Consider the following 56,080-nt stretch of genomic DNA (forward strand, 5'->3'; position numbering starts at 1 on the left):
TCCAACCCGGCAATCTGCCGGCTCACCGCACCCTGAGTGATGTGCAGTTGCTCGGCGGCGCGGGTAAAGTTGCAGCACTGGGCCGTGACCCAGAAAGTGTGCAGCGCGGGCAGTGGTGGAAGACGTTTCATCGGGCTCAGCCATGACGTGAGGACATGGCTAGTATGACTTTTTATCGATTGTTGCCGCTACGGGCCAGCCGTTCCAATACCGCCTCGAATCAATAACAAGAGCGACTTGTATGGCGACCTGCGGCGAAGTGTTGGTGAAGCTCCTGGAAGACTATGGCGTTGAACAGGTGTTTGGCATCCCCGGCGTGCACACCGTGGAGTTGTACCGCGGCCTGGCCCGTTCCAGCATCCGTCACGTCACCCCACGCCACGAGCAAGGGGCCGGGTTTATGGCGGACGGTTACGCACGCACCAGCGGCAAGCCCGGCGTGTGTTTCATCATCACCGGCCCAGGCATGACCAACATCACCACGGCCATGGGCCAGGCCTATGCCGACTCGATCCCGATGTTGGTGATTTCCAGCGTGCAATCACGCAGCCAGTTGGGCGGCGGGCGCGGCAAGTTGCATGAACTGCCGAACCAGAGCGCGATGATCGCGGGCGTGGCGGCGTTCTCCCATACCTTGATGTCGGCGGCGCAGTTGCCCGGGGTGCTGGCACGGGCATTTGCACTGTTCCAGGCCGGCCGTCCGCGGCCGGTGCATATCGAGATCCCGCTGGATGTGCTGGTGGAAAACGCCGACGCACTGCTGGGCAGCAAGCCGATCAGCGTCGCGCGCGCCGGTGCCGCACCCTCGGCGATCAAGCAGATGACTCAGTTGCTGGCGTGCGCCAAGCGCCCGTTGATTCTCGCCGGCGGCGGCGCCATCGATGCCGCGCCCGCGCTGACCCGCCTCGCCGAAACCCTCGGTGCGCCAGTGGCGCTGACCATCAACGCCAAAGGCATGCTGCCCGCCGCGCACCCGTTGCTGATCGGCTCCACCCAGACCTTGGTCGCCACCCGCGCATTAGTCGCCGAAGCCGATGTGGTGCTGGCCATCGGCACAGAACTTGCGGAAACCGATTACGACGTGACCTTCGCGGGCGGGTTTGAAATTCCCGGCGCACTGCTGCGCATCGACATCGACCCGGACCAGACCGTGCGCAACTACACACCTCACGTCGCCTTAGTAGCCGATGCGCAGATCGCCACCGAAGCCGTGCTGGCCGAGTTGGACAGCAAGGAGTTACCCCTGCGCAACACCGACTGGGGCAGCCAACGCGTCGCGCGTTTGTGGGCAGAATTGGCCCTATCCTGGGACGCCGCCACCCGTGCGCAAACCCTGTTCCTCAGTACGATCCTGGAGACATTGCCCGGCGCCGTCATGGTGGGCGACTCCACACAACCGGTGTACAGCGGCAACCTCACCCTCAACCTCGACCACCCACGCCGCTGGTTCAACTCCTCTACCGGCTACGGCACCTTGGGCTACGCCTTGCCCGCCGCGATCGGCGCCTGGCTGGGGCGCGGCGATGGGCAACCGGTGGTGTGCCTGATCGGTGACGGCGGACTGCAATTCAGCCTGCCGGAACTGGCCAGCGCGGTGGAGGCACGCACGCCGATCGTCGTGTTGCTGTGGAATAACCAGGGCTACGAGGAGATCAAGAAATACATGGTCAACCGCGCCATCGAACCGGTCGGCGTGGACATCTACACACCGGATTTTGTCGGCGTGGCCAAGGCGCTGGGCTGCGCGGCTGAACGCATCGAGGGCATCGAGCCGTTACGCAACGCATTGCTGGCCGCCTCTGATCGACAGGGGCCGACGCTGATTGAAATTGACCAAGAGCTTTGGATGAAGGAGGTCGCGGTATGAACGCAGTATTGAACGGTGTGTATATCGACGGCGAATGGCGTGCTGGCCACGACGTGCTGGAGGTGATCAACCCGGCGACCGAATCCCGCTTGGCCCAGGTCAGCGTAGGGGACATGGCTGCCGTGACCCAGGCAGTGGATGCCGCCAGCCGGGCGTTTGCCGGCTGGTCAAAAAGCACCGGCCGTGAGCGCGGCGCCCTATTACGCAAAATCGCCCAAGGCGTACGCGAACAGCGCGAAGCCTTAATGCACCTGCAGTCGAGCAACAACGGCAAACCGCTGTTTGAGGCGGGCATCGATGTGGACGACGTGATCGCCACCTTCGAGTACTACGCAGGTGTTGCCGAGGACCTGGACGCCGGGCAAGACCGGCCGGTGGCACTGCCCAGCGATGAGTTCAGCGCTCGCCTGCGCCGCGAGCCGTGTGGCGTAGTGGGGCTGATCGTGCCGTGGAATTTCCCCATGGTGACCACCGCCTGGAAACTCGCCCCCGCCCTCGCCGCCGGTTGCTGCGTGGTGCTCAAGCCGTCGGAAGTCACGCCCCTGGCAGAGCTGCAATTGGCGCGAATCATCGCCGAATCCGGGCTGCCCGCAGGCGTGTTCAACCTGGTCTGCGGCACGGGCCTGGCGGTCGGTGCACCGCTGGCAGCGGACCGTCGTGTGGCGAAAATCTCCTTTACTGGCAGTAATGCGGTGGGCGTGCAGGTGATGCAACGCGCCGCCGAAACCATCAAGGGCGTCAGTCTGGAACTGGGCGGCAAATCTTCGTTGCTGGTGCTGGCAGATGCTGACCTCGACTTGGCCGTGGAACTGGCCTGCGGCGGTGGATTTTTCAACGCCGGGCAGATGTGTTCTGCCACCAGCCGCGTCCTGGTGGCCGACACCTTGGCGGACGAATTCCTGCAACGCTTGCGGGCGCGGGCTGAAGGGATTCGCGTGGCTGACCCGTTTGCCGAGGACGTGGAAATGGGCGCGCTGATCAACCGTGCGCAGTATCAGCGGGTAGTGGGGCATATCCAGCGAGGCATCGAGGACGGCGCGCGGTTGCTGTGTGGCGGTGAACGTCCGGCGGATCTGGCCAGGGGTTATTTCATCCGCCCGACCGTGTTTACCGCTGTGCCGTTGGACAGTGCGTTATGGAACGAGGAAATCTTCGGCCCGGTGCTGTGTGTACGAAGTTTCGCAACTGAAGATGAGGCGATTGCCCTGGCCAACGACAGCGATTTCGGCCTGGTGGCCAGTGTGGTGGGCACCGATGTTGAGAGCGCCGAGCGGGTTGCGAATGCCCTGCAGGCCGGACTGGTATGGATCAACGCGCCGCAGGTGATCTTCCCGCAGACGGCGTGGGGGGGTTACAAGCAGAGCAGCATCGGACGCGAGCTGGGGCCTTGGGGGTTAGCGGCGTTTCAGGAGATAAAGCACGTCATTCGGTCTAACTGACACTGCAGCCCCTGCTGTAGAAGGTGAACCCATGTGGGAGGGAGCTTGCCCCCGATAGCGGTGGATCAGTTACAGATGCTTAGACTGAAACACGGCTATCGGGGGCAAGCCCCCTCCCACATCTTGATTTGCGGTGTTTGTGGGAACTGCAATTTTTAGATAGTGCCTGCGACTTTCTCATTTGCCCACCTGCCCCATGCGTGGCCTGATTCACCCTTGTTCACTCAAGGCAGGCCCATGGAAAACGTTCACGCAAAACCCACCACTGCCGTTTGGCTGATGATCAGCGTGGTGCTGGTCGCCCTTAACCTGCGCCCGTCGATGGCTGCAGTGGGGCCGTTGTTGTCTTCGATTCGTGGCGATGTGCCGTTGAGTTTCAGCAGCGCGGCGTTGCTGACCATGTTGCCGGTCATGACCATGGGCCTGGCGATGTTCTTTGGCATGGGCTTGGCCAAGCGTTTTGGTGAACACCGCAGCATTCTGCTGTCGCTGCTGGTGATCGGCGTGGCAACGCTGTCGCGGTTGTTCCTGGATTCGGCGCTGGAGCTGATCGTCAGCGCGATTGCGGCGGGGATCGGTATTGCGATGATCCAGGCGTTGATGCCGGCGCTGATCAAGTCGCGCTTCAGCGATAACGTTTCACTGTTCATGGGCCTGTACGTCACCGCCATCATGGGTGGCGCGGCGCTGGCGGCTTCGTTCTCGCCCTTCGTGCAAACGCACACCGGCAGTTGGCGTATCGCCCTGGCGATCTGGGCCGTGCTGGCGTTGCTCGCCTTGGTGTTCTGGTACGCCCAGCGTTCGGTAATGCCGCCATTACCCGAGGCCGGTTCCGGCCCGCAGGAATCATTTTTCGGCAATCGCCGCGCCTGGTTGCTGGCGATCTTTTTTGGCTTGGGCACCGCGTCCTACACGTGTGTACTCGCGTGGCTGGCGCCGTACTACGTGGAGCAAGGCTGGAGCGAGCAGGACGCCGGCCTGCTGCTGGGCTTTCTGACCGCCATGGAAGTGGTGTCTGGCCTGATCACACCCGCCATCGCCAACCGCCGCCAGGACAAACGCGGCGTGGTAGCCGTGCTGCTGGTGCTGATCATCATCGGTTTCTGCGGCCTGATTCTCAGCCCGCAATCCCTCAGTTTGCTGTGGCCGTGCCTGCTCGGCCTGGGCATCGGCGGCCTATTCCCCATGAGCCTGATCCTGTCCCTCGATCACTTGGACAACCCGCGCCGTGCCGGTGGCCTCACTGCCTTTGTGCAAGGCATCGGCTACCTGATTGCCGGTCTGTCGCCGCTGATCGCCGGGATGATCCGTGACCAACTGGGCAGTTTCGAATGGGCCTGGTGGTCGCTGACGGCGGTGATCGTATTGATGTTGCTGATCGTCACGCGCTTCAACCCGAGGCATTACGCGCAACATATCCGCTGAGGTCGTGTTGCAAACAGTATTTGTCCCACTGCAAACATAGAAACGCCCTACAGAGCTTTCTATTGGTACGCACGTTCCGTTAAGCTTTTGGGCTGTCTTGTACTGAGTTCGGTACAAAGGGTTTACGGACGAAACCGATGTTAAACAGTAACTTGCTCAGAAAACTCGATATGCAGGACTTGATGGTGTTTATCGCCGTCTACGACCAGAGCAGCGTTACCGAGGTGTCCGAAACGCTGTTCGTCAGCCAGTCCACCGTGAGCTACAGCCTGAAGAAGCTGCGCACCAGCTTTGAAGACGAGCTGTTTATCAACACCCGAGCGGGCATGCGTCCTACGTACAAGGCCACCACCATGTACGGCCATGTGCAGAAGATCCTCGAAAGCATCAACCTGTGCCACGCCGGTGGCCAGGCCTTCGACCCCACGCAAAAAGCCGTGACCTTCAACGTATGTGCACCGGAATACTTCGAACAGTTGATCCTGCCGCGCCTGCTGAAAACCTTCGACCAGGCCGACTTGCCGGTGATCGTCAATGTGCAGAAGCTGGAAACCGACATCCCCGCCGATGACCTGCGCGAAGGCCGTCTGGACTTGGTGATCTGCTTCGGCCCGCATTTTCATCGCGCCCACAAAGACTTCAAGACCCAGATGCTGCTGGAGGACGATTTGGTGTGTGTCTTCGATAAACGCTCAGCGCCCAGGGAGCCAGCATTCAGCCTGCAATCCTTCGTCGAACGGCGACATGTATTCCCCACGCCGTGGACCTCCGACACCAACATGATCGACGGCTGGCTGGCGCGCCAGGCCCACAAGCGCCAGGTGGTCGCCCGTGCCAACAGCTACAGCGCGGCATTGAAGATGATCACCGGCACCGACTTTATCCTCACCCTGCCCCGCCGCGTGCAAAAGCTACTGGCGCCAGAGCCGGTGTTCGGCCATTGCGAGGCGCCCAACGGATTGCCGGGGTTCACCCTTGATATGCAGTGGAACGAAACCAGTGAACAGGACAGTGCCAATACCTGGTTTCGCGAGCAGGTGGTGAAGGTATGTGCCGATCAGGGCTTGTTGTAAGCCTTAGCCGATAGCGACTTTGCTATAGGCATCGCGGTCCATGTCGCGCAGTTCAACGCTCAGTTGTACCTGCACGCCTTCGGGCCACGGGCTAAGGTCCTGCAACACCGCCAGCAGGCTTTCCGACAGCTGCTGCTTGACCTGCGGCGAACGCCCGCTGAGCAATGACAGCTTCACCGCAATAAAGCCGCGCGGATTGAGGGAGGTACCTACCTGAAAATGCTCAAGCTTCACCGCACGGCTTTTGATATCGAACTCGGAGCCGAATTGCCCGGACGCCATTAGCACATTGTTGAGCCGCAACAGGGTTTTATCGACGGTCAGGTCTGTCAGGTTGGCGGTGTATTCCAGGTGCAGATGCGGCATGGGTTGCTCCGAGGCTTGTTGTAGGAAGATTCTTGAATATATAGCGTCACGCCTTGGCGCCCAACCCTCTATCGCTCATGAACGCCTCCAGTCTCGACCGCACCCAACGCTCGGCGGGGTCGGTGTCCACATGGCTGAGCCAAACCATGGACAAGTCCAACGTTGGTGTCTCGAACGGAAACGGCTCACAAAACAGATTGCCCGACACCGCCATGGCTTCGGCGGTGTAGTCCGGCAGGCTGGCGATGAGGTCGGTGCCGGCCAGCAACGCCGGCAACGCGCTGTATTGCGGTACCGATAAAACCACGTGGCGCTTACGGCCAATCTCGGCCAGCCACTCATCGGCAAAACCCGACACGTTGGCGGTGTGAGACACCAGCACATGGGGCCGCGAGCAATATTCATCCAGAGTCAGCGGTGTGTCCGAGGCATCCGCGCGCAGGAGTCGCGGACGGATATGGCGCAGCAACTTGCGCTTGGCATTCGCCGGCAGGCCACGGGTCTGGGTGATGCCAACGGTGATATCGCCGGACGCCAGCAGGTCAGGGATGCGCCAATAATCGACATGCTGCACCACGAACACCACTTGCGGCGCTTCCTGGCGCAGCGCGCGCAGCAACGGCGGCAACAGGCCGAACTCGACATCGTCGGACAGACCGATGCGAAACGTCATGGTGCTGATGGAAGGGTCAAAATCGTGGGTCAGGCTCAAGGCCGACGACAAGGAATCGAGGGCCGGGGACAGATGCTGAATGATTTCCTCGGCGCGCGCGGTGGGCTCCATGCGATGGCCAACACGAATAAACAATGGGTCGTTGAACAAGGTACGCAAACGGTTCAGGGCCGAACTGATGGTCGGCTGGCCGAGGAAAAGTTTTTCGGCCACCCGCGTCACATTGCGCTCAAGCATCAGTGCTTCGAAGACCACCATCAGATTGATGTCGGCCTTGCGTAATTCATTGCGATTCATCGGCGCCTGCCCGTTTCACCAAGACAGGTCGCAGTGTAGAAAGCGCGGCGCACGCCGTCTATGCGCTTAATTTCCGATAAGCCAGCATCACAGGCGGATAGGTTGCTCAGGGCTTGAGCGGAAACTCCTGATCGCGCTCGGAAAGCTCCGTACCGTCGTCCGGATGCTTCCAGGTCTGCGGCTTTTCCTCTTCGCGCTGCCGCTGGGGTTGCTCACGCTCTGGTTCATCGCGCCGCTTTTGTTCGTTACCCATAGCCACCTCTTTCCTTAAGCATCGGTCACCTGTTCAAGCATAGGACAGGGAAAGAGATTTTGACGGCCACAGGGATTGATAATCCCTGAACATCAATAAAGCCAAAATTTTCACTTATCATTTCTAAATGTGTCAGCCACTATCCATAGTCTTAAGCGAAATAAGCACTTTGAAAAGAACGCTGGAGACACAAAACCATGACTAGCCCTTCCCGCCCCGACTCTGCCCGCTCGAAAGTTGGCGCGGTATTCCGCGTTACTTCGGGCAATTTCCTCGAACAGTTCGACTTCTTTCTGTTTGGTTTCTACGCCACCTACATCGCGGCTGCGTTCTTCCCGGCCGCTAATGAGTTTGCGTCATTAATGATGACCTTCGCCGTGTTTGGCGCAGGCTTCCTGATGCGCCCACTTGGCGCAATCATTCTCGGTGCCTACATCGACGACGTCGGTCGCCGCAAAGGGCTGATCGTGACCCTCTCGATCATGGCCAGCGGTACGTTGCTGATCGTGCTGGTGCCGGGTTATCAGACCATTGGCCTGTGGGCACCGCTGCTGGTGTTGCTTGGTCGCTTGCTGCAAGGCTTCTCGGCCGGTGCGGAACTGGGCGGGGTGTCGGTGTACTTGTCTGAGATGGCCACCCCAGGCCGTAAAGGCTTCTACACCAGCTGGCAGTCGGGCAGCCAACAGATCTCCATCGTGGTCGCCGCTGCGCTGGGTTATGGCCTGAACGTGTGGATGGAACCGTCGGTGGTTGCCGACTGGGGCTGGCGCATTCCGTTCGCTGTCGGTTGCGTGATCATTCCGTTTATCTTTGTGCTGCGTCGCAACCTGGAGGAAACCGAAGAGTTCGCCAACCGCAAGCATCGCCCGACCATGCGCGAAGTGCTGGCAACCCTGGTGAAAAACTGGACCGTTGTGATCGGCGGCATGCTGATGGTGGCCATGACCACTACCGCGTTCTACCTGATCACGGTGTACGCGCCGACCTTCGGCAAGACCGTGCTGCAACTGAGCACCTCGGACGCCCTGCTGGTGACGTTGCTGGTGGCCGTGTCGAACTTTGTATGGCTCCCCATCGGCGGCACCCTCAGCGATCGCTTCGGCCGCAAGCCGGTACTGATCGCCATGACAGCGCTGGCGGTTCTTACAGCGTATCCAGCACTGTCTTACGTGGTGAATGCACCGAGCTTCGGCCATATGCTGGAAACCCTGCTGTGGTTCTCCTTCCTCTATGGCATGTACAACGGCGCGATGATCCCGGCACTGACCGAAATCATGCCGGTGGAAGTGCGCGTGGCGGGCTTTTCCCTGGCCTATAGCCTGGCAACTGCGATCTTCGGTGGCTTCACCCCGGCGATCTCCACCTGGTTCATCCACATCACCGGGGACAAGGCCTCACCGGCCTACTGGATGATGTTCGCCGCACTGTGCGCACTGTGTTCGACCCTGGCGTTGTACCGCCGCGCCAACACTCGCGGGCAGATGCTGCAGGGGGCGGTATGATGCGACCTCTGCTCAACACACTGGCGGCCTTGGCCCTCGGCGCGCTGGCGCTGTCGGCCCAGGCCGAGGAGCTCAAGGTAATGACCTCCGGTGGCTTCACCGCCGCTTATAAGTTGCTTGGCCCGCAGTATGCCCAGCAAAGCGGTGACACCCTCGATACCATTCTCGGCCCGTCCATGGGCAAGGCGCCGGAAGCGATTCCCAACCGCCTGGCCAGGGGCGAACACGCCGATGTGGTGATCATGGTCGGCTACGCCCTGGATGACTTGATCAAACAAGGCAAGGTCGACCCAGCGTCTCGCGTGGAACTGGCGGACTCGCGGATTGGTTTGGTGGTGAAGGAAGGCGCGGCGAAACCCGCCATCGGCACCGATGCAGAGCTGAAGGCAGTGCTGAGCAAGGCCAAGTCAGTGGCGTACTCGGACAGTGCCAGCGGTGTGTATGTCGAGAAAGAGCTGTTCAAGAAGCTCGGCATGCCGGCCAAGGGCACGATGATCGAACGTATTCCGGTGGCTGAACAGGTTGCCAAAGGTGACTACGAAGTGGGTCTGCAGCAGGTCGCCGAATTGTTGCCCGTACCGGGCGTGACCTATGTGGGCAAAATCCCCGAAGACGTGCAGTCCGTTACGCGTTTTGCAGCAGGTATTCCGGTGAACGCCGAACACCCGACCCAAGCCAAGGCGTTGCTGAAGTACCTGGCCTCGCCCGAGGCGCAACCGCTGGTGCAATCCACCGGCCTGGATTCGGTGTCACGCTGACCGAAACGGCATCTCCCGCACCAACCGTTCCAACTCCAGCGCCGCGGGCGGCAATGTCCGCCCGCGGCGCTTGATCAAGCCCACATTGCGCATCACCTGCGGCTCCACCAACGGCACGCTTACCAGAACCGGGTGCGCGCACGCCGGCATTGCAATCGAAGGCACCATCGCTACCCCCAACCCCGCCTCCACCAACGCGATCATGGTGGTCACGTGGTGCGTCTCGCAGACACTCGGTTTTTTCACACGTACGCCGCGCAAGGCCTGGTCAAGCAGGAAGCGGTTGCCCGAAGTTTTGTCCACCGTGATGTAGTCATGCTCAAAGGCTTCGGCCCAGGTCACGCTGTCACGTTCGGCCAACGGGTGATCACGGCGACAGGCGAGTACGTATCGCTCCTGCAGCAGCAATTCGAACTCCACTTCATCGGGCAGGCTGCCGCTGAAACTCACGCCAAAATCCGCCTCGCCATTTTCCACCGCATTGCACACCTCACCGGCACTGGCATCCAGCACCCGCAGGCGAATCTTTGGATACAGCTTGTGGAATTCGGAGATCACGTGAGGCATGAAGTAGTACGCAGTCGAAGGCACGCAGGCGATGATGACATCGCCCATGCGCGTGGACGCGACGTTACTGATGCCCATCAGCGCGATGTCGAGGTCGTCGAGCATGCGCTCGACTTGCGGCAGGAATGCACGGCCCACCATGGTCAGGCTGACCCGTCGGGTGGTGCGCTCGAACAGCTTTACATCAAGCGCGGATTCAAGTTTTTCGATGCGCCGACTGAGCGCCGGTTGCGAGATACGGATGGCCTCCGCGGCGCCGCGAAAACTGCCCTTGTCTACCACAGCGCGGAAGGCTTGGAGGTCGTTGAGGTCGAAGTTGATGATCACGGAGAACGGCCAGTCAATAGCGGGATGGACGGCATTATCGTACGACTGTCGGTGGGAAGCCATGCATGAGGACCGCCAGAAAAACTGCAGTTGTGGCTTAGCCGGATTCTGAGACCCCCGTCAGTTGCTTCCTGTTTTTTCTGACGTAAAGACACGCTCGCTCTGGTTCCCTAGAATCCCGCGTTCGACTTTATGACTAATGGACCCAGCCATGGCCGAACCGATCGTAAAAAGCACACCACTGACTTGGTACGTCGAGCATTTCGCCTTCTTCAGCGGTGCCTTTACCTTTCTCGCTATCGCGGGACTGTTGATATTTATCTACCGACGTTCCGGATCGCTGCTGTTTTTGCGGGATTGGATATGGCGGTTTTTTGGGGGCAAAACGCGCTTCGAAACAGAACGTTTTGAACGCATGCGCAAGGATTTGCGCGAGCTTGAATATTACCGCTACGAATTCAACATCCCTGCCAAAACGCTGCGGGAGGCAGACTTGGCCGAGGATTGGATGTACAGCAATGAATTCGCCCCGCGCGACTTCGGCCGCGTGAAGCGCTACATAGAGTGGGGCGACTTCACAGCGCTGAATTTCATCACCCGGCGGTTCGCACAATGGCGCATCAACTGTTTTTTTGTACTCGCTTTCGTGCTTTTGGCAGGTGTAGCCATTGCGGTTCCTCTGATTGAATCGAAGTACCTGATGGTGTCCCTGAAAAACGCCCCAGATGCTCCATCGTTCTATTTATCTGAAGATAACGTGAAGTTCGGCATCTGGTCCGACAACGTCCTGATGGTAGAACACTGCCGGTCGTCCGAGTCGCTACAGGCTTTTCTTCTCCCGGGATTACCGGAAGATAAACTCGACATCATTTGCTCATTCTTCCTCGACAAGAACTACAACAAATACGTACGAGAGGGTTTGAGCGAACAGCGCGGGCTACTGTTCTCGCTGATACTCGTGTCGATGGCCTGGATGATTTACCTGGTGATCCTGATCGCGCGAATGGAAGTCGCCCGACGACTCTACAGACAATGGCAGGCCAACCAGTCTTGAAAAAGCTGCCTTGAAAAAAGCACTTAGGTGCGTAGTCTGCAATCCGACCGTTTTCGACTGAGAGTTCAATGAGCAAGGCATCCGGCAGAAAAACGCTACACCGAGCGCTGAAAGGAGCTGTATGCCTGGTAGGCCTGCCCTGCCTCGCCGCGCTGGGCTTCTTCACTTGGCAAAACTTCTACCCCGTGAGTACGGCGAGCGGCTGGACTGTTCAGGTGCTGCACCGCGATGTGCCCAAAGCTGCCTCGCTGATGCCGTTACCGGACGGCGCGTTGATGGTCAGCCAGGAGCTCGACGACGCCAAGGGCAGTATCGTGCGCATTCACCTGGACGGGACACGCGAAGTGGTGGTGGGCAAGCTGTCCAAACCCGACGGTATGCTCTCCACCCGTGGCGGCTGGGTATTCAGCCAGGAAGCACTCGACTCTCCCGTCAGCTTCCTCAAGGACGGTACCGTCACAGAGTTATTCAGGGGCGAAAACGTGCAAGGTCTGTGGGACGACGGGGACTACCTCTATGCGATGGAGGACCGTCGCGACGAGGGCCGTCTCCTGCGTTATCGCTGGAGCGACCGGACCTTGAGCGTCGTGCGCAAAGACCTCGATGAGGGTGAATCCATCATCCGCTGCACCGATGGCCGCATGCTCTACACGAAGAAGAAAGAAGGCACGGTGCGTGAGCTAGCCGCAGACGGCAGTGATCCGGTGGTACTGGCCAAGCTGAACCAGCCGACGTTTTTGATGTGCGATGAGCGCGGGTTATGGATCAATGAAGACGCCACCCACCGCGCGCGGCTGTTGCTGATCGACAAACAAGGGCACCAGCAGACGATTTTGTCATTCTTGAAAGCGCCACAATCGATCGTGCCGACTGCGCGCGGGACTTATCTGCTGGCCGAGGGCGGACGTGATCGCGTATTGGAGCTGACCCCGCCCCAACCCGCCGTCGCGCAGGAGTGAGCGCGCTGCTTACGCAGGTGATGCCATTCAGTGCGAGCGCCTCGGTGGGCGTCTCTCGGTAAATCAATATACCCGTCTCCCAAAAAACGATGGCGTGTCGACGAAGACCGGCAAACACCCAGGCTTCAATCTTGGAAGGAGGTATGAACAAAGCTGTGCGGAAGGGTATGTAGGACTTTTATGGCACCAAAAACGAAAAAGCCCCGTAGCTTATTCAGCTACGGGGCTTTTTCTATGTAATGGCGGAGAGATAGGGAGTCTCCGACTTCAGACCTACAGCCCATATAGCCCGGTATCTCTTGGCTTCCAGCATCAAGAGTGGTCAAATTGAGTGGTCAAAATGGAGACCGATCAGCATGGCTACTCACCTTGTACAGAAACCCGGCGAAAGCACTTGGTATGTTCGCATGGCAGTACCAGCCGACGTTCGTCAAGCCTTTGGTGGTCGCGCCAAGCTGATCAAGACAACGGGCACCAGCAATAAGGCTGAAGCCATGGACAAGCGGCTTCCGATCCTCGCTCAGTGGAAAGCCGACATCAAGGCGGCACGAGATTCCAAAGCTGATAGTGGGGATGAGTGGAGACTCGCTCAACACACGGCGGGGCTTGAACTTCAGGCGAAGCTCTCCAGTGCGGTAACCCGTATTTATACGCCGCTCCCTCCGAACACCCCTGCGCCCAATCTTTCATGGTTTGAGCGCATACCAGAGATTGTCACAGAACTTCGCAGCGAGGGCCAAAATGCTTTTGCAGATCGACTCACCGAACACGTAAAAAAGTACGTAGCTGTGATCGAAAACGGCGTTACTGCCGGGGAGGCAATTGACCTTCACAATGAACTCTTAACGATCATGAGCGATATAGAAGCGGCGTGTATCGCAGACGAGTACAACCTCTCTGAAATTGAGCAGCAGGAAGCTCAAAAAATTGCTCGTAACCCGGCAACCTACAAACCAGTTTCACCTATTACGGATCATCGTCTGGAACAGTTCAGAGCGTACCGGGTGAAAGATGGAATTGCGGCCAAGACCATTGACCAGCAGGAAGCCAAGCTCACAAAGCTGTCTGGTTACCTTCGTGATCAAGGTACATCGCTGACCAGTGCGACCATTGCCGCGTGGTTGGAAACGCTCATCCTATCTAGCAAGACCAAAGCTCAATACTTGCTAGCAGGTTCAACGTTCTGGCGGTGGGCAACGAAGAATGATGCGCGTTGGCAAGAGTTGCACCTGGGACTCGACAACCCGTTCAAAGGGCAAGAACTTCCCAAGGTGCGTGGTAAAGCCAAGGCAGATGCAGCCCGCAAGGCGTTCGCCCCAGAGCATATTGAATACCTGTACGGAGTCGCCCAAGCAGACGGTAACCAGACGTTATGTGACTTGATCATGTTGGGTGCCCACACCGGCTGCCGTATCGAGGAGCTTGCTCAGCTTCGCAAAGAATCGGTGGTGAAGATTGAAGGTGTTCTGAGCTTCAACATTGACGACAGCAAGACTGTCGCTGGTATCAGGCAAATACCTGTTCACCCTTCCTTGTTGGACACGGTAGAACGCCTGATTGCTGATAGTACAAACGGATTCCTCCTACCAAGCTCAGCCGGAAACAAGTACGGGATTCGATCCGATTCCCTTAGCAAGGCATTCGGCAGACTGAAAACAGCACAAGGTTTCGGCAAACACCACGTATTCCACAGCGTGCGGTCGATGGTCGTCACCCTGCTACTTCGTAGTGGAGTAACTGGCCCCACCGTTGCAAACATTGTCGGTCACGAAACTGGATTGGTTACGTTTGACGTTTATGACGAAGGTGCTAGCCCTCGGCAGAAACTAGATGCCCTTTCCAACCTGTCATTCAACTTCTCATAATCGCAACATATTTCCACAACAAAAATCCTGCCCCACTCACTGGACGCATGCAGACAAACACAGCAAGCGACGACATTCAGTGGGGCTACTGCCTATTCACTACAGACATGTAAACTGCTATGTTTAAGCCATAGCCCTTTTGATAATCCGTCAAGGCGGCAATGAGAGCGGAAAATCAAATGCAAAATAAACCAAAGATAGTGCTTTTTCTAGGTAAAGCAGATACTGAAGGCGTCACTATTAGATTAAAGGCCGTCGGCGCACTATATAAACGAAAGATGCTAGAATCTCGCGTAGAAAACTGGGAAAAAATAATAGCGATATTTCATGAGTTCAATGTGTCCTCCGTTATTGTAAAGTTAACAGGTACAACCTTCAGGATACTGTGCGAAGAGCGATACAGCGAAGTACGAGAAAAGTTATTAACATTGATTGCATCAAAACCAAACTTATTCCTCGGACACGAGTCGCTACTGGTGGGAGTGGACGAGTACGAGGAATGTTATGAGGAATACAAAGAAGCTCCCGAAGCAGGTCAAGTTGAAGGCATTAATCCTGAGCTAATTGATCCTGAGCTGGCTGAAGACTATGAGTACGAACTAGATTACATAGACGTTTTTGACCCTCTCCCTACAGAAGTGATCAAAGAGGTTACAGATTTATTTACTAGGCATGAAATAACTATAATTCCATACAGGAAAAATGTGGAGCTAGTTGTTATCGCCTCCAAATTTGTCGAGCAAAATGACAGCAACTTAATATTCAGAATCTATGTCCCTTCCGAGAGAATGTGGGCAAATGAAGCGGAGAAGCTATTGCAGCTATTCCGAGAATATTTACACAAAGTTTCCGGTCTAAACGTCCGTCAAGAACAACACAGAACGAATCACGGTGTAGTTTATGAATTCTTTGGAGGGGATGGTGTAGAGCCAACAATACTCCCTCAGAAATTCAATGAGTTTTCATCCTTTATGGAAATGTGCGTCTCCAACCCTGAACACGCACAACTACTATTAGAATCGACACACCTGAACAAAGCCGAAGTATTCAATTTAGTCGAGCGATATAGTCGAGAGGCAAGAAGACTGCATGTAGATATAAAGCAAGAAAGAGAAAGAAAACTTCTTGCCATCAGACATATTCTAGAAAGTGAACTTTCCGAACATGCCAGAACTGAGCGCGACTGGGAAATTATTGAAAAAATTATTGATGGAAGCGTACCTGCCGTCACTGGAATATCCTCAGCCCTTTCCATAGATCGCCGTCAGCTCCCAGAAGCAAATAACAATGTAACTATAAATGTAAACCCCCAGATTATAGGAACAATTAACGGAGTAGTAGCTCAGCAAATACTTGGCGACCAACATCTTGGCACGGACGCAAAGCAGTTACTTGAGTTAATCGAACTATACGCTGGAAGCAATAAAACCACACTAGCATCTGCCGTGCATGAACTGAGCGATAAAAGTTCTGCACCCGAAGATAAATTATCAGCAAAACACCATTTGAAAGGCTTTCTTTATTCCGCTGCCGGAAAAATCGGAGATGTGGCTTTGGACATAGCCCAGAAGTACATCGAAAAGCAGGCAGGTCTGTAAAGGCAAACGCATTAACCTGTAACGGTGGAGCTATTTACTTTGGTTGCCCTAGATTTGATAACGGGAATTAAAGTTAATAGCTCAGCCGGCAAAACACAGCTTTGCTCACAAGTTATAAAACCAATTATTGAGGTATGGGCGGAGCATTTCGTCACTCCAACCCCACCAACACCTAATGGCAGGATTTAAACAAGATACAAATAAATAGTGTTCAAAACAACCATTACGGTATTGACAATTATTCTCATTTGTGAGAGAATGTATGTATTGGAGAGAACAGATCAGCCGGTCTCTTTCCAGTTGTTTTAGCCAGCAACTGCGGCTCCCTCTAGTGCAACCTTTGCCCATTCCTTCAAGGGTTGTATTGTGGTCTGATCCTCCAACAATCTCTCTCCTGAACAAAACCCATATTCTTTTAACGAGGTATGGGTTTTTGTTTGTGCGCACCAAACACAATTAAACACTTCCTAATCATCCAGAGGTAGATTCTATGACCATTAACACCTGTCGTGCCTGCAATAAGCCATTGCTTAATAGGCGCCCACAAACAAAAACCTGTAACGCAGCCTGTCGTGCGAAGCACTGGAGGCGATCGAGAGTTAGTATGTTACCAGTACAACTGATGCTCAGTCTTGCCAACCATTCATTCTTTACCAAAGCAGCTGACGCTGCTGGCGCTTCAATTAATGATCATCTACATGACCGCCTAACTAAAAGCATGGAGTGTTCCAGTGAAAGTGCGACTTAACCCCGAAGCAATTCACCAACTAGAATCCATAATGGATAGGATGAGCTATAAAAGCCACCAGCACGCACTACAGGTGATGCTGTCGACTATTACCAACAACCTCAGACGTGCTGACGAGAAAACCAGCAAACTGAAGCAGTGAATACTTAACCCCCCCACCACACAATCAATCCAAAATACTTTCAACCTACACAGTAGAGGATAGAACGTATCACATAGAGGAATTGAACAATGAACTACTTAGTAATTCATAAACCTTCTCAGCTAATTCTGAAAGTAATCACCACATCTCAAACACCCACGTCGGATGAGCTTCACATGTTTCATCCAGCCTCAACCACAGTACTTAACAAATACTACAAGATGGCTGTTAAATCGCGTCGCAACGGCGTGTTGGTAAATGTGGGTGACCTTGCTGCTGTAAGCCCGAGCTTCCTAGAATCACTTAAACGTTAAGCCATTTCATTGGCCCAAACCTGAAAAATATCGCTACTCCTGGTTAGGGTACAGGATACGTGTTTTGCCTACCCTACAGGCCACGGAAACCGGGTATCCAAAGTACCAAATCAGGCAAACGTCAGATGTTTTCAAAAAAAAAATCAAAAAGGATAAACAACATATGAATACGCCACTACTCGAAAGGCACTTGGCGGTGCTTCAAATTAAACATTATCTATCATTGCACCATTCAGCAATTGCAGTTGGCGACAAGGTTGAAGCTCGGAGAACCACAGACATCATCGACAAACTGACAGCTGAGTACGGTAGGTCAGCGATCTATGAAGCTCAGGAGACCCAAGATGAGTAGTAGTCTTGACCATTTTAGTCGGGGACTTTCGAAAGCAGTGGAGCGACGTGCAAAGGCACAGCAACAAGCCAAGCAAATTGTAGAGAAAATTCATGGCGATAGTGATGCGATCATCACCAAGACAACCAAAGTCGCCAGTATAAACACTGGCACACTCAGTGCTGATGAAAAACGTTACCGCACATACCTTATCACCAACATGATTAAACTCATTCACAGCAAAAGGAAATCAATATAATGACCAGCAAAACAAGCGACCGTATTACAATCTCAGGCGTGCCCCCAAAGTTTGACCATGCTGAATTGGAACGACGCCAAGCAGCTCGCCACAATCAATATCATCTGACATCTGAAAGCCATTCTGTAGCACGCGGCGATATAGCGTTCATGCTCTTAACAAATGTCATCAAGCTGGCTGAGCAGGGGTATGAACTCAGTAGTCACTACCCCGTAACTACTGATCCTATGTCCTACGCGGCCTACATGCGCAAGCCTGACGCAATCGCAAAAGCTGACCTCAAAGCACTTGATGAGCTGGTAAAGCAAGAGTACGTAGCTTGGCTTGAAAGCGAACATCAGAAATACAAAGACCTACTAACTGCACAGTTGCTTCAGGCTGCTGAGTTGAAAGAGAAAAAGAAAATCGAAGATGCCCACAAGAAACGAATGACTGACATTGAAAAGGAAGTGAATGACACGTTCGGTGAACTGGTAGTTCCAGACTGATCCAGCAACACCCGCTGTAAGCCCCACAGTCACGCCTGAGCACCTCACAATGGAAAGTAATACCGCTACGGCTCCGGCAGTGTAATAACACTGTACGGGGCTTTTGTGTGCGTTGCTGAAAGGTGTTCGTGTGGTGTGAGTGTTCATCGCGAGCATGGTTGGTTCATCACCACAAAACGGAGTGGTAAATGATCCAGAAACGGGGTTGAAATTACCGCACTAGTAATGCAAAAATCGCCGCACTAGTAATTTTCGATTTTTCCGTTTCGCGATCACAAAGCCTAACGTATACGGGTGCTAACGGCATTTTGAGTCAGCCGGATAGCATTACAGTATATAGGAAAGGGAGTGATTGAGAGTTTAGTGCTGTGCTTGAGAGTATGTGCTTGAGATTAATATTAGAGATTAGGGGAAAGGGATGAGTGAAAATACAGATGACAAGACCAAGAGAAAATACCTAGCACTGCTAACAGAAAACCAATGGTCACACAGGTACTCCGTCTACTACGCTGACCCAGCGATGAGCAAAAGTCTGTTAACTGACATGGTTGAATTCAAGCAGGCACTGCGCAAACGTTACTCCGACCAACCATTCCTAATCCGTATCCAGACGAAGGTTGGCGGACTGAACGACAAAACCACATTGCAGGCTTATCTAACGATCCTGACCACATCCAGTTCAGAAGGTTTGAAAGTCGTAGCTCACGACACATTCTCATCCGAGGTGAACATCCAGCGCGGAAAGCTATCGACAGCAAAGCTGGAAAGCATAGCCAGTGCAATCGACAAGCAAAGGCCACATGATTTATCGAAGGTATTCGGTGATGTCAGGGTTAGACGGTACTCAGTGCTGAACAAAGAGATGTTGAAGCCGCTGTGACCCTTACCAATACTATTCAGTAACAGGAATACATACAGGTCGTGAATCAGGGGCTACGTGCAGTCACGTCAGTCCGAAGTGATGTGTCAATTCAGCTACAGCACTGAATATGCCTGGCCTTCAGACGTTTTCGGTTAAGCACGGTTTCACTTTCTCCCTGATTCCATTTCTCACGTTAGCAATTCGATTGAAATCGGGGAAGAAAGCCACCGCATCCGTGAACTCAGTACGACGACGGACGGATGTCCAGCATAGGCTGGAATGAGATTCTAAATGTCTGGCGTTCACCGGGCAGCACCCACGTCGCCACCTCTCTTCTGAAGGTGCTGTTACCAGAGCAGTTTCCTGAACCTTGTGGGTCTGATCCCACACCGATCAACCGCCGCCCCGGCTTCAGGTAGAAACTCGCTTTCTCGTTGTTGTCCACTCTTGCAACCAGCTTCCCATCCACGTAAATCCCAAAGAAACACTGACCGCCTTGGAATGCCCCTTCTCTCACCACCGTGACGGCTGCGTCGTTACCCTTGTCTTCTATCTGATAAGCCAGCAATCGGTTGTTAGGAGCAGGTACAGCCTCACCTACGGTTGGTGGTGAAGCACAACCGCTCAACGTGCTGATAGCGGCAACCAAGAACAATGTGCGCATGCTGAGTCCTTCCTTGAGTGAAGGCACAAAGCTACTACCTTGGTCATTTCTGCGCATCACTGGTGATGGAGTAGCCAAAAGCAAACCTCTAATTAACAGAATATCATTGTGTAAATAAGCCATCCTTTGAAAACCCTTGCTATAGCCTAATAGGTTATACTCTAATTTACATATCGAGTTATAATCACACGGAGTGTAAATTAGATGAACATAGTAGAAGCAGTGAAGACAACCGGCGAAGCAGAGACAATCTCCCGCAAGCTTTCACTCAACGCCAAGGGCAATCCTCTTTATGCGGACATCTGGCGCTTCGGTGTGAACACTGCACTCCGTATCAGTGACTTGCTCAGCCTGACCTTCGACGATGTGAAAGGCGACATCCTGACGATCAAAGAGAGCAAGACCGGTAAGACCCGGTACATCGATTTGAATAGTTCCGCCAAGGCGATCATCGAACGTCGCAGGAAGGCACACCCAACGCACACGTTCCTATTTCAAGTGGATAGCAACCGGGCGAAGGGAAAGGCTGTCAGCCGCGTTGCAGTAGGCGCTGCATTCAAAGCCGTGGGTGATGAAATGAGTCTTCAACTAGGTACGCACTCAATGCGTAAAACCCGTGGGTGGTTGATGTACAACGGTGGTGTTTCAATCGAGATGATCTGCAAGACACTGAACCATTCCAGTCCAGCGGTAACAATGTCGTACATCGGTATCACTCGTGCAGAAGTGGCAGCCATGTACCATGAGTTTGTATTCTGATTTTAGCCAGAGCTTCTGTAAGCAACGATAAAGAATGAGTGCGTGCGTTACGCTCGTATTCAGCTAGCGCTTCCTGCACGCGATCCTACGCAGGATCAGACGGCATCCCGACCACCTCACCGGATTCTACATTTGTTGGACGGGGTGGTCTGCCATAAGAGCTAGGGCATTAAACCCGTCAGACCTATATCCAGCACCGTCCACGGATTTCAGCACCACACGCATACGAGAAGTCGGCGATTGCCAATTCTGAATTTCAAGGGGTTGTGGGGCGTGGCGGACGTGGTTAGAGCCTGATGAGAACAAACCTTTGACCAATACCCCCACGCCTTCATACGATCATGGCTGCGCCGATCAGGGGTTCAACACTTACCGTATAACGAATAAACGATAATACCCACGAAAATCGAATACATAGCGCCACGAGCACCCCATAACTTAAGCGTCTCTCTGTCCATAGGTTCGTATTGGGCGCACATCATTGCTAACGCTTTCTATTTCTGAGCCGTAATGCCTGCATTTCTCTCCAGCACATTTATTATGTCTCAGCACAAATCGGAAAGGCTCGAAAAACGCTGGGGCTACCGACGACTTCTTTCTGGAGGCTCCCAACAACAGCCATATTCAAACCCACCAATAGCATTCAAATATTTATTATTTCCACAGTACTCGTTCTTGCCACTGCCTGCTTAAACTTTACCGCACCCTGCATATGTTTCATAATGAACTTCTTTACATTATCTTGCATCCGACAACCAAAAATTATCGACTCTACAAAATTATTATTATACGGTATTTTGATAAATTTCTTACCTTTGGGTATACGCCCCATTGCGTTGTTAGCTTGAAATCTGTATTCAGACTCATACTCCCATTCATCAAGCTTTGTTCTCAAAGCACGCCAAATTTGGTGACCAAGTTCTTCACCATCATAAATTTTAAAATATAGGCGATGTAAATCTATTGTATTAAGCCTTGGTATATGCTTTTGATAACTTACTTTTTCAGCCGTCATGAACTCGGATTTGAATTCAATACAGAATCCTTTATGAGAGTCCGCATAATGCGACCACATTAAATTACTGACAGGGTTTTTCGAAACAGACATAAACGCATAACTATCAATTGTTTCATTAAAAGACGCTTCAACACCCTCAATGACACTCAGCCCTTTGGAAGTGAACAATCCTTTATTTATACATTCGGATAAAAATCTTCTATCATCCTTCCCAACAAGAGATTTAATTATTTTAAACTCTCGAGGAGTTGGCTTTATCAATTCTATATTTGAGTCAAAAAGATCATTGAAATTTTTTCTACTGGAGAAAATCGCCTCATTTCTTAGTAGAGCATCGATTGAATAATCTTTAGACAAATCACCTAAATTTGAAACGGCACGATATTTATAAAAATATTTTGGATAATCTTCGTCCACTCAACGCCTCCTTCCAACATAATGTTCTAGCACATACCACCTTATTTATAAATTTTGCCAAAGCTACAACCAAGTCAGAATACTGCCAGTGCATTCACTGCCGCCCCACAATTCAAAACTCTTGTGCATATATAATTACAGTTTCACTACTATCGATTACAGAAGAGTCTTGATATAATTTTTTTAGCTCACCATGCGTTAATGATCGAGAACCGATTTTCCCTCTATTAAACAACTGCTCAAACAACTCACTAGAAATAGATGTTGTTTTGATTTTTTCATATTCAAGTTTTTCGCCACCTCCAACACCAATACTTTTACACTCTTCAATCCTACAGATGGGTAAGTGCTCACCAGTTGAGATAAATTTCTGATCAGCAGTTTGGAGTTTATCTGTAGGACGAAGAAAGGCTGAGCAATGAGGAAAACGATAAGACCTATCTCCTTTAACCTGGTTACACAAGCCCTGACCACAGGTGAACTTTTCCATCTTGACAAGCTGTTTATTAAGTCGTGCATCAGAAATATAGAGAGCTTTCTCCTCCCAAATCTTGTACTGAACAATCACAACACTTACATGATCCGAAGCCTTATCATGTCGCTCATATATAATATCAGCACCCGTGATATGTTCAGGCCGATCGGGATGCAAAACTCTCAACCGAAGGTAATTTCCATCTGGAAGTTGATAGTCTTTTTTTCCAAAACCATTTGAATACTCAGGCAACTTGCGATCGACATTATATGCATCGCGAAATATAATTTTGTTCTCAGAATGAGCAACAGGTAATAGCTCCTCCCTGGCTTTCTCCAGCAAACCAAGTCTCTTTTTCAACTGATCTGTTTGCTTTTGGTCTTTTTTGTCCAACTTAGCAAGACTGATAAGTGACGAAAACTCGCTTATGTCATCCTCCAAAAGCTTTACAGGATCAACATAAACCTTCGAACTGACTGATCTGAGCTCTGCGCGCTGCCTATACTCTCTTGCAGTATCACTCTCACGCACGCGCCTGAGCAAACTATTCTCTGCACCCAACAGCTCAGGATAAAGCTCAGCACCAAAATCCAAAGAGTTATCATACGTACCTTTGGAAATATCGCCTTTTGTAGCGATCTTTATCATACCACGGATGGCATTTAGAGCGACCCACTCTTGGTTTATCCGCTCCCCATCAGACTCCAATTCCATCACATTACTCCCTCCAGAACTTTAATTATCAAACACGGCAATTACATCCCAAGAACCATTTAAAAACCAAACTCCACACGGTCAATCAAGCATGCGAGCTTTCGAAAATAAGTAGCATAGGAAGACACATCCGTCTTTAAGCTCTCACGATTCGCCCATAGAAACTCTTTTACAGCAGCCAAATCGATATGAGCATCGTCCTGAAAGGGAATTATGACTGTTGCTTTTTCGGCTGTGACACTGGCGATAATTTCCGCTGTCCCCATAGTTTTAAACTGATTTTCGTACTGCTTTTTATATTGAACGTACCGATAATCCTTTCTTTCGGATTTATTAAGTATCGCCTCAACCTCAGAAAACTCTGACGCTCGAAGCTCATCAACACTATTAACACCTACAAGACGAAGATACTTATAACCTGGTATATATTTATTCGACCTTTTCAGCAGAGTTGGATAAACTTCCCTTAGAAGCTCCGCCGCATCATATTTACTATCTACAGAAATAATATCCGCAAAAATATTATCGAGAGACACACCTTTATAGCCCTGACGCGATATCCCCTCATGTTCTCTCGCGACACCAACCCCCATTACAAACTCTACATCCTCTTTATTATCAATCTGGTCTATATCAACAACAGCCAGTTTAGTTTCCGGATCGTTTGACTTAACCAGATCATACATCTGTTCTTTACAATATCTCAATATTCGTGCAGGAATCTTTCGTTTGGTACTTTCGATGGCCTCATAGACATCCAAATAGTTACCAGTTCGAATCACCGTGATATTTAAACGTGTTTCTCCGATAGCCATCATCGAAGGCTGAAAAGATGGCTCCTCACCTTCTTTAGCTCTTTGTATAAAAACAAGGTTACGCCCAAACACATCAAGTTTATCTTGCCCCAAACAATTAACTATAGACCCTATGATATTCTGTATATTTTTATCACTAATCGAATAGCCTATAAATATAATGGGATGCTCAATAAATATCGTTATTAGCTTTGCAGCCAAATAAGGGTTCTTGCTTTCAAAAAGCTCATAATCTTCATTCGTTAAAACCAAACTATTAGGCTGACTAGCACAACCATGAATCTTGTACACCTCAGCAATAGACTGAGGATTAGAAAAAAGCAACTCTTCCTGACCTATAAAGACCTTATAATCCGGAAATAACTCCTCAAGGAACAAGTCCCAATTGGTAGTAATAATCCCATCCACATTCAGCCTTGAAAGTACTTCAAGTTCCTTTAAAATACCATCATGCGCAACTTTATTATGGCTAATACCAGTAAGATATTCAGCTATTTCATGCTTTAGTGCGGAGGATACACTATTTATATTATCCGAGTACTTCCCTCTAGACTCGGCAAACTCCTCACTCTTCCACCAGACATCATTAAAATCCCTAGCCATCTCACTTGCAGCCTTGGGCATATCTTTATTGTGTTGAGAGGAGTAATAACCAAATTCTTTTATACCACTACAAAACCTCTTAAGTAGTTCATCCCATTGCTCCAGACCTATATACCGTCTCGAAAAACCCGAACCAATGAATAGGAACGGAGCTCCGCTGTTTTGTGCCAATAGGCGTGTAAGACTGAGAGTAATATGCGACGTCATTCCAAGCTACCTTCCGTTACGTAGCAAACCAGCGGAGCAAGAACGCGTATGCCAGACGCAGAAATGCCAATGGGCCACTATCTTTCCACGTCTAGCCTGAGGATACCAAGCCCTCTGAAAAAAAAGAGGCCGGAAGCAACAGACACCACAACGACCATACAACGACTCAAAGCACGGAACATTTCGCAGTCCGCAGTTGCGGGCGAGCTCAAGATTGGTATTACAGCAGTCAAACGTCCCCGGAACAGAGCCTAATCTACAGCCCCGACAGGCCGGACGATCACTCGGCGCGTACCATCACCGATCACAGTTAACGGTAGCCTTGTCGCTCGAAATCATACCAAGGACTGTGGTTCTTCCACTTTAGCCCTCGCATGTCGACACCAGTTCCGCTGGTAAGCAAAGACATTTCCCTTTTGTTCTCCTCACTGGTGTCCTCACCGAACACCATACCCACCAAAGCATTTCCGTATTTTATATCCAGCGGCTCCGTCGACTTTGTAAATGCCACATAGCGATATTCATTCTCAGCTTCCCAATCGCTCATTTTTTCGAAGAAAAGCTGCTGATAATGCTTTCTTAAATGGATCGCCGGGTACCTGTCTTGACCATACTTTTCAAGATCGTCTGTGTTAATGCTAAAGGTCAGCTCTTCAAAAAGGTCACGGGCGATTCCACAATCTTTGTACTGCACCTCACCACGGAGTAATGGAGTGTGTGCAGCGAGCTGAGTAGTTATTTCTTTCTCAAGACTTTCGCGGTGGAAGACCAGACAAACGCCGGTGTGCTTTTCAGCGTACTGCGCCCACATTCGAGGCTTACAAAACCCCCGGTTGAAAATATCGGTGAGGTGGTTACCGGTCAGCGGCCCTGTATCACGTGAGAAACAGGCTAGACGTGTATCGCGCTTCAACTCGTCTGAAAGCCAAGCCGACATAACATTACGGTCGTAATTTATTCGGTCGACTTTTGGCTCAAACGACACGAAATCGAACAACCAACTTTTAGTTTCCTTGGGATCATTGGTCCGTCTGTACTCGCCAAACCGGAGAGTACGAAACTTGAGGATGCAATTGATCGCAGTCTCGGCGCTGGTATAGTGGTAGAGATAATTATTGTGGTCTGTGACATTGATAATCACGGCTTCATCCTTGGCTCTGCATAAGATGCTGGTAGCCAAGGATAGTACTCCGGGCAGTGCTCGATACTCCATCGCACCGTGACGAGCTCACAGGAGCCCTCAGAGATATGGACGCACTCACCTTCAGGGATTTGCAGGTAATTGAGCTGTGCGCCTTGTGTCGGAAGGTACAGTCAATTCGTCAGGATCGAAATCCGAGGATTTCAATCGCCACTGGTACGGAGTTGAATAACAGATCGCCAGTGTATTTTGGCGGGGTGATGAGTGGTCAAACTGAGTGGTCAAACCAAAAAATCAACAGACATAAAAAAACCCCGTAAATCAAAGACTTACAGGGCTTTTATTTGTATGGCGGAGAGATAGGGATTCGAACCCTAGGTACCGGTGAAGGTACAACGGATTTCGAATCCGTCCCATTCGGCCACTCTGGCATCTCTCCAACGGCGCGCATCATAACAGCATGATTCGTGGATGCAAAGCGCCTAAGCGATTTTTTTCCGTGCTATCAGATGCTTGCGTCGATTACAGCGGTACGCCGAGACGATTGGCGACTTCTTCGTAAGCTTCGATAACGTCACCGAGGCCCTGGCGGAAGCGGTCTTTGTCCATCTTCTTCTTGGTGTCCTTGTCCCACAGGCGGCAGCCGTCCGGGCTGAATTCGTCGCCCAGGACGATGGAACCGTCGTGGAACACACCGAATTCCAGCTTGAAGTCCACCAGCAGCAGGCCTGCGTCGTCGAACAGCTTGCTCAGCACGTCGTTGACCTTGAGGGACAGCTCTTTCATGCGAGCCAGTTGCTCAGCGGTGCCCCAGCCAAATGCCACTACGTGGGATTCGTTGATGAACGGGTCGCCCTTGGCGTCGTCCTTCAGGAACAGTTCGAACGTGTAAGGGTTGAGCTTGAGGCCCTCCTCCACACCCAGGCGCTTGACCAAGCTGCCGGCGGCGTAGTTACGCACGACGCATTCGACCGGGATCATGTCCAGCTTCTTCACCAGGCACTCGTTGTCGCCCAGCAGTTTGTCGAATTGGGTCGGAATGCCGGCCTCTTCGAGTTTCTGCATGATGAAGGCGTTGAACTTGTTGTTCACCATCCCCTTGCGGTCCAGTTGTTCGATGCGCTTGCCGTCGAACGCCGAGGTGTCGTTGCGAAACAGCAGGATCAGGCGGTTGGCGTCGTCGGTCTTGTAAACCGACTTGGCCTTGCCGCGGTAGAGTTCTTCACGTTTTTCCATGATGGGCTCCGCTTTGAGTGAGGTGGGCTAGGCGATATGTCGCCAGTCGAGCCCTGAATCTTGATCGGCCAATTGCAGCCAGTCCGGGTCGCACCCGAGGGTGTCGACAAAACATTGCCGGGCAAGCGTCGGCAGGTTGTTCTTGCTGCTCAGGTGGGCCAGGACCAGGTGTTGCAGGTCTTGCCAGCCCAACTCATACACCAGGTACGCCGCCTGGTGGTTGTTCAAATGTCCCAGTTCGCCGCCCACCCGCTGCTTGAGAAAGTAGGGATAGTGACCGCGAGCCAGCAGGTCTCGGCAGTGGTTGGACTCGATCATCAAGGCATCGAGGTCGCGGTAACCGTCCAGCACCTTGGCGCAGTAGGAGCCCAGGTCGGTCAGCACGCCGAAGCGTCGCTGGCCATCACTGAATACATACTGCGTCGGCTCCTGAGCGTCGTGCGCCACGGCAATCACATCAATGCTCAAGGCACCGATTTGCAGTTGCTCACCGCCAGCCAGGAAACCTGCGGGCTCAATGGGCTTGCGCATCCCGCGCAAGGTGCCGCGACTCAGGTACACCGGAAGATTGTAGCGCCGAGACAGCAAACCCACGCCATGCACGTGATCGGCATGTTCGTGGGTCACTAGAATAGCGCTCAGCTGCGTGGGGTGAACCCCCAGGCGCAGCAGGCGCCGCTCGGTTTCTTTTAACGAGAAACCACAATCCACCAGTACGTACGTGTCGTCGTGGGCGACCAGCGTGCCGTTCCCTTGGCTACCGCTACCGAGAACAGCAAAACGCATCGGATCAGCCCAGGTTGTCCTGAATTACGCCCAACACTTTGCGGGCTGTTTCAGCCGGCGCAACGGTGTTGATGTTCTTCTCAACAGTGACTTGCACAGTCTCGCCAACCTTGCTCAAACGAACCTGATAACGCTCGGCGCGGGTCTCGATTTCTTCCTTGGTCGGCTGGCTGCCAAACAGCTTGCCGAAGAAACCAGGCTCGTCGTCTTTGCGCTCGGCCTTTTCAGCCACGTTGATGTAGTAGAGGCCGAGGCTACGGTTGATGTCTTCAACACGCCAAGGGCCTTGCTCCAACGCGCGACCGACGCTGGCCCAGGCGCGGTCCAGGTCTTCACCCAGGTTCAGCACCACGTTACCACTGCCGTCCTCGGTGAGGCTGACGCGGCTCGGGGTGTCGTAATCACGTGCGGCGAGCAGGGAAACGGAACCGCCCTTCTCGGAAATACGGCTCATGCTGGCCAGCATCTCGTCGACCAGTGCCGAGTCAACGCCGGTGTTGACCGAACGGTTGGTGAAGGCGACGTTGGCGGTGCTGCCGGCAGGACGCTCGGCACTCACCACGTAGACTTCACTGGTATTGCGCTGCACGCCTGGCTCGATGCGAACACGCACGCGGGCTTCGCTGTCAGCCGCTACACCACTGGCTTGCAAACGCTTGGCCATGGTGGCGGACAGTTCGCTGCCTTGCTGCCATGCCGTGGTGAATTCGCCGGTCTGCGGGCGCTGCTCGTCGATGCGGAAACCGTTGTCCTGGAAGAACTGCACCGCCACTGGCCAGACTTCGGCAGGTGGGCGCTGAGCAACGATCCAGCGGGAATCACCGCTCTTCTGGAGGCTGTAGTCGCTGGCATCCGCCACGGCCGAGATCGGCTGTGGACGTGGCACTACGTATTCACCCTTGGTGGTGTCGTCGGCAACGTTGCGTGGAATCGGCAGCAACGGGTCAAGACGCTTTGCAACGTTGACGTCTGGCGGCAACTGCATCGGTTTGGTTGCTTGTGCTTCCAGGTAATCGCTGCCGCGGTCACGGAAGTAGCCTTCCGGGCCCCAGATCCAACCGCAGCCACTGGTGCTGGAGATAATCAAGGCAAGTGCGGAAAGTCCGGCCAATCGCTTCATGCGTAGTGCTTCCTCAATTAAACCAGGACGCCGGACTGGCGCAGGGCCTGTCGCAGCGGTTCGTGACAGGCTTCGCTGAGACGGGTGAGCGGCAGACGGATACCGTCCGGCATCAAGCCCATCTCGAACAGCGCCCATTTCACGGGAATAGGGTTGGATTCGATAAAGAGTGTCTTGTTGAGCGGCATCAGCTTCTCGTGGATCGCACGGGCGGTCACGGCGTCGCCAGCGATGGCAGCAGCGCACATGTCACTCATGGCACGTGGGGCCACGTTGGCGGTCACGGAGATGTTGCCCTTGCCACCCAGCAGAATCAGCTCGACAGCCGTGGCGTCGTCACCGGAATACAGCAGGAAGTCGCTGCTCACACCGGCCAGGATGTCTTTGGCGCGCTGCAGGTCGCCAGTGGCTTCCTTGATGCCGATGATGTTCGGCACGGTGGACAGGCGGATCACGGTCTCGGCCTTCATATCGCACGCGGTACGACCCGGCACGTTATAGAGGATCTGCGGGATGTCGACGGCTTCGGCAATGGTGCGGAAGTGCTGGTACAGGCCTTCCTGGGTCGGCTTGTTGTAGTACGGAGTCACCAGCAGGCAGGCGTCGGCGCCAGCCTTCTTGGCGTTTTTGGTCAGCTCGATCGCTTCGCGCGTCGAGTTGGCACCCGTACCGGCGATCACGGCGATGCGGCCCGCAACACGCTTGACCACGAACTCAATCACCTGGATGTGTTCTTCCACATCGAGGGTGGCCGACTCACCTGTGGTGCCGACCGCCACAATGGCGTTGGTGCCTTCTTGCAGGTGGAAGTCCACCAGTTTGCCCAGGCTGTCCCAGTCGAGATGACCTTGTGCATCCATGGGTGTGACCAGTGCCACCATACTGCCCGCAATCATGCAACCGCTCCTGCCGGAAAAAGAGAGCCGTAATGGTACTGGCGCCAAGATGCTTGTACAAGCGAAGTACCGCGTGAGGATGCGTTCTGGGGCAACTAAACGATGGGCAATGCCATCATTGGACGAAAGCATGGGTTACAGCAGGCTGGAATCACGCCGTTCACGTAATGAAAACGCCACCTCCTATCCCTTGGCGGCGCTTTTCGCTACCCTTCATGCTTTGATCGATACGGCCCTCATGGTATCGACCGCTCATCGTTTAGGAAGGCTGCATGTCCACCCCCACAGTTCGCGAACAATTCCTTGTTATCAGTGCCCTCGGCGCCAACCCCATGGAGCTGACGAACGTCCTGTGCCGCGCCAGCCATGAAAACCGCTGCGCCGTCGTGACCTCCCGCCTGACACGCCATGGCGAGTGCAGTGCGCTGGTCCTCCAGATCTCCGGCACCTGGGACGCCCTGGCACGCCTGGAAACCGGCCTGCCGGGCCTGGCCAAGAAACATGACTTCACCGTCAATGTAGTGCGTAGCGCCGCGCTGGAAAACCGTCCCCAGGCCCTGCCTTATGTGGCTTACGTCAGCTCGGCGTACCGCTCGGACATCGTCAACGAGTTGTGCCAGTTCTTTATCGACCATAACGTCGAACTGGAAAACCTGACCTGCGACACCTACCAGGCCCCGCAAACCGGCGGCACCATGCTCAACGCCACTTTCACCGTGACCCTGCCAGCCGGTGTGCAGATCAGTTGGCTGCGCGACCAGTTCCTGGATTTCGCCGACGCACTGAACCTCGACGCGTTGATCGAACCATGGCGCCCACAGAACCCAATGTAAGGAAGTATTCATGGCAGTAGTCATCGACCAACCCATAGCCGACTTCGAAGCCCAGGCCACCAGCGGCCAGACTTTTAGCCTTGCGGCCCTCAAGGGTAAGCAGGTGGTGATCTACTTCTATCCGAAGGACAGCACCCCCGGCTGCACCACTGAAGGCCAAGGCTTCCGTGACCAGTATGCGGCGTTCCAAGCGGCCAACACTGAAGTGTTTGGCGTGTCGCGCGACAGCGTGAAGTCCCACGAGAACTTCAAAGGCAAGCAGGAATTCCCTTTCGAGCTGATCAGCGACAAAGACGAGGCGGTTTGCCAGCTGTTTGATGTGATCAAACTGAAGAAGCTTTACGGCAAGGAATACTTGGGTGTGGATCGCAGCACCTTCCTGATCGACAAGGAAGGCGTGCTGCGCCAGGAATGGCGTGGCGTAAAAGTGCCAGGGCATGTGGATGCTGTACTGACAGCAGCGCAGGCTTTGAATAAGGCCTGAAAATGTGAGAGGGGGAGCAGGCTCCCCCTTTCCGTTTCAGAGCAAAGGCGCCACCACTGGCTCCTGCCGCGGCCACGCATCCAGCACTGCCTTGAACAGCGTTGCCAGGGGAATCGCAAAGAACACCCCCCAGAATCCCCATAGCCCACCAAACAACAATACCGCGCAAATGATCGCCACCGGATGCAGGTTGACCGCCTCCGAGAAGAGCAACGGCACCAGCACGTTGCCATCCAGGGTCTGGATGATCCCGTACACCGCCATCAGGTAAATGAACTGGTCGCTCCAGCCCCACTGGAACAAAGCGATCAGCGTCACTGGTACCGTCACCACTACCGCGCCGACATAGGGCACCACCACTGAAATACCGACTAGCAATGCCAAGAGGGCCGCGTAATTCAGGTCCAGGGCAATAAAAGCGATGTAGGTAACGCCGCCGCAGATAATGATCTCGATGACTTTGCCACGAATGTAGTTGGCGATCTGCCGGTTCATTTCCTCGGCAACCCGAGTAATCAGCGCTCGCTCACGCGGCAGGTAGCCACTCACCCAGCGACCAATCATTGCGCGATCCTTGAGAAAGAAGAACACCAGGATCGGGACAAGCACCAGGTAGATCATGATATTGACCAGCAGCGGCAAGCTGGACAGGGAAAACGTCAGCGCCCATTGCCCGAATTTCCCGATTTCGCCGCGCGCCACTTCAATGGCCTGCAACACCTGCTCATCCGATACCAGATGCGGGTAGCGCTCCGGCAACAGCAGCAACAGCGACTGCCACTTGGCGAGCATGCCCGGCAACTCGTTGAACAGCGTTATCAGTTGGTGCCACAGCAGCGGCAACACCACCACGATAAACACCACCAGCAGGCCCATGAACAAGGCGAAGACCAGCCCCACTGCCGCACCGCCTGGCAAGCGCAAACGCTCAAGGGTGTTGACCAGGCCCTGCATCAGGTAAGCGAGCACCATCCCCGCAAGTACGGGCGCCAGCATGCCACCCAAGGTGAGGACTGCGGTAAAGGCCAAAAACAACAGGACGGCTAGTACCACGGCTTCTTCATCAGAGAAGTAGCGCTGGATCCAGTCTCGTAACACTTTGAACATCAATCAACCTCGGGTGGTAGGGGCAACGGCTCAGGCCTTGCGCAACCAGTAACGGTACACACCGGCGGCATCTTCTTCATGCAACAACGTGTGGCCGGCCAGTTTGGCAAATGTGCGGAAATCCCTCTGGGAACCTGCGTCCGTTGCGATCACCTTGAGCACGGCACCGCTGGTCAATCGGTTGAGTTCCAGCTTGGCCTTGAGCAAGGGCAACGGGCAATTGAGGCCGCTGGCGTCGAGCTCGGCATCAAAGGCTACAGCGTCGGTCATGGTTTTACTCCGGGCAAGCGTTCGGGGTGCTTAGAATATCTGGTCCGAAGCTCAGTGTCCGGCTACAGTAAGCTCTTTGTCGAAAGGCTATGTGCATGACTTTTTTGCGCCCCACCCTGCTGACGCTGGCTTGCCTGCTGGCCTCTCCAGGCTTCGCTGACGACCTGCCGTCGCTTGGCGACGCCAGTTCTGCCATTGTCTCGCCACAACAGGAATTCCAACTGGGCCGTGCCTGGCTGGCCTACCTGCGTGGGCAGGTTTCCCAACTGAACGACCCGCAACTCAAAGACTACGTCGAAACCAGCGTGTATAAGCTGGTAGAAACCAGCCAGGTGAACGACCGACGTCTGGAGTTCATCCTGATCAACAGCCCGCAACTCAACGCGTTTGCCGCGCCAGGCGGTATCGTCGGCGTGAACGGCGGCCTGTTCCTCAACGCCCAGACCGAAGGAGAATACGCCTCGGTGCTGGCGCACGAATTGGCTCACTTGTCGCAGCGTCACTTCGCCCGTGGCGTTGAAGCGCAGCAGCGCATGCAGATCCCGATGATGGCTGCTCTCCTCGGTGGCATCATCGCGGCAGCCGCCGGCGCAGGTGATGCGGGCATTGCTGCGATCGCCGGCACCCAGGCGGCGGCGATCCAGGAACAACGGCGGTTCTCTCGGCAGAATGAACAAGAGGCTGACCGTATCGGTATCGTCAATCTGGAGAAAGCCGGCTACGACCCGCGCTCCATGCCGACCATGTTCGAGCGCTTGGGGCGTCAATACCGCTTCGACGCCAAGCCACCAGAATTCCTGTTGACGCACCCGGTCACTGAATCGCGGATCGCCGACACCCGAAACCGAGCCGAGCAATCCAAGCCCGGCGGAAAGGAAGACAGCCTGCGCTATCAACTGATTCGCGCACGGGTGCAGCTGCAATATGAGGACACCTCAGGACTCGCCGCCAAACGCTTCCAGGCGCAACTGGACGAGAATCCGAAAAACGATGTGGCGCGTTATGGCCTGGCCATCGCCCAAATCAAGGCCTCACAATTCAAGCAAGCGAGAGATAGCCTGCAACCGCTGCTGGCCAAAGCGCCCAATGACATCACTTATAACCTGGCGCAAATCCAGCTGGACATAGACAACAGCCGTCTAGCCGACGCCCAGCAACGCACGGATCGGATGCTGACCCAATACCCCGGCAACTATCCGCTGAATCAGATCCGAGTCGACCTGCTGCTTAAACAAAATCGTACCGCGGATGCGGAAAAGGCCCTGGATGGCCTGCTCAAGTCTCGTCCGGACGATCCGGACGTGTGGTATCAAGTCGCCGAGACACGCGGGTTATCCGGCAACATCATCGGCCTGCACCAGGCGCGCGCTGAATACTTTGCTCTGGTGGGCGACTTCCAGCAGGCGATTCAGCAACTGGACTTCGCCAAACGCCGCGCCGGCAGTAACTTTCCATTGTCGTCACGTATCGACGCACGCCAGCGTGAGCTGATCGAACAGGAACGCCTGGTAAAAGGGATGATGAGCTAAACCCATCACCCACAAAAAAGCCCCGCCATCGTTGACCGACGGCGGGGCTTTTTATTGGCTTAGCGGATTACTCGGCCAGCTTGAAGGTAATGAAGCTGGCGCGCCCCTGACGCAGCACGCGCATCGACACCGAGCGATTCTTCGGCAACGCCTTGGCGATATCAGTGAACTGCTTGATGGAGTCAATCGCCTGATTGTTCAGATGGGTGATCACGTCCCCCGGCTGCAGGCCGATCAACGCTGCTGGGCCATCCTGCACTTCCTTGATCACTACGCCGCCCTTGAGGTCGAAGCTTTTCTTCTGCTCTTCGGTCAGCTCAACGACTGCAATGCCCAGACGGTTGCTGCTTCGCTCAGCACCCGATTTGTTATTGCCGAGGGCGTCCAGAGTCGCACCTTCTTCAGGAATAGCGCCTACCGTCAGTTCAACGTTCTGGCGCTTGCCGTCACGAATTACTTCCAGCTTGGCCTTGCTGCCCGCCTTGAGTGCACCGACCAGGTGTGGCAGGTCGGCCGACATGACAATCGGTTGGCCATTCATGGTCAGGATCACGTCGCCGACTTGCAGACCGCCTTTAGCAGCAGGGCCGTCGTCCTGGATCTGTGCAACCAGAGCACCAGCAGGCTTGTCGAGACCGAAGGACTCAGCGAGGTCTTTGTTCACTTCCTGGATCACTACGCCCAACCAGCCACGGCTAACCTTGCCACCGCTTTTCAATTGGTTGGAAACATCCATGGCCACGTCGATCGGAATAGCAAACGACACGCCCATGAAACCACCGGAGCGGGTGTAGATCTGCGAATTGATACCCACTACTTCACCGGCCAGGTTGAACAGCGGGCCACCGGAGTTACCTGGGTTGATCGGCACGTCGGTCTGGATGAATGGCACGTAGTTCTCATTCGGCAGGCTGCGACCAATGGCGCTGACGATACCCTGAGTCACAGTGTGGTCAAAACCGAACGGCGAGCCGATGGCGACTACCCACTGCCCGGCCTTGAGGTCCTGGGATTTGCCCAGTTTCAAAACGGGAAGGTCCTTACCGTCGATTTTCAGCAGCGCAACGTCGGAACGTGGATCGGTGCCCACCAGCTTGGCTTTCAGCTCGCTGCGGTCGGCCAGGCGCACGAGAATCTCGTCAGCGTCAGCGATCACATGGTTGTTGGTAAGGATGTAGCCATCAGGGGAAATGATGAAGCCCGAGCCCAGGGACTGCGCTTCACGCTGGCCACCACCACCGCCACGAGGCGTGCGCGGTTGTGGCATGCCGCGCTCGAAGAACTCTCGCAGCATCGGCGGCAGGCCTTCCAGGTCAGGCATCTGCTGGTTCGACACTTTGCGATCTGGCAGTTTCTGCGTGGTGCTGATGTTCACCACGGCCGGCGAGGCTTGCTCAACCAATTGGGTGAAATCAGGCAACTCGGCCGCTTGTGCAGGCAAGGCCTGGCCAAGCACCAGTACCGTGGCGACTATGGATAGGTAGGATTTCAAACGTGGTATCGACATACAGCTCCCGTTACGACGAGCAGGGTTGAGCGACAGGGTTCAAGAAACGCCGAAAACTGCGACCGACATTTTTGTTCCGCGAACAAAACAAGGCCAGAGCCGACAAGCCCTGACCTATAAAAAACATGGGAGATTTTTGCAAGTGAAAATGCTGATCCAGACATTTCATGCTCTCGACAGCCAGCCTGACATGGACGTACAGTGGAAGAGCAGGATGAACATAGGATTAACAACTCACGGCTGGATGGTGGCCTTTTTTTCACCGCGCACCGACAGCGCGATACGCTCGGCGGTGCCTATAGGAATTTCACCAACTACCGTCACCATCATTTCGCCGTCCACCGTATTCAGCCGGCGGGACACAGCAACCGTGGGGCCCAATTGAGTGCGGGTTTCAGTCACGCTCACAGCGCTGATCGGCTCAAGAAATACCGAAAAACGTGCCAGCCCGTCTTCATACATCAAGCTGTCGACAGTGGCTTTGGTCTGAGCATCTTTACGGGCACTGCTAGTGGTCAGTTGAAAACCCGGCGGCAACCATTCCAAATGCCAAGCCTGAGTGGGCTCTACTTCCGACGCCTTAGTATCTGAGATAGCGATAGACGTGCATTCACTGCTGGGCTGCAAATCACGATCGGTGGGCGAGGTAGAAGTATTCAAGCGTGTGAATTGAAAGCGCTCCAGTAACTGCCCTTGATCGTTCAGCAACAGGGACTTGAGCGGCAATGCGGTTTCACGATCCAGATGCAGCTCAAAGCCATAACGGTATTGATCACGTGGCGTGATCGAAACGATGACTGCATTACGGCCGGCCACGCGGGACTTGCCGATGATGGCCAATTCGTAAAATTGATTGAGTTTTTGCGGGTCAAGCGCTCGTGAGGGTGCATCACGCGAATTGCCAATGCCAGCAACCAGCGTGCCGCTGACACATTGGGTGCGGCCATCCACTCGCACAACTTCCTGGGCAGAACCATCGAGCTGCAAGAGCCGCTCGCGTACCTGACCATTCTGGACACGATGCCAGATGTCGTGGGTGGAAAAACTGCCGTTACGTTCATAGACGAACGTACCTTCAAAGCTTTGCTGCTGCTCCGCACGCCCAAGTCGAGTCAGCCAATCTTGGGCTTCATCGGCATGGGCGGGTAGTGCAAACCAACCACTGAGAAACAGCATAAGGAGCGGTATGGCGCGCATAATGCCCCTTAGCGGTTTAGCGATTTTCCAGGCTTGCAGCGCGAGCGTATGGCAGAGCGCTTTCAGTGCCTTTCAAGGCTGATTCCTGTGCGTGTTGGCGCAAGTAGCCTGGAAGACGCTGGTCCTGCGATTGCCCTTGAAGTACACCGTTGGCCATAGGGCCAGTGGTGTCAGAGCTTTCCTTGTAGCCGGCCAGTACAGCTGGGCCTTTGACTTGCGGACCGGCCATGACCGGCTGCTGAGTCTGTTGGGCCAGTTCGGCACCAGCAATTTCGTCCTGGTTGTACAGGCGAACACCAGCAAGCACTGCAACTGTCACCGAGGCAGCGACTGCCAGGCGACCCAGGCTACGCCAAGGACCACGAGCAGCTTTTGCCGGAACGGCTTCATCGGCCAGCGCAGCAGAAACAGCCGCAGCAATATCCAGACGAGGGATTAGAAGATCCTTATGCATCACCGCCCGAGCGACTTGGTAACGAGACCAGGTGTCACGGGTTTCGGCATCATCAAATGCGTTGAGCACTCGACGAAGTTCCAGTTCATCCGCTTCGTTATCCATCACTGCGGACAGCGATTCCTGCAGGGCATCACGACTCATGGCGGTTCCTCTCTTGGCTGTCGCCGCTGTCTTTAGTTTTCCTGCAACAAAGGTTGCAAGGCTTTATCGATGGCTTCCCGGGCCCGGAAAATCCGTGACCTCACAGTCCCCACCGGACACTGCATGACGCTCGCAATGTCTTCGTAACTCAGACCATCGAATTCACGTAAAGTTAACGCCGTACGCAAATCTTCTGGCAGTTGCTGAATTGTGCGATGAACGGTGCCTTCGATCTCGTCGCGCAGCAATGCACGCTCCGGCGACTCGAGATCTTTGAGGCCGTGATCACCATCGTAAAATTCTGCATCTTCTGAACTTACATCGCTATCTGGTGGGCGGCGTCCGCGAGACACCAGATAGTTCTTCGCCGTGTTGATGGCGATGCGGTACAGCCACGTGTAAAACGCACTATCACCGCGGAAATTGCCCAGTGCACGATAAGCCTTGATAAAGGCCTCTTGTGCAACGTCCTGCGCTTCATGGGTGTCGTGCACAAACCGCACGATCAACCCGAGAATTTTGTGCTGGTATTTCAGCACTAGCAGATCAAATGCTCGCTTGTCGCCGCGCTGAACGCGCTCGACGAGCTGCTGATCCTCTTCCTGGGTTAGCATGAACACTCCTCGTTGTACTTGAAGGAGGCTTGCATAACTAAACGATCAGGCTTGCAAACATAGACTCGGACTTTTCGCAAAAGTTCTCCCCCTTCAAGCAAGTTTCCGGCATGCACTGATTTGGCACACACGAAAAACGCAGCGCGGGCAACGCCGGCTGCGCGAATAATCTTGTCGCCGGTTTTCTGACGCGTCCAATGCTCCCGACGGGCCAATAAACTCAACGTTTCCCAGCTTTCGGGCAACCTGCTATTGAGTCAGGGCTTATGCAAAAAGTTCCCGCTCCAACAACCGGCTGATTTTACCCGAGCTGCGCACCGTAATCTCACATTGCCACGAATGCCCGGCTATTGTGCCGCTCCCCCCCTCTATATACTAGTGGCCCGTGTGACCCTTTGATTCGCCGATCCAGGCCTCCTGTCTGCGCCTGACCTTTGGATCGCTTTTTGCGGAATCCTTCAAATGAGCCAACAGTTTCAACACGATGTCCTGGTGATCGGCAGCGGCGCGGCAGGATTGAGCCTAGCGCTGACCCTTCCCAGCCATCTGCGCATTGCGGTCCTGAGCAAAGGCGACCTGGCCAACGGCTCCACATTCTGGGCCCAGGGTGGTGTGGCCGCCGTGCTGGATGACACTGACACGGTGCAATCCCACGTCGAAGACACCCTCAACGCTGGCGGTGGCCTGTGCAACGAAGATGCGGTGCGTTTCACCGTCGAGCATAGCCGCGAGGCGATCCAATGGTTGATCGATCAAGGCGTGCCGTTCACCCGCGACGAACACGCGAGCAGTGACGACGGCGGCTTCGAATTCCACCTCACGCGCGAAGGCGGCCACAGCCACCGCCGCATCATCCACGCCGCCGACGCCACCGGCGCCGCGATCTTCAAGACCCTACTCGACCAAGCCCGCCAGCGTCCCAACATCGAATTGCTGGAGCAGCGCGTCGCCGTTGACCTGATCACCGAAAAACGCCTGGGCCTGGACGGCGAGCGCTGCCTAGGCGCCTACGTGCTCAACCGTTCCAGCGGCGAAGTCGACACGTACGGCGCACGCTTCACCATTCTCGCGTCAGGCGGTGCGGCCAAGGTCTACCTCTACACCAGCAACCCCGACGGCGCTTGCGGCGACGGTATTGCCATGGCCTGGCGTTCGGGTTGCCGGGTGGCGAACCTGGAATTCAACCAATTCCACCCCACCTGCCTTTATCACCCGCAGGCCAAGAGCTTCCTGATCACCGAGGCGCTGCGTGGTGAAGGTGCACACCTGAAACTACCGAATGGCGAACGCTTCATGCAGCGCTTCGACCCGCGCGCCGAACTGGCCCCGCGCGATATCGTCGCCCGCGCCATCGACCATGAAATGAAGCGCCTGGGTGTCGACTGCGTGTACCTGGACATCAGCCACAAACCCGAAGACTTCATTAAGACCCACTTCCCCACGGTCTATGAGCGCTGTCTGGCGTTCAATATCGACATCACCAAAGGCCCGATCCCCGTCGTACCCGCCGCGCACTACACCTGCGGTGGCGTGATGGTCGACCAGCACGGCCGCACCGACGTGCCCGGACTGTACGCGATTGGCGAAACCAGCTTCACCGGCCTGCACGGCGCCAACCGCATGGCCAGCAATTCTTTGCTCGAATGCTTTGTCTACGCGCGCTCGGCGGCGACAGACATTCTCGACCAACTGCCGCACATCCCGGTGCCGACCGCCCTTCCCCGCTGGGATGCCAGCCAGGTCACAGATTCGGACGAAGACGTGATCATCGCGCACAACTGGGACGAGCTGCGGCGGTTCATGTGGGACTACGTGGGGATCGTGCGAACCAACAAGCGCCTCCAACGGGCTCAGCACCGCGTGCGTTTGCTGCTGGATGAGATCGACGAGTTCTACAGCAACTATAAAGTCAGTCGTGACCTGATCGAATTGCGCAACCTGGCCCAAGTCGCGGAACTGATGATCCGCTCGGCCATGGAACGCAAGGAAAGCCGAGGCCTGCATTACACCCTCGACTATCCGCTGATGCTGCCAGAAGCCCGCGACACTATTCTGGTGCCAACCACCTTCGGCGGCTGAACTTCAGGCGTACCCGCAGGCGCCGATGCACATCGGCGACCTGCGAATCCCGTGGGACACAGACGGAACGCACCCGCCACTCGCCCTGAACCCGATAGCGCAATACGACAATCAGCGGCAACGCCAGGCTGTCGGGGCGCAACTGCACGCCGTGCCAACCGCGCTCATGACTGAACAACTGCCAGCCATCCTCATCGCGACGCAGGCCAACAATCGACGAACGGTGGGTCAACAGGACATGACGCGGCAGCACCCAGGCCGCATGGGCCAGGCATAACAGCACGCCAAGGAAAGCAAAGGGGGAATCGAGGACCAACAACACACCCAGCGCGAATAGCTGGGCAAGCACATACGCCGCCAGCATTAGCCGTGAGGCCTGCCAGCGGCATTCAAAACGATTACTTGGGCTGAACACGGTCCAGAATGATCCGAACCATACGCTGCAGCTCAGGATCTTCCGATTCGGCGCGTTCCATGAACCAGCCGAACATGTCCTGGTCTTCGCATTCGAGCAGACGGACATAGAGGTCGCGATCTACTTTATTGAGCGTGGCGTACACCTCTTTGGTGAAAGGCACCAACAACACATCCAGCTCCAGCATGCCACGACGGCTGTGCCAGTAGAGGCGATTGATTTCTACTTCTTCGACCATGGAGCGCTCCTCAAATAGCGCGCAAGTATACAGGCACCACGGCCCCGGAACAGCCGGCTTTGGTCGCACCATATGGAAACTATCCATTTGCCGGGCGCCCCTCTATGATGCACCCATGACTTTTTGACCTGCGATGACCCATGGCTGACTCCGCTTTTTTCTGCCCGCTGTCCCACGAAGGCGTTCTGGCCGTCCGCGGCTCCGACGCTGCCAAGTTCCTGCAGGGCCAGCTCACCTGCAACCTCAATTACCTGAGTGATACTCAGGCTAGCCTCGGCGCGCGCTGCACGCAAAAAGGCCGCATGCAATCGAGCTTCCGCATCCTCTTGCAAGGTGACGGAGTATTGATGGCGATGGCCACCGATTTGCTGGAACCGCAACTGGCCGACCTGAAGAAATACGCGGTGTTCTCCAAGTCCAAGCTCACCGACGAAAGCGCCGCCTGGGTGCGTTTCGGCCTATCGAACGCTGACCATGCACTTGCCAGCCTGAGTCTTGAACTTCCACCCGAGACTGACAGCGTAGCGCGTGCCGACGCACTGATCGCCATCCGCGTATCCCCAGCCCGCGCCGAACTCTGGGTGCCTGCCGAGCAAGCCGACACCGTGAGCAGCCAACTGGCCGCTCACGTAAAAGAAGCAAACTTGAATGAATGGCTGCTGGGCCAGATCCGCGCTGGCATCGGCCAGGTCATGCCGCAAACCCGCGAAGTCTTCATCCCGCAAATGCTCAACCTGCAAGCGGTGGGCGGCGTGAGTTTCAAGAAAGGTTGCTACACCGGCCAGGAAATCGTCGCGCGCATGCAGTACCTGGGCAAACTCAAGCGCCGCTTGTACCGCCTGAGCCTCAACGCGGCTGACATGCCCGAGCCAGGCACCCCACTGTTTTCCGCCAGCCACAACAGTTCGATCGGCGAAGTGGTGATTGCCGCAAAAGCTGACCAAGCGATTGAACTTCTGGCCGTATTGCAAGCCGAAGCAGCCGATAGTGGCGATGTGCACTTAGGCACACTGGAAGGCCCAGGTTTACAGCTGCTTGAGCTGCCTTATACCCTCGACCGCGATCGAGAAATCCAGCGTTAGTCGCCGTACCTTTTTGCAGCACCCTAGAGAGCATGAATGAACAAACTGGCGGAAAAAGTCCAACAGGCGTTGGTTAAGGCCATCAACAACGATGACCTGGTTCTGCCGACATTGCCGGAAGTGGCCCTGAACATCCGTCAGGCCGCTGAAGACCCGGAAATCAGCATCAGCCACTTGAGCAAAGTCATCGGTCGCGACACCGCGCTGTCGGCGCGCCTGATCAAAGTGGTCAACAGCCCGTTGTTACGCGCCACTCAGGAAGTCACCGACCTGCACACCGCCATCACCCGGCTGGGCACCAACTACAGCAGCAACCTGGCCATCGGCCTGGTGATGGAACAGATCTTCCACGCCCGCTCCGAAACGGTAGAACAGAAAATGCGCGATGTGTGGCGCCGCAGCCTGGAAGTAGCGGGCGTGAGCTATGCGTTGTGCCGCAGCCACAGTCAGCTCAAGCCAGACCAGGCAGCGTTGGGCGGACTGGTGCACCAGATCGGCGTGCTGCCGATCCTGACCTACGCCGAAGACCACTACGAACTGCTGTCGGACCCGGTCAGCCTCAACCATGTCATCGACAGCATCCACCCGGTATTGGGCGACAAGTTGCTCGGTGGCTGGGACTTCCCGGAAATGCTGGCGAAACTGCCAGGCCAGTACCTGAACCTGGAACGCGACTCCGCCAGCCTCGACTACATCGACCTGGTGCAGATCGCCGTGCTGTATTGCCATCACGGCACCGATCACCCCTTGGCAAAGGTGGAAGTCTCCAACGTGCCGGCGATGAAGAAACTGCGGGTCGACCCCTACAGTGAAAAACTGCGCGCAGAGCTGGATGAAGCCCGCTTGATGTTCGACTGATCAACCGGCGATAAAACTTACCCGCACCTTCAACCCCGCCTGCGCACCATCGTGCAGGCTGATCTGCGCCAGATGGGCGCGGCAGATTTCGCCGACAATCGCCAGCCCCAGGCCTGAGCCCACGCCTTGCTGGCTGCGGCGGTAGAAGCGCTCGAACACCCGGTCGCGTTCATCCAGCGGAATACCTGGGCCGTCATCTTCCACCTCCAGTACCGCAGGCGCCGACACCCGCAAAATCACGTTGCCACCCGGTGGCGTGTGGGCCAGGGCGTTGTCCACCAGGTTGCTCAGCAACTCGTTCAGCAGCGTCGGCTCACCGCGCAACCACACCGGCTCGTCGGCCTCAAGCGCCAATGCCACGCCACGCGCATGGGCCAGGGGCGCCATGGCCATGCCCAGTTCACGGGCCAGTTGGCTCAGATCCAGCAACTGCGCCCCCCCTTCGGCAATCGCCCGCGCGCCATTTTCAATGCGTGCCAGGGACAGCAATTGATTGGCCAGATGGGTCAGGCGGTCGGTGCCCTGGGCGGCGGTTTCCAGGGTGCTGCGCCAGGTCGCCGGATCTTCCGCGCGCAGACCCAGTTCCAGCCGCGCCTTGAGTGCCGCCAACGGTGTACGCAGTTCGTGGGACGCGTCGGCAATAAACTGCGCCTGGCGTTCGAACTGCCCGCGCAGGCGCTCAGTGAAGTGATTGAGGGAACGCACCAGCGGGCCGAACTCATGCTGCACTTCCACCAACGGCAAGGGCCGCAAGTCGTCGGGCTGGCGTTCTTCCACTGCCGTGCGCAAGCGCTCCAGCGGGCGCAGCGCTGCGCTTACGGCGAACCACACCAATAACAACGCGCCGATCGCAAGCATACCCAAGCGCAGCAAGGTATCGGCCATCAGGCTGCGGGCCATGCTCACGCGCGCTTCATCGGTTTCGGCGACGCGGATTTCCGCCATGCCGTTCATGTTCGGCTCGGAGACCGCCTTGAGCAGGCTGACCACACGCACCTGCTGGCCTTGGTACGTGGCGTTGTAAAACCGCGCCAGCGCCGGATAGTCATCGGTGCGAGGCGTGCCCGGCGGCGGGCCGGGCAGGTTCTCGTAACCGGAGATCAGCTTCTGGTCGATGTCATTGACTTGGTAGTAGATACGCCCGGCGCTGTCGTAGGCAAAGGTGTCCAGGGCGACATAGGGCACGTTGGCGCTGAGGGTGCCGTCCACTTGGGTCAGGCCGGCCGCGATGGTCCGTGCCGAGGCCAGCAGCGTGCGGTCATAGGCGGTGTCGGCCGCTTCGCGACCGTTCCAGTAGGCACTCATGCCACTGGCGAGCATCAACAGCACCAGCAACAGCGCCAAGTTCCACAGCAGGCGCCAGCGCAGGCTGCTGGGCTTATGCATCGCGGGCTTCCAGCAGATAGCCAAGGCCGCGGAAGGTCACGATGGCGATGGGCTGGCCATCGAGTTTCTTGCGCAACCGGTGCACGTAGATTTCGATGGCATCCGGGCTGGCCTCTTCGTCCAGGCCGAACACCTGGGACGCGAGTTGCTCCTTGCTCATCACCCGGCCCGGCCGCGCGATCAAGGCTTCGAGCACGGCTTGCTCGCGAGAGGTCAAGGTCATCAGCTCGCCGCCCACGGTGAAGCGCCGAGTATCGAGGTCGTACACCAACACGCCGCAGGTCTGCTGGCGCTCGCCACCCAGCACGCTGCGGCGCAGCAGCGCCTTGACCCGGGCTTCCAGCTCCGTCAGTTCGAACGGTTTGGCGAGGTAGTCATCGGCGCCGAGGTTCAGGCCATGCACGCGGTCTTTCACATCACTGCGTGCGGTGAGCATCAGCACTGGCAGATTTTTTCCGCGAGCGCGTAGACGCGCCAGCACCTCGAAACCATCCATGCGCGGCAACCCCACATCAAGGATCGCCGCCGCGTATTCCTCGCTGCTCAAGGCCAAGTCCGCGGCCACGCCATCGTGCAGTACGTCGACGGTCAAACCCGTGCTCTTGAGCGCCTGGGCGACACTTTCGGCGAGTTGCAGATGGTCTTCAACCAAGAGGACACGCATGGATTTCTACCTCGTTCATGGGTGGTCGATGCCACGCCTTGGCGGGCAGTTTACAGGCGCCGCCTGCCCTGTGAAGCCCGAAAACATTGAAAGGCAGCTGAAAGGTTAGTGAAAGCTTCGCCCTTTAGCATCCAGCCAAGGTGGGTCATGCCCGCCGAGCGACCAGATGAGTCGCGACCGAAAAACGCCTCGATGCGTTTTCGCCAAAATAAGAACAATAACGGAGTGCAACACGATGCTGTCGACCCAGCCCCAGGCTTGCCCGCCTGTTCGTTTTTCCCGCCTGACCCACACCGCCCTTGCCAGTGCCGCTGCCCTTGGCGGCTTTTCGCCGCTTGCCCAGGCTGCCTTCTTTGAAGACAGCAGCGCGACCCTGGAAACCCGCAACATGTACTTCAACCGCGACTTTCGCGACGGCACCAGCGCACAGCAATCCAAGCGCGACGAATGGGCCCAGGGCTTCATGCTCAACCTGCAATCGGGCTACACCGACGGCACCGTCGGTTTTGGCGTCGACGCGCTGGGCATGCTCGGAGTCAAACTCGACTCCAGCCCCGACCGCACCGGTACCGGCCTGCTACCGACCCATGACGATGGTCGCGCCGCCGATGAGTACTCCAAGCTGGGTTTGACCGGCAAAGTTAAGATCTCCGCCACCGAGCTGAAGATCGGCTCGCTGATGCCTGAACTGCCGATCCTCAAGCCCAACGACGGCCGCATCCTGCCGCAGACGTTCAACGGCGGCCTGCTGACTTCCAAGGAGTTCAAGAACCTGACGTTCACCGGCGGTCGCCTGGACAAGGCCAAGGACCGCGACGACAGCAATTACGAGGACATCGCCCTCAACAACAAGAACAGCCGCTTCCTCAGCGGCGCCACCGGCAAGCATTTCAACTTCGGTGGCGTGGACTATAAGTTCGCCGACAAGATCACCGGTAGCTACCACTTCGCCCAGCTCGACGACGTTTACCGCCAGCACTTCCTCGGCCTGGTGGCCGCACGCCCGATGGGCCCCGGCACCTTCGCCACTGACCTGCGCCTGGCTATCAGTGATGACACCGGTGCAGCCCGTGGCGGCAAGATCGACAACACCTCCCTCAACGGCCTGTTCAGCTATGCCCTCAATGGCCATAAGCTCAGCGCCGGCTACCAGCACATGTCCGGCGACAGCGCCTTCCCGTATGTGGATGGCAGTGACCCGTACCTGGTCAACTTCGTTCAGATCAACGACTTTGCCGGCGCCGACGAGCACTCCTGGCAGGCGCGCTACGACTACGACTTCGCCAAGCTGGGCATTCCCGGCCTGAGTTTCATGAGCCGTTACCTGTCGGGTGACAACATCAAACTCAAGAACGGCGAGACCGGTAAAGAGTGGGAACGCAACACCGAAATCAAGTACGTGGTGCAAACCGGCACGTTCAAAGACGTCGCTGTACGCCTGCGTAACGCCACGTACCGTTCCAACTATTCAGCCCGTGACGCGGATGAAATGCGCGTGCTGGTCAGCTACAGCGTTGCCCTTTGGTAAGTGTGCTCTGGAAGTAGAACCTCACAACAATAAAGACGGAGATAACCATGACCCTTTCACTGCGTAAATTTGCCCTCGCCGCCGGCTGCATGCTGTTCGCCGGCCAACTGCTGGCTGCCGATGAACCCAAGCGCCCGGAATGCATCGCCCCGGCCTCCCCCGGCGGTGGTTTTGACCTGACCTGCAAACTGGCGCAAAGCGCGCTGGTCAACGAGAAGTTGCTCAGCAAGCCGATGCGCGTGACCTACATGCCGGGCGGCGTGGGCGCGGTGGCTTACAACGCGGTGGTCGCCCAGCGCCCTGCAGATGCCGGCACATTGGTGGCCTGGTCCAGCGGTTCGCTGTTGAACCTGGCGCAAGGCAAGTTCGGTCGTTTTGATGAAAGCGCCGTGCGTTGGTTGGCGGCAGTTGGCACCAGCTACGGCGCCATCGCAGTGAAAAGTGATTCGCCCTACAAGACCCTCGACGATCTCGTCAAAGCCTTGAAGAAAGATCCGGGCAGCGTGGTGATCGGTTCCGGCGGCACCGTCGGCAGCCAGGACTGGATGCAAACGGCACTGATCGCCAAGGCAGCCGGGATCAACCCGCGCGAGCTGCGTTATGTCGCCCTTGAAGGTGGCGGCGAAATCGCTACTGCCCTGCTCGGCGGTCACATCCAGGTGGGCAGTACCGACATCTCCGACTCCATGCCGCACATCCTGAGTGGCGATATGCGCCTGCTGGCGGTGTTCTCCGAGAAGCGGCTGGACGAGCCAGAAATGAAGGACATTCCGACCGCCAAGGAGCAAGGCTACGACATCGTCTGGCCAGTGGTGCGCGGTTTCTACCTGGGGCCAAAAGTCAGCGATGCCGACTATGCCTGGTGGAAAGAGGCGTTCGACAAACTGCTGGCCTCGGACGAGTTCGCCAAGCTGCGTGACCAGCGTGAGCTGTTCCCGTTCGCCATGACCGGCCCGGAGCTGGACACCTACGTGAAGAAACAGGTGGCTGACTACAAAGTACTGGCCAAAGAGTTCGGCCTGATCCAGTAATCGCCCCGCCTTCCAAGTGCGGCCACGCCCTCTTTCACAAGGGGCGCGGCCCAGGAGTTCTACATGCTCTTACAACGCATTTTTGCCGCTGTGCTGTTGCTGGCCTGTGCCGGCCTTGCATTGATGGCTTGGCCGTATCAGGCGGCATTTTCCTACGAGCCGGTGGGGCCTCGTGCCTACCCGCTGCTGATGCTAGGGCTGATGAGCCTGGCACTGATCTACATGCTGTTTCGCCCGCAACCTACCAAGCACACCGAGGAAGAACCGGCGCTGGACCGCCAGACCCTGATCAAGATCTGCATCTGCGTAGCCCTGTTGATCGTGTTTGCCGCCACCTTCGAACCCCTCGGCTTCATTCTCAGCAGCATGCTGATCGGCATTCCCATGGCGCGTCTGTACGGCGGCCGCTGGGTGCCCAGCGTGGTGATCGTCAGCCTGATGGCCATTGGTCTTTATCTGCTGTTCGATAAAGCCATGGATGTTCCGCTGCCCCTCGGCCTGCTCGACGTTCTGGAGAACTGATATGGATACTTTCGGCTATTTGGGCCAGGGCTTCGGCGTTGCACTGTCCCCTTACAACCTGGTGACCGCCCTCTGCGGCACCTTGATCGGCACTGTGGTCGGCCTGTTGCCGGGCCTGGGCCCGATCAACGGCGTAGCACTGTTGATCCCCATCGCATTCGCCCTGGGCCTGCCGCCGGAATCGGCGTTGATCCTGCTGGCGGCCGTGTATCTGGGTTGCGAATACGGCGGCCGTATCAGCTCAATCCTGCTGAACATTCCGGGCGAAGCGTCGACCGTGATGACCACCCTCGACGGCTACCCGATGGCCCGTAAAGGCCTGGCTGGCGTGGCGTTGTCCTTGTCGGCATGGAGCTCGTTCATCGGCGCGTTTATCGCTACCTGCGGCATGGTGCTGTTTGCGCCGCTGCTGGCCAAATGGGCAATTGCCTTCGGTCCGGCGGAATATTTCGTACTGATGGTGTTTGCGATTGTCTGCCTGGGTGGCATGGCCGGTGACAAACCGCTGAAGACGTTTGTTGCGGCGCTGATCGGCCTCTTCCTCTCGGCAGTGGGTATTGACGCCAACAGCGGCGTGTACCGGTTTACCGGCGACAACATCCACCTCACCGACGGCATCCAGTTTGTGGTGTTGGTGCTGGGCCTGTTTTCCATCAGTGAGATCCTGCTGCTGCTGGAAAAAACTCACCGTGGCCAGGAAGCGGTGAAGGCCACCGGGCGGATGATGTTCAACCTGAAGGAAGCGGGTTCGGTGTTTGTGGTGAACATCCGCTGCGGCCTGCTCGGCTTCATCATGGGTGTACTCCCCGGCGCAGGTGCGACATTGGCCTCGGCCGTCGCTTACATGACCGAGAAACGCCTGGCCGGTGCCAGCGGCAAATTCGGCCAGGGCGACATGCGTGGCCTCGCCGCGCCGGAAACGGCCATCGGTGCTTCCGCCTGTGGCGCCCTGGTACCGATGCTGACACTGGGTGTACCGGGTTCGGGCACCACGGCGGTGATGATCGGTGCTCTGTCGCTGTACAACATCACCCCTGGCCCGCTGCTGTTCCAACAGCAACCGGACATCGTCTGGGGCCTGATCGCCTCGTTGTTTATCGCCAACATCATGCTGGTGATCCTCAACATCCCGATGATCCGCATCTTCACGCGCATTCTTGCCGTGCCGAACTGGGCGCTGGTGCCGGTGATCGCCATCATCACAGCGATCGGTGTGTATGCGGTGCACGCCACCACCTTCGATCTGTTCCTGATGGTGGGTATCGGCATCTTCGGCTACATCCTGCGCAAGCTGGATTTCCCGCTGTCGCCGGTACTGCTGGGCTTTATCCTCGGTGGCCTGATGGAGCAGAACCTGCGCCGTGCGCTGTCGATTTCCAACGGTGCGCTGGAAATCCTGTGGTCGAGCCCGATCACCTTTGGCGTCTGGGTACTGACCGCCATCATGCTGTTTGTACCGTTGCTGCGTATCTGGCGTAAACGTGCCCAACAGCGTCGTGCCGTGGCCGATGTCTGAGGTCACCTTTAAACAATGGTGGGGAACGCCGCTGGTCGGTCTGGCCGGCGGTTACCTGGCCAGCCTGGTCGGCTGGCCTTTGCCGTATATGGTCGGTTCGTTGCTGGCGATCATCCTCGTGCGTTGCCTCACGCCATGGCAGTTGGCGGAGATTCCCGGCGGGCGCAAATGCGGTCAATGGGTAGTGGGCATCGGCATCGGCCTGCACTTCACCCCGTTGGTGATTGAACAGGTGATGAGCCACTTCGGCCTGATCTTCTTCGGCGCGCTGGTCACCAGCTTGTCGAGCGTGGTCGGCGTGTGGCTGATGCGCCGCAGCGGTGAAGACCGCGCCACCGCGTTTTTCTCCAGCATGCCGGGCGGTTCCGGTGAGATGGTCAACCTCGGCGCACGCAATGGCGCGGTGCTCAGCCGCGTGGCAGCGGGCCAGAGCCTGCGGGTGCTGGTAGTGGTGTTGTGTGTGCCAGCGATTTTCAAGTATTTGCTGGAGGGCGGCGCGCCGCAGTTTCATCCGGCACCGGTGAGTTGGGCGTGGCTGGCGTTGCTGTTTCCTCTGGGTGCGCTGGTAGCCTGGGGCTGGCAGCGTTTGCGTCAGCCAAACCCCTGGTTGTTCGGCCCCTTGTTGGTGAGTGCCACCGCCAGCGTGGTGTGGGACCTGCACATCGGGTTACCTGACGGCGGCAGCCAGATTGGCCAATGGCTGATCGGCAGCGGCTTGGGCTGCCACTTCAATCGTCAGTTCTTCCGGCGCGCTCCGTCGTTCATGGTTCGCACCTTGATCGGCACGGCGTTGACCATGGCGCTGGCGACGCTGGCGGCGGTGGGCTTGAGTGCCCTCACCCACCTGGACCTGCGCTCATTGACCCTGGGCATGATGCCCGGCGGCATCGCCGAGATGAGCCTCACGGCCGAAACCCTGCAACTGTCGGTGCCGCTGGTGACGGCGATGCAGGTAATGCGATTGTTGTTTGTGCTGTTTTTGGCGGAGCCGTTGTTCCGGCATTGGAACCGCCAGCCGATGCACTAAATAGACGCCTTTGCCTGGCACCCAGATGAAACTTTGCTACCATCTGCGGCTTCGGAAGAGGTGGATTCCATGCATATTCAAAAGTTACAGATAGAGAACTTACGGTCTTTTAAGGCCGTAGGGCTCGACTTCAATGTGCCCGCCACAAGTAACTTACAGATCCAATACCCTAACGTGAATGTCTTGCTGGGAGATAACGGCCTCGGCAAGACCAGCGTATTGCGTGCAGTCGCATTGTCGGTGCTGGGGCCGTTGCTCAGCGGAGGGTCCGGCTTTGTTCCCGAAGGCCTGGTTCGTCGTACTGACGCCGCTGAAAAAAAAACGCCTCCCGCCACTATTACTGCAACGCTCCTTTCGACTGACGAAGAAAAAAATCCGAAGCAGACAGACCACCCGCTGCCCGATCAATTTTCGCTGAAGACCCAAATCAGTTCCTTCGGCTCCACTGAGCGCATGCGCAGCAAAGTGTCCCCACGCGATATCGAGAATACGGTCGAGTTTCTTCAGTTCAACGAAGACAATCCTGCGTTTTTCATTGTGGGTTATGGGGCGAGCAGAAGTGTTGAAGCCTCCGCCAGGGTAGATGAAAGTGCACGTAAAAAATCGCGCCTGCGCCGTTATGAACGGGTTGCCAGCCTCTTCGAAGAACACGTCACGCTAATGCCATTGTCCTATTGGCTGCCTGAATACGCCAAAAGCAACAAAGGCCGATACACCCAAGTCATCAACCTGATAAACGATCTGCTGCCTCTGAACTGTCAAATTCAGAAAACGGTGCAGGAAAACGAAAACTTATTTGAAATGAACGGCATTGTGCTGCCATTCCGAGCCTTGTCCGATGGGTTCAGGGCTTATATTGGCTGGATAGGCGACATGCTGTTTCATGTCTGCCAGGGTGTCGCGACAGGGCTGAAACTAAGGGAAATGCGAGGTGTTGTAATGGTCGACGAAATCGATCTGCACTTACACCCTGAATGGCAAAAAGTGGTAGTCCCCACTCTGGCAAAAGCCTTACCCAACGTTCAGTTCATCTTCACCACCCACAGCCCATTGGTGGTGGGTTCATTGATGTCACAAAACCTCTTTTTGCTGAGTCAGGAGGAAGGTTCAACCCTCATAAAGCGGCTGCCCGAACATGTGAGGGGCAAGAGTTCCGAACAGATTCTGCTTTCGCCCTATTTCGGCCTGGACAGTACTCGCGCCGAGCCTACGTCAACCAAACTCAACGAACTGGCACGCAGTGCCGTTTCCGGGAATCGCGACGCCAGCGCCAGCTACCTGAAACTTATGGCAACCGGCCTAGGGTTCGACCAGCCCGCTTCAGCACCGACCACTTCTGCGCCTAAGCGAAGAAAGAACGGGGAAGGCGTCAAGAAATGATCCGTTATCCAATCCTGGAGAAAGATCTCATTGCACAAATCAAAGAGCGAAATAAAACCTGGCTTGGCCGTGCCAAGGCACGTACTGGAACTTACGTGGCTGCCGGTAAATACACCGGCGGTACTGAGTTCTGGGGCCAGATAAAAACCGTCTATATAGCGCTGCAATATGAAAAATGCGCATATTGCGAAACCAAACTTCAGGGTTCGGTGCTGGCGAGCAAAGTCCACGAAGTGGAGCACTATCGCCCCAAGTCCAGTATCCAGGCCTGGACCATACACCTTAACTGGGCCACCGGCGCAGCGAGCGCAACGGGGTACTACAAGCTCGCTTATCATCACTTTAACTATGCGATTGCCTGCACCCGTTGCAACTCAACCCTGAAATCAAACTTTTTCCCCATCCGCGGCCATCGCGATGTGCAAGGTTCCGACCCCGCACAAATGGGCAACGAGTTAGCGCTGTTGCTCTATCCGATCTCAACGGTTGACGTGGACGACCCGCAAACGATCATTACTTTTGATGGCGTATTAGCGGTTCCGGCGCAGCAAAACGGGCACGCCTATGAACGGGCGGTCACCAATATCGAATTTTTCCAGCTGAACCATGAAGACCTCACCTCACGTCGAGCGCTTGCACTGATAGAGCTCTGGGTTGCGCTGGAAGCCTTGGCGGCGGACAAAACCGACGTCGCGACGCGAAAGGTCGCACAGCAACTGGTGACCTTCAAATGCAGCGCCCAGAGTGAGTTCACCGCTTGTAACCTCGCTTTCCGACAGCTCTACCAATCCGATCACAACGCCGCCAAACAGATGGCTCTCTTACTGGCGCAAGCCCTCCCGGAATAACCCAAGCCCCCTCACAGCAGCGGCAGCCGCCACTCAATCGGCGTCTCGCCATTCTGCTCAAGAAACTTGTTGGTACGGCTGAAATGCCCGCACCCCAGAAACCCTCGATACGCAGACAGCGGCGACGGATGCACTGACGTCAGTACCAAATGCTTGGTGGCGTCGACCAGTTTCTGCTTGCCTTGTGCATGGGCGCCCCACAACAGGAACACCAAATGAGGCTGGTGCTCGCTGACCACTTCGATAATCCGATCGGTAAAGAACTGCCAACCCTTGCCCGCGTGAGCGTTGGCGTTGGCGCGCTCCACGGTCATGGTGGTGTTGAGCAACAACACGCCTTGGTCGGCCCAGCTTTGCAGGCAGCCATGGTTGGGGATGTCGATGTTCAGGTCGCGCTTGAGCTCTTTATAGATGTTGGCCAATGACGGCGGCGTCGGCACGCCCGGTTGCACCGAGAAACACAAACCGTGGGCCTGGCCGGGGCCGTGGTACGGGTCCTGGCCGAGGATCACGACCTTGACCTTGTCCAGAGGCGTGGAGTTGAGCGCATTGAAAATCAGCGGGCCGGGCGGGTAGATCTCTTTGCCGGCTACGTGCTCCAGGCGCAGGAACTCGCGCAACTGAGCCATGTAGGGCTTATCGAACTCATCACGCAGGGCGTGTTTCCAGCTGGGTTCGAGTTTGATACGGTCGCCTTCGGTCATAGTTGAATTGTCTTGTAAAAAAGAATGAGGCGAACCCTAGGAAAGCCGGCCTTGCTTGTCAATTGATCTGACACACCATCGGCACTTTCCCACGAAGCGATCATACTGATCCTTCACCCTCCCGAATGAGGTCACAATGAACCTGAACTTCGAAGAGCTCACCGGCAGCGACGGCGCCCGCGTCGGCATCGCCAGCCTTGATGCTGAAGCATCCCTCAACGCCCTGTCCCTGCCGATGATCCTGGCCTTGAGCGATCGCCTGGATGCGTGGGCCAAAGACCCGAACATCGTCTGCGTGCTGCTGCGCGGTAACGGGCCCAAGGCCTTTTGCGCCGGTGGCGAGGTACGCAGCCTGGCAATGGCCTGCCTCGAACAACCCGGCGAAGTGCCCGCCCTGGGTGCACAGTTTTTTGCCGCGGAATACCGCCTCGACTACCGCCTGCATACGTACCCTAAACCGCTGATCTGCTGGGGCCACGGGTATGTGCTGGGGGGTGGCATGGGCCTGCTGCAAAGCGCGGCCATACGCATCGTCACGCCGAGCAGTCGGCTGGCGATGCCCGAAATCAGCATCGGCCTGTACCCGGATGTGGGCGCCAGTTGGTTTCTGTCGCGCCTGCCGGGCAAGCTCGGTCTATTCCTGGGCCTCACCGGCGCGTACATCAACGGCCGTGACGCCTTGGACCTGGGTCTGGCCGACCGTTTCCTGCGCGACGATCAACAGGACGAACTGCTTGATGGCCTGCTGCAACTCAATTGGCAGGAACAGACCGCGATGCAACTCAACAGCCTGCTCAAGGCCCTGGCCCAAGAGGCTGTCAGCCAGCAGCCCGAAGCCCAATGGCTGCCGCGCCGAGCGCAAATCGACGAATGGCTGGACGTGGGCGATGTGCGCTGTGCCTGGCGAGCGTTGAGCCCACTGCGCGACCACGCCGACCCGCTGTTCAGCCGCGCCGGCAAGACTCTAAGCGAAGGCTGCCCGCTGACTGCACACCTTGTGTGGGAACAGATCCAGCGCGCACGGCATTTATCCCTGGCCCAAGTGTTCCAGATGGAATACACCCTGAGCCTCAACTGCTGCCGTCACCCTGAATTCAGCGAAGGGGTACGCGCGCGGTTGATCGATAAAGACCAGAAACCCCATTGGCATTGGCCAGATATCAATACAGTCCCGGACGCCGTGGTACAGGCGCACTTTCATAAGGCGTGGGAGGGTCGCCATCCGCTGGCGGACTTGTCCGATTACTGATTGTTTTCTCCCACAAAAAACGGCGCTTCCTGCGCCGTTTGCATTCAACTCAGATCAACGGTGACCGCCGCGGCCACCGCCATGACCTCCATCGCGTCCATCGCGTCCGTGTCTGCCATTACCCCCATGTTCGCCCCAGCCCTGGTTCGGATAAGGCCGGTAACCGGCCCTCGGCCCAGCCGGGTAATAGCGTGGTGCCGGCTGGTAATAACGCGGCGCCGAGTAGTAACGCGGTGCTGGTGCGTAATAGCGCGGCGACGGGTAGTAATCACGGCGATATTGATACGCCGAGCCACCCCCGTAGTAATACGCCGGCGCCGGTGAGGTATAGACCTCGGATCGATAGTAGCTCTGGCCTCCATCGTAGTAGGGCACACAAGCGGAAAGGGTCAGACCGAGTAAAGCGCTGAGCAGCAGTCGTCGATACATGGCGGCCTCCTGGACCGCGAAAGAGCACCTCCAGCGACGCGGGAGGGCGGCATTCAGCTTTCACTGAATGACGAAATATCTGACATCAAAAACCGAATCTGGTGCGTTTTGGTAACAGATTGATACATCTGCATCCGCCAGATTTGTCATCCGCCCAAAATTGCCCATTGGTCGGAGTTTTTAACTGGATGGAACATTTTTGGATGTATTGAAACTTTAAATAATTGGATAGTGTCACTATGACATCGCACAATGCCAAGGAGGCTCTAGCGCGAGCACTCTACCCATATGACCTCGGATTTAAGCCATGAAGATTTCAACCAAACTGTTGCTCTCCTTTCTACTGTGCGCAGTCGTCACCCTGGGCGTGGGTTTACTGGGTATCAAGGGTGTGGTTCGCCTCGCCAACGCACTCGAACTGACGTTTTCGAACAATCTGGTTTCCGTGAGCAACACCGCGGCCACCCTCAACGGCCTGGTCGCCCACAACCGGGGCTTATACCGGTTGATGGATGCCAGCCAGGGCGACGTGTCCCAGCAAGACCGCGACCGCGTGCGCCAGGACATCGCCAAAGAACTCACGAACAGCCAGGCTGCCTACAAGATCTACCGCGCCACCCCGTTGGAAGACGACGAACGGGCAGCAGGCGACAAGCTCGACCAGCTGTGGCCCGCTTACATCAGCAGCTCCGAACGCATCATGTCGATGCTCGAAAGCAATCAGCTCGACCAGGCCCGCGCACAGCTCAACAGCACCAACAATGAAATGTTCCGCCAGGCACGCGACTTGATCCGCGTGATGATCGAGTCCAACAACCGCCAGATCAAAGAAGGCTCTATCGCCGCTGATGAGCTGCGCGACAGCGCGTTGACCTGGATGATCAGCGGCATCGTGCTTGCCTTCATTATCGCCATCACCATTGGTGTGTTGATCACCCGCCTGATCACCCGCCCCATCGCCCAGGCC

General features: G+C 55.9%; 55 protein-coding genes and 1 tRNA gene (2 of these 56 only partly in view). 29 read left to right on the top strand and 27 right to left on the bottom strand.

Annotated features, from left to right (window positions below):
• Nucleotides 1-131, bottom strand: the 5' end (the start) of a protein-coding gene (locus G9Q84_RS20385; protein WP_122752635.1) for a LysR substrate-binding domain-containing protein. 748 nt of this gene lie to the left of the window's left edge; the window shows 131 of its 879 coding nt (coding positions 1-131); it begins with the start codon at nt 129-131; its stop codon lies off the left edge, out of view.
• Nucleotides 132-241: 110 nt separating this feature from the next.
• On the opposite strand from G9Q84_RS20385, the gene G9Q84_RS20390 reads away from it, so the two are divergent.
• The 4 genes from G9Q84_RS20390 (at nt 242) to G9Q84_RS20405 (ending at nt 5,804) form a co-directional block, all read left to right on the top strand.
• Nucleotides 242-1,867 carry a 5-guanidino-2-oxopentanoate decarboxylase gene (locus G9Q84_RS20390; protein WP_181643988.1) on the top strand — a complete coding sequence of 542 codons (1,626 nt, stop codon included), beginning with the start codon at nt 242-244 and terminating at the stop codon, nt 1,865-1,867.
• On the top strand, nt 1,864-3,306 hold the full coding sequence (locus G9Q84_RS20395; RefSeq protein ID WP_181643989.1) for an aldehyde dehydrogenase family protein: 1,443 nt from the start codon (nt 1,864-1,866) through the stop codon (nt 3,304-3,306). The genes G9Q84_RS20390 and G9Q84_RS20395 overlap by 4 nt, the downstream gene beginning before the upstream one ends.
• A 237-nt stretch (nt 3,307-3,543) precedes the next feature.
• Nucleotides 3,544-4,731 carry a CynX/NimT family MFS transporter gene (locus G9Q84_RS20400; RefSeq protein WP_181643990.1) on the top strand — a complete coding sequence of 396 codons (1,188 nt, stop codon included), beginning with the start codon at nt 3,544-3,546 and terminating at the stop codon, nt 4,729-4,731.
• A 137-nt stretch (nt 4,732-4,868) separates the two neighbouring features.
• Nucleotides 4,869-5,804: a LysR family transcriptional regulator gene (locus G9Q84_RS20405; protein WP_032888678.1), complete on the top strand. Its 936-nt coding sequence runs from the start codon at nt 4,869-4,871 to the stop codon at nt 5,802-5,804.
• Between the two features lie 3 nt (nt 5,805-5,807).
• Here the strand turns inward: G9Q84_RS20405 and G9Q84_RS20410 are convergent, their stop codons facing one another.
• The 3 genes from G9Q84_RS20410 to G9Q84_RS20420 form a co-directional block, all read right to left on the bottom strand.
• The gene (locus G9Q84_RS20410) at nt 5,808-6,170 is read right to left on the bottom strand and encodes a 5-carboxymethyl-2-hydroxymuconate Delta-isomerase (protein ID WP_032888675.1); all 363 of its coding nucleotides are present in this window, start codon (nt 6,168-6,170) and stop codon (nt 5,808-5,810) included.
• 46 nt (nt 6,171-6,216) lie between these two features.
• On the bottom strand, nt 6,217-7,140 hold the full coding sequence (locus tag G9Q84_RS20415; protein WP_017526706.1) for a LysR substrate-binding domain-containing protein: 924 nt from the start codon (nt 7,138-7,140) through the stop codon (nt 6,217-6,219).
• Nucleotides 7,141-7,246: 106 nt separating this feature from the next.
• The gene (locus G9Q84_RS20420; protein ID WP_163034878.1) at nt 7,247-7,393 is read right to left on the bottom strand and encodes a hypothetical protein; all 147 of its coding nucleotides are present in this window, start codon (nt 7,391-7,393) and stop codon (nt 7,247-7,249) included.
• A 197-nt stretch (nt 7,394-7,590) separates the two neighbouring features.
• Between G9Q84_RS20420 and tcuC the strand changes: the two genes are divergently transcribed.
• Both tcuC and G9Q84_RS20430 read left to right on the top strand, forming a co-directional pair.
• Complete coding sequence (gene tcuC, locus G9Q84_RS20425; protein WP_032888673.1) at nt 7,591-8,895, top strand: MFS transporter; 1,305 nt, start codon at nt 7,591-7,593, stop codon at nt 8,893-8,895.
• Nucleotides 8,895-9,653, top strand: coding sequence for a substrate-binding domain-containing protein (locus G9Q84_RS20430; RefSeq protein ID WP_122680432.1), 759 nt, complete (start codon nt 8,895-8,897; stop codon nt 9,651-9,653). Before tcuC ends, G9Q84_RS20430 begins: the two co-directional genes overlap by 1 nt.
• Here G9Q84_RS20430 and G9Q84_RS20435 read toward each other — a convergent pair.
• Nucleotides 9,645-10,547 carry a LysR family transcriptional regulator gene (locus G9Q84_RS20435; RefSeq protein ID WP_099601501.1) on the bottom strand — a complete coding sequence of 301 codons (903 nt, stop codon included), beginning with the start codon at nt 10,545-10,547 and terminating at the stop codon, nt 9,645-9,647. The genes G9Q84_RS20430 and G9Q84_RS20435 overlap by 9 nt on opposite strands.
• A 211-nt stretch (nt 10,548-10,758) precedes the next feature.
• On the opposite strand from G9Q84_RS20435, the gene G9Q84_RS20440 reads away from it, so the two are divergent.
• From G9Q84_RS20440 to G9Q84_RS20470, 7 genes are all read left to right on the top strand, one after another.
• Nucleotides 10,759-11,601: a DUF6216 family protein gene (locus tag G9Q84_RS20440; RefSeq protein ID WP_181643991.1), complete on the top strand. Its 843-nt coding sequence runs from the start codon at nt 10,759-10,761 to the stop codon at nt 11,599-11,601.
• A 68-nt stretch (nt 11,602-11,669) separates the two neighbouring features.
• Nucleotides 11,670-12,560 carry a hypothetical protein gene (locus G9Q84_RS20445; protein ID WP_241089440.1) on the top strand — a complete coding sequence of 297 codons (891 nt, stop codon included), beginning with the start codon at nt 11,670-11,672 and terminating at the stop codon, nt 12,558-12,560.
• 356 nt (nt 12,561-12,916) lie between these two features.
• Nucleotides 12,917-14,425: a tyrosine-type recombinase/integrase gene (locus G9Q84_RS20450; RefSeq protein ID WP_181643992.1), complete on the top strand. Its 1,509-nt coding sequence runs from the start codon at nt 12,917-12,919 to the stop codon at nt 14,423-14,425.
• Nucleotides 14,426-14,604: 179 nt separating this feature from the next.
• Nucleotides 14,605-16,023 (top strand): hypothetical protein, encoded by a 1,419-nt coding sequence (locus G9Q84_RS20455; RefSeq protein WP_181643993.1) that lies wholly within the window; start codon nt 14,605-14,607, stop codon nt 16,021-16,023.
• Between the two features lie 1,548 nt (nt 16,024-17,571).
• Entirely contained in the window at nt 17,572-17,817 is a 246-nt protein-coding gene (locus tag G9Q84_RS20460) for a hypothetical protein (protein WP_181643994.1), read from the top strand.
• Entirely contained in the window at nt 17,817-18,305 is a 489-nt protein-coding gene (locus tag G9Q84_RS20465) for a hypothetical protein (RefSeq protein WP_181643995.1), read from the top strand. Before G9Q84_RS20460 ends, G9Q84_RS20465 begins: the two co-directional genes overlap by 1 nt.
• Nucleotides 18,306-18,723: 418 nt before the next feature.
• Nucleotides 18,724-19,185: a hypothetical protein gene (locus G9Q84_RS20470; RefSeq protein WP_181643996.1), complete on the top strand. Its 462-nt coding sequence runs from the start codon at nt 18,724-18,726 to the stop codon at nt 19,183-19,185.
• A gap of 223 nt (nt 19,186-19,408) precedes the next feature.
• On the opposite strand, the gene G9Q84_RS20475 is transcribed toward G9Q84_RS20470, so the two are convergent.
• Complete coding sequence (locus G9Q84_RS20475; RefSeq protein ID WP_181643997.1) at nt 19,409-19,831, bottom strand: 3-isopropylmalate dehydratase; 423 nt, start codon at nt 19,829-19,831, stop codon at nt 19,409-19,411.
• Between the two features lie 204 nt (nt 19,832-20,035).
• On the opposite strand from G9Q84_RS20475, the gene G9Q84_RS20480 reads away from it, so the two are divergent.
• Complete coding sequence (locus tag G9Q84_RS20480; RefSeq protein ID WP_181643998.1) at nt 20,036-20,590, top strand: tyrosine-type recombinase/integrase; 555 nt, start codon at nt 20,036-20,038, stop codon at nt 20,588-20,590.
• 643 nt (nt 20,591-21,233) lie between these two features.
• Here the strand turns inward: G9Q84_RS20480 and G9Q84_RS29640 are convergent.
• The 9 genes from G9Q84_RS29640 to dapA all read right to left on the bottom strand — a co-directional run bounded on the left by G9Q84_RS29640 (nt 21,234) and on the right by dapA (nt 30,018).
• Nucleotides 21,234-22,025 carry a DUF2971 domain-containing protein gene (locus G9Q84_RS29640; protein ID WP_181643999.1) on the bottom strand — a complete coding sequence of 264 codons (792 nt, stop codon included), beginning with the start codon at nt 22,023-22,025 and terminating at the stop codon, nt 21,234-21,236.
• Between the two features lie 112 nt (nt 22,026-22,137).
• Nucleotides 22,138-23,214: a hypothetical protein gene (locus G9Q84_RS20490; RefSeq protein WP_203219274.1), complete on the bottom strand. Its 1,077-nt coding sequence runs from the start codon at nt 23,212-23,214 to the stop codon at nt 22,138-22,140.
• A 59-nt stretch (nt 23,215-23,273) separates the two neighbouring features.
• Nucleotides 23,274-24,839: an SIR2 family protein gene (locus G9Q84_RS20495; protein WP_181644000.1), complete on the bottom strand. Its 1,566-nt coding sequence runs from the start codon at nt 24,837-24,839 to the stop codon at nt 23,274-23,276.
• Nucleotides 24,840-25,149: 310 nt separating this feature from the next.
• Nucleotides 25,150-26,019 (bottom strand): DUF2971 domain-containing protein, encoded by an 870-nt coding sequence (locus tag G9Q84_RS20500; protein ID WP_185160165.1) that lies wholly within the window; start codon nt 26,017-26,019, stop codon nt 25,150-25,152.
• A 310-nt stretch (nt 26,020-26,329) separates the two neighbouring features.
• Nucleotides 26,330-26,419, bottom strand: a tRNA-Ser gene (locus G9Q84_RS20505).
• Nucleotides 26,420-26,502: 83 nt separating this feature from the next.
• Entirely contained in the window at nt 26,503-27,216 is a 714-nt protein-coding gene (gene purC, locus G9Q84_RS20510) for a phosphoribosylaminoimidazolesuccinocarboxamide synthase (RefSeq protein ID WP_003172493.1), read from the bottom strand.
• 27 nt (nt 27,217-27,243) lie between these two features.
• Nucleotides 27,244-28,002 (bottom strand): MBL fold metallo-hydrolase, encoded by a 759-nt coding sequence (locus tag G9Q84_RS20515; protein WP_032888564.1) that lies wholly within the window; start codon nt 28,000-28,002, stop codon nt 27,244-27,246.
• A 4-nt stretch (nt 28,003-28,006) separates the two neighbouring features.
• Nucleotides 28,007-29,122: an outer membrane protein assembly factor BamC gene (gene bamC, locus G9Q84_RS20520; RefSeq protein ID WP_122680213.1), complete on the bottom strand. Its 1,116-nt coding sequence runs from the start codon at nt 29,120-29,122 to the stop codon at nt 28,007-28,009.
• Nucleotides 29,123-29,139: 17 nt separating this feature from the next.
• Nucleotides 29,140-30,018 carry a 4-hydroxy-tetrahydrodipicolinate synthase gene (gene dapA, locus G9Q84_RS20525; protein ID WP_032888561.1) on the bottom strand — a complete coding sequence of 293 codons (879 nt, stop codon included), beginning with the start codon at nt 30,016-30,018 and terminating at the stop codon, nt 29,140-29,142.
• Between the two features lie 272 nt (nt 30,019-30,290).
• Between dapA and G9Q84_RS20530 the strand changes: the two genes are divergently transcribed.
• The gene (locus G9Q84_RS20530; RefSeq protein WP_003172487.1) at nt 30,291-30,851 is read left to right on the top strand and encodes a glycine cleavage system transcriptional repressor; all 561 of its coding nucleotides are present in this window, start codon (nt 30,291-30,293) and stop codon (nt 30,849-30,851) included.
• 10 nt (nt 30,852-30,861) lie between these two features.
• On the top strand, nt 30,862-31,335 hold the full coding sequence (locus tag G9Q84_RS20535; protein ID WP_095184079.1) for a peroxiredoxin: 474 nt from the start codon (nt 30,862-30,864) through the stop codon (nt 31,333-31,335).
• A 36-nt stretch (nt 31,336-31,371) separates the two neighbouring features.
• Here the strand turns inward: G9Q84_RS20535 and G9Q84_RS20540 are convergent, their stop codons facing one another.
• On the bottom strand, nt 31,372-32,442 hold the full coding sequence (locus tag G9Q84_RS20540) for an AI-2E family transporter (RefSeq protein WP_181644001.1): 1,071 nt from the start codon (nt 32,440-32,442) through the stop codon (nt 31,372-31,374).
• A 30-nt stretch (nt 32,443-32,472) separates the two neighbouring features.
• The gene (locus G9Q84_RS20545; protein WP_099601374.1) at nt 32,473-32,712 is read right to left on the bottom strand and encodes a sulfurtransferase TusA family protein; all 240 of its coding nucleotides are present in this window, start codon (nt 32,710-32,712) and stop codon (nt 32,473-32,475) included.
• Between the two features lie 95 nt (nt 32,713-32,807).
• Between G9Q84_RS20545 and G9Q84_RS20550 the strand changes: the two genes are divergently transcribed.
• On the top strand, nt 32,808-34,241 hold the full coding sequence (locus G9Q84_RS20550) for a M48 family metalloprotease (RefSeq protein ID WP_095184077.1): 1,434 nt from the start codon (nt 32,808-32,810) through the stop codon (nt 34,239-34,241).
• A 67-nt stretch (nt 34,242-34,308) separates the two neighbouring features.
• Here the strand turns inward: G9Q84_RS20550 and G9Q84_RS20555 are convergent, their stop codons facing one another.
• The 4 genes from G9Q84_RS20555 to rpoE form a co-directional block, all read right to left on the bottom strand.
• Nucleotides 34,309-35,748 (bottom strand): DegQ family serine endoprotease, encoded by a 1,440-nt coding sequence (locus G9Q84_RS20555; protein ID WP_181644002.1) that lies wholly within the window; start codon nt 35,746-35,748, stop codon nt 34,309-34,311.
• 234 nt (nt 35,749-35,982) lie between these two features.
• On the bottom strand, nt 35,983-36,945 hold the full coding sequence (locus G9Q84_RS20560) for a MucB/RseB C-terminal domain-containing protein (protein ID WP_181644003.1): 963 nt from the start codon (nt 36,943-36,945) through the stop codon (nt 35,983-35,985).
• Nucleotides 36,946-36,961: 16 nt separating this feature from the next.
• Nucleotides 36,962-37,543 (bottom strand): sigma-E factor negative regulatory protein, encoded by a 582-nt coding sequence (locus tag G9Q84_RS20565; protein WP_032888545.1) that lies wholly within the window; start codon nt 37,541-37,543, stop codon nt 36,962-36,964.
• Nucleotides 37,544-37,575: 32 nt separating this feature from the next.
• Nucleotides 37,576-38,157 (bottom strand): RNA polymerase sigma factor RpoE/AlgU, encoded by a 582-nt coding sequence (rpoE, locus tag G9Q84_RS20570; protein WP_003172477.1) that lies wholly within the window; start codon nt 38,155-38,157, stop codon nt 37,576-37,578.
• A gap of 462 nt (nt 38,158-38,619) precedes the next feature.
• Between rpoE and nadB the strand changes: the two genes are divergently transcribed.
• On the top strand, nt 38,620-40,236 hold the full coding sequence (gene nadB, locus G9Q84_RS20575; RefSeq protein ID WP_181644004.1) for an L-aspartate oxidase: 1,617 nt from the start codon (nt 38,620-38,622) through the stop codon (nt 40,234-40,236).
• Here the strand turns inward: nadB and G9Q84_RS20580 are convergent.
• The gene (locus G9Q84_RS20580) at nt 40,205-40,651 is read right to left on the bottom strand and encodes a protein YgfX (protein WP_181644005.1); all 447 of its coding nucleotides are present in this window, start codon (nt 40,649-40,651) and stop codon (nt 40,205-40,207) included. The genes nadB and G9Q84_RS20580 overlap by 32 nt on opposite strands.
• Entirely contained in the window at nt 40,635-40,889 is a 255-nt protein-coding gene (locus G9Q84_RS20585) for an FAD assembly factor SdhE (protein WP_032888540.1), read from the bottom strand. Before G9Q84_RS20585 ends, G9Q84_RS20580 begins: the two co-directional genes overlap by 17 nt.
• Nucleotides 40,890-41,029: 140 nt before the next feature.
• Between G9Q84_RS20585 and ygfZ the strand changes: the two genes are divergently transcribed.
• The gene (gene ygfZ / locus G9Q84_RS20590) at nt 41,030-41,971 is read left to right on the top strand and encodes a CAF17-like 4Fe-4S cluster assembly/insertion protein YgfZ (RefSeq protein WP_181644006.1); all 942 of its coding nucleotides are present in this window, start codon (nt 41,030-41,032) and stop codon (nt 41,969-41,971) included.
• Nucleotides 41,972-42,007: 36 nt separating this feature from the next.
• On the top strand, nt 42,008-42,829 hold the full coding sequence (locus G9Q84_RS20595) for an HDOD domain-containing protein (protein WP_032888536.1): 822 nt from the start codon (nt 42,008-42,010) through the stop codon (nt 42,827-42,829).
• Here G9Q84_RS20595 and G9Q84_RS20600 read toward each other — a convergent pair whose 3' ends face one another.
• Entirely contained in the window at nt 42,830-44,215 is a 1,386-nt protein-coding gene (locus G9Q84_RS20600; protein WP_181644007.1) for a sensor histidine kinase, read from the bottom strand.
• On the bottom strand, nt 44,208-44,879 hold the full coding sequence (locus tag G9Q84_RS20605; RefSeq protein WP_017736361.1) for a response regulator: 672 nt from the start codon (nt 44,877-44,879) through the stop codon (nt 44,208-44,210). The genes G9Q84_RS20600 and G9Q84_RS20605 overlap by 8 nt, the downstream gene beginning before the upstream one ends.
• A 235-nt stretch (nt 44,880-45,114) precedes the next feature.
• Between G9Q84_RS20605 and G9Q84_RS20610 the strand changes: the two genes are divergently transcribed.
• From G9Q84_RS20610 to G9Q84_RS20640, 7 genes are all read left to right on the top strand, one after another.
• Nucleotides 45,115-46,407, top strand: a complete 1,293-nt coding sequence (locus G9Q84_RS20610) for an OprD family porin (protein ID WP_181644008.1) — start codon at nt 45,115-45,117, stop codon at nt 46,405-46,407.
• Nucleotides 46,408-46,448: 41 nt separating this feature from the next.
• Nucleotides 46,449-47,438 carry a Bug family tripartite tricarboxylate transporter substrate binding protein gene (locus tag G9Q84_RS20615; protein ID WP_163033161.1) on the top strand — a complete coding sequence of 330 codons (990 nt, stop codon included), beginning with the start codon at nt 46,449-46,451 and terminating at the stop codon, nt 47,436-47,438.
• Between the two features lie 63 nt (nt 47,439-47,501).
• A complete protein-coding gene (locus G9Q84_RS20620; RefSeq protein WP_032888529.1) occupies nt 47,502-47,960 on the top strand; it encodes a tripartite tricarboxylate transporter TctB family protein in 459 nt (152 codons plus the stop codon).
• A gap of 1 nt (nt 47,961) precedes the next feature.
• Nucleotides 47,962-49,476: a tripartite tricarboxylate transporter permease gene (locus G9Q84_RS20625; protein WP_032888527.1), complete on the top strand. Its 1,515-nt coding sequence runs from the start codon at nt 47,962-47,964 to the stop codon at nt 49,474-49,476.
• A complete protein-coding gene (locus G9Q84_RS20630) occupies nt 49,469-50,503 on the top strand; it encodes an AbrB family transcriptional regulator (RefSeq protein WP_032889255.1) in 1,035 nt (344 codons plus the stop codon). The genes G9Q84_RS20625 and G9Q84_RS20630 overlap by 8 nt, the downstream gene beginning before the upstream one ends.
• Before the next feature lie 69 nt (nt 50,504-50,572).
• Nucleotides 50,573-51,883 (top strand): AAA family ATPase, encoded by a 1,311-nt coding sequence (locus G9Q84_RS20635; protein ID WP_181644009.1) that lies wholly within the window; start codon nt 50,573-50,575, stop codon nt 51,881-51,883.
• The gene (locus tag G9Q84_RS20640) at nt 51,880-52,731 is read left to right on the top strand and encodes an HNH endonuclease family protein (RefSeq protein WP_181644010.1); all 852 of its coding nucleotides are present in this window, start codon (nt 51,880-51,882) and stop codon (nt 52,729-52,731) included. Before G9Q84_RS20635 ends, G9Q84_RS20640 begins: the two co-directional genes overlap by 4 nt.
• Before the next feature lie 11 nt (nt 52,732-52,742).
• On the opposite strand, the gene ung is transcribed toward G9Q84_RS20640, so the two are convergent.
• On the bottom strand, nt 52,743-53,435 hold the full coding sequence (ung, locus tag G9Q84_RS20645) for a uracil-DNA glycosylase (RefSeq protein ID WP_095184066.1): 693 nt from the start codon (nt 53,433-53,435) through the stop codon (nt 52,743-52,745).
• A gap of 136 nt (nt 53,436-53,571) precedes the next feature.
• Here ung and G9Q84_RS20650 point away from each other — a divergent pair, with 136 nt between their 5' ends.
• A complete protein-coding gene (locus G9Q84_RS20650; protein ID WP_181644011.1) occupies nt 53,572-54,684 on the top strand; it encodes an enoyl-CoA hydratase/isomerase family protein in 1,113 nt (370 codons plus the stop codon).
• Nucleotides 54,685-54,738: 54 nt separating this feature from the next.
• Here the strand turns inward: G9Q84_RS20650 and G9Q84_RS20655 are convergent, their stop codons facing one another.
• Nucleotides 54,739-55,113 carry a hypothetical protein gene (locus tag G9Q84_RS20655; RefSeq protein ID WP_095184064.1) on the bottom strand — a complete coding sequence of 125 codons (375 nt, stop codon included), beginning with the start codon at nt 55,111-55,113 and terminating at the stop codon, nt 54,739-54,741.
• A 307-nt stretch (nt 55,114-55,420) separates the two neighbouring features.
• Between G9Q84_RS20655 and G9Q84_RS20660 the strand changes: the two genes are divergently transcribed.
• Nucleotides 55,421-56,080, top strand: the beginning of a protein-coding gene (locus G9Q84_RS20660) for a methyl-accepting chemotaxis protein (protein WP_099601365.1). Its footprint extends 963 nt past the window's final position; the window shows 660 of its 1,623 coding nt (coding positions 1-660); the start codon lies at nt 55,421-55,423; the stop codon falls past the right edge of the window.

The sequence above is a fragment of the Pseudomonas sivasensis genome, from assembly GCF_013778505.1.
In the GTDB taxonomy this organism is placed as follows: domain Bacteria; phylum Pseudomonadota; class Gammaproteobacteria; order Pseudomonadales; family Pseudomonadaceae; genus Aquipseudomonas; species Aquipseudomonas sivasensis.

What these genes read in the sequence shown, in the direction of transcription:
- G9Q84_RS20465 (WP_181643995.1), top strand. Translation starts at nt 17,817, where the DNA reads ATGACCAGCAAAACAAGCGACCGTATTACAATCTCAGGCGTGCCCCCA.
- G9Q84_RS20610 (WP_181644008.1), top strand. Translation starts at nt 45,115, where the DNA reads ATGCTGTCGACCCAGCCCCAGGCTTGCCCGCCTGTTCGTTTTTCCCGC.
- G9Q84_RS20585 (WP_032888540.1), bottom strand. Translation starts at nt 40,889, where the DNA reads ATGGTCGAAGAAGTAGAAATCAATCGCCTCTACTGGCACAGCCGTCGT.
- G9Q84_RS20550 (WP_095184077.1), top strand. Translation starts at nt 32,808, where the DNA reads ATGACTTTTTTGCGCCCCACCCTGCTGACGCTGGCTTGCCTGCTGGCC.
- G9Q84_RS20400 (WP_181643990.1), top strand. Translation starts at nt 3,544, where the DNA reads ATGGAAAACGTTCACGCAAAACCCACCACTGCCGTTTGGCTGATGATC.
- G9Q84_RS20625 (WP_032888527.1), top strand. Translation starts at nt 47,962, where the DNA reads ATGGATACTTTCGGCTATTTGGGCCAGGGCTTCGGCGTTGCACTGTCC.
- G9Q84_RS20540 (WP_181644001.1), bottom strand. Translation starts at nt 32,442, where the DNA reads ATGTTCAAAGTGTTACGAGACTGGATCCAGCGCTACTTCTCTGATGAA.
- G9Q84_RS20495 (WP_181644000.1), bottom strand. Translation starts at nt 24,839, where the DNA reads ATGACGTCGCATATTACTCTCAGTCTTACACGCCTATTGGCACAAAAC.
- ung (WP_095184066.1), bottom strand. Translation starts at nt 53,435, where the DNA reads ATGACCGAAGGCGACCGTATCAAACTCGAACCCAGCTGGAAACACGCC.
- G9Q84_RS20620 (WP_032888529.1), top strand. Translation starts at nt 47,502, where the DNA reads ATGCTCTTACAACGCATTTTTGCCGCTGTGCTGTTGCTGGCCTGTGCC.
- G9Q84_RS20560 (WP_181644003.1), bottom strand. Translation starts at nt 36,945, where the DNA reads ATGCGCGCCATACCGCTCCTTATGCTGTTTCTCAGTGGTTGGTTTGCA.
- G9Q84_RS20415 (WP_017526706.1), bottom strand. Translation starts at nt 7,140, where the DNA reads ATGAATCGCAATGAATTACGCAAGGCCGACATCAATCTGATGGTGGTC.
- G9Q84_RS20455 (WP_181643993.1), top strand. Translation starts at nt 14,605, where the DNA reads ATGCAAAATAAACCAAAGATAGTGCTTTTTCTAGGTAAAGCAGATACT.
- G9Q84_RS20445 (WP_241089440.1), top strand. Translation starts at nt 11,670, where the DNA reads ATGAGCAAGGCATCCGGCAGAAAAACGCTACACCGAGCGCTGAAAGGA.
- G9Q84_RS20405 (WP_032888678.1), top strand. Translation starts at nt 4,869, where the DNA reads ATGTTAAACAGTAACTTGCTCAGAAAACTCGATATGCAGGACTTGATG.
- G9Q84_RS20655 (WP_095184064.1), bottom strand. Translation starts at nt 55,113, where the DNA reads ATGTATCGACGACTGCTGCTCAGCGCTTTACTCGGTCTGACCCTTTCC.
- G9Q84_RS20440 (WP_181643991.1), top strand. Translation starts at nt 10,759, where the DNA reads ATGGCCGAACCGATCGTAAAAAGCACACCACTGACTTGGTACGTCGAG.
- G9Q84_RS20555 (WP_181644002.1), bottom strand. Translation starts at nt 35,748, where the DNA reads ATGTCGATACCACGTTTGAAATCCTACCTATCCATAGTCGCCACGGTA.
- G9Q84_RS20605 (WP_017736361.1), bottom strand. Translation starts at nt 44,879, where the DNA reads ATGCGTGTCCTCTTGGTTGAAGACCATCTGCAACTCGCCGAAAGTGTC.
- nadB (WP_181644004.1), top strand. Translation starts at nt 38,620, where the DNA reads ATGAGCCAACAGTTTCAACACGATGTCCTGGTGATCGGCAGCGGCGCG.
- G9Q84_RS20450 (WP_181643992.1), top strand. Translation starts at nt 12,917, where the DNA reads ATGGCTACTCACCTTGTACAGAAACCCGGCGAAAGCACTTGGTATGTT.
- G9Q84_RS20395 (WP_181643989.1), top strand. Translation starts at nt 1,864, where the DNA reads ATGAACGCAGTATTGAACGGTGTGTATATCGACGGCGAATGGCGTGCT.
- G9Q84_RS20650 (WP_181644011.1), top strand. Translation starts at nt 53,572, where the DNA reads ATGAACCTGAACTTCGAAGAGCTCACCGGCAGCGACGGCGCCCGCGTC.
- G9Q84_RS20475 (WP_181643997.1), bottom strand. Translation starts at nt 19,831, where the DNA reads ATGCGCACATTGTTCTTGGTTGCCGCTATCAGCACGTTGAGCGGTTGT.
- G9Q84_RS20430 (WP_122680432.1), top strand. Translation starts at nt 8,895, where the DNA reads ATGCGACCTCTGCTCAACACACTGGCGGCCTTGGCCCTCGGCGCGCTG.
- G9Q84_RS20565 (WP_032888545.1), bottom strand. Translation starts at nt 37,543, where the DNA reads ATGAGTCGTGATGCCCTGCAGGAATCGCTGTCCGCAGTGATGGATAAC.
- G9Q84_RS20545 (WP_099601374.1), bottom strand. Translation starts at nt 32,712, where the DNA reads ATGACCGACGCTGTAGCCTTTGATGCCGAGCTCGACGCCAGCGGCCTC.
- tcuC (WP_032888673.1), top strand. Translation starts at nt 7,591, where the DNA reads ATGACTAGCCCTTCCCGCCCCGACTCTGCCCGCTCGAAAGTTGGCGCG.
- G9Q84_RS20480 (WP_181643998.1), top strand. Translation starts at nt 20,036, where the DNA reads ATGAACATAGTAGAAGCAGTGAAGACAACCGGCGAAGCAGAGACAATC.
- G9Q84_RS20630 (WP_032889255.1), top strand. Translation starts at nt 49,469, where the DNA reads ATGTCTGAGGTCACCTTTAAACAATGGTGGGGAACGCCGCTGGTCGGT.
- G9Q84_RS20515 (WP_032888564.1), bottom strand. Translation starts at nt 28,002, where the DNA reads ATGCGTTTTGCTGTTCTCGGTAGCGGTAGCCAAGGGAACGGCACGCTG.
- G9Q84_RS20600 (WP_181644007.1), bottom strand. Translation starts at nt 44,215, where the DNA reads ATGCATAAGCCCAGCAGCCTGCGCTGGCGCCTGCTGTGGAACTTGGCG.
- G9Q84_RS20390 (WP_181643988.1), top strand. Translation starts at nt 242, where the DNA reads ATGGCGACCTGCGGCGAAGTGTTGGTGAAGCTCCTGGAAGACTATGGC.
- dapA (WP_032888561.1), bottom strand. Translation starts at nt 30,018, where the DNA reads ATGATTGCGGGCAGTATGGTGGCACTGGTCACACCCATGGATGCACAA.
- ygfZ (WP_181644006.1), top strand. Translation starts at nt 41,030, where the DNA reads ATGGCTGACTCCGCTTTTTTCTGCCCGCTGTCCCACGAAGGCGTTCTG.
- bamC (WP_122680213.1), bottom strand. Translation starts at nt 29,122, where the DNA reads ATGAAGCGATTGGCCGGACTTTCCGCACTTGCCTTGATTATCTCCAGC.
- rpoE (WP_003172477.1), bottom strand. Translation starts at nt 38,157, where the DNA reads ATGCTAACCCAGGAAGAGGATCAGCAGCTCGTCGAGCGCGTTCAGCGC.
- G9Q84_RS20470 (WP_181643996.1), top strand. Translation starts at nt 18,724, where the DNA reads ATGAGTGAAAATACAGATGACAAGACCAAGAGAAAATACCTAGCACTG.
- purC (WP_003172493.1), bottom strand. Translation starts at nt 27,216, where the DNA reads ATGGAAAAACGTGAAGAACTCTACCGCGGCAAGGCCAAGTCGGTTTAC.
- G9Q84_RS20595 (WP_032888536.1), top strand. Translation starts at nt 42,008, where the DNA reads ATGAACAAACTGGCGGAAAAAGTCCAACAGGCGTTGGTTAAGGCCATC.
- G9Q84_RS20535 (WP_095184079.1), top strand. Translation starts at nt 30,862, where the DNA reads ATGGCAGTAGTCATCGACCAACCCATAGCCGACTTCGAAGCCCAGGCC.
- G9Q84_RS20410 (WP_032888675.1), bottom strand. Translation starts at nt 6,170, where the DNA reads ATGCCGCATCTGCACCTGGAATACACCGCCAACCTGACAGACCTGACC.
- G9Q84_RS20635 (WP_181644009.1), top strand. Translation starts at nt 50,573, where the DNA reads ATGCATATTCAAAAGTTACAGATAGAGAACTTACGGTCTTTTAAGGCC.
- G9Q84_RS20530 (WP_003172487.1), top strand. Translation starts at nt 30,291, where the DNA reads ATGTCCACCCCCACAGTTCGCGAACAATTCCTTGTTATCAGTGCCCTC.
- G9Q84_RS20420 (WP_163034878.1), bottom strand. Translation starts at nt 7,393, where the DNA reads ATGGGTAACGAACAAAAGCGGCGCGATGAACCAGAGCGTGAGCAACCC.
- G9Q84_RS20640 (WP_181644010.1), top strand. Translation starts at nt 51,880, where the DNA reads ATGATCCGTTATCCAATCCTGGAGAAAGATCTCATTGCACAAATCAAA.
- G9Q84_RS20460 (WP_181643994.1), top strand. Translation starts at nt 17,572, where the DNA reads ATGAGTAGTAGTCTTGACCATTTTAGTCGGGGACTTTCGAAAGCAGTG.
- G9Q84_RS20490 (WP_203219274.1), bottom strand. Translation starts at nt 23,214, where the DNA reads ATGGAATTGGAGTCTGATGGGGAGCGGATAAACCAAGAGTGGGTCGCT.